The following is a 57671-nucleotide window of genomic DNA, read 5'->3' as shown; positions in this document are numbered from 1 at the left end:
GCCGACCGAGGGCTGGGGCACGGCGGTCAAGGACCTGCCGGTGTCCTGGTGCGCGGCACCGGGCAGCCAGCTGCACTGAGCCGGGCTGTGCCGTTCGAGGCAACCCAGCGAACGGCACGGCACGACAGGGCCGCGATCCATTAGGCTTGAGCATCCATCGGAGTGCGGGAAGACGATGAACGACAACAGCGACAGTTCCAGCAAGCGTTCCGGCAAGGCGGTGACGGTGACCGACATCGCCCGTGCCATCGGCGTTTCGCGCGCGACCGTGTCGCTGGTGCTGCGTGGCAGTCCGCTGGTCAACGTCGATACCCGCGCCCGGGTCGAGGCTGAGCTGCGCCGCCAGCGTTACGTCTACAACCGCGCTGCAGCGAACCTGCGGCGGCGCACGTCCTCCAGCATCGCCCTGGTCATCAACGATCTGTCCAACCCGTTCTTCGCCGAATTCGCTTCGGGTGTGGACGAGGCACTGGGCGGGCGCGGCTACGTGACCCTGCTCGGCAGTACCGGCGAGTCGCCCGAGCGGCAGCAGGCGGTGCTGTCCACGCTGATGGAACACACGCCTGCGGGCCTGATCCTGTCGCCGGCCGAGGGCAGCGATGCCACGCTGCTGCGGCAGGTACTGGGCGCCAACGCCAACGTACTGCTGTTCAACCGCGAACTGGAAGGCGCCGACTGGGACTTCCTGACCCTGGACAACCAGCATGGCGCCTACCTGGCCACCCGCCACCTGATCGAGCGCGGCCATCGCCAGATCGCGTTCTTCGGTGGCCACGCGGCATCGAGTTCCTGCCACCAGCGTCGTGCCGGTTTCCAGCAGGCACTGGCCGAAGCCGGGCTGGCATTGCCGCCCGGCTGGATGATCGAATCTGCACCCAACCGCCTGGAAGCGGCCGCGCGTACCGATGAACTGTTCGTCGACGGCCATCGGCCAAGCGCAGCGGTCTGCTACAACGACACCGTCGCGCTGGGGCTGATGCTGGGCCTGAACTCGCGCGGCATCCGTCCCGGCGGTGACTTCGCGGTAACCGGCTTCGACGATATTTCCGAAGCGTCGGTTGCCGTGCCGCCGTTGACCACCCTGACGGCCGACCCACGCGAACGCGGGCGGCAGGCGGCATCCCTGCTGCTGCAGCGGCTGGAGGAACCGGATGCGCCACCACGGCGCACGGTGGCCCCGGTACAGTTGCGCATCCGCGAAAGCAGCGCCGCACGTCCGAATTGAATTGATGCTTCGCTACTGAACTGATTGCACCCTTCCACGCACCAACGACCTTTCGCGCATCGAGGCGCGTACCGCATGCCGATCTCCGCAACGCCCCGCCCATCGGGTTCCCCGGGCAACCAGCCTGCCGTCACCAACGGCAAGGCGCTGGCCGTGGTCACCACCATCTTCTTCATGTGGGGCTTCCTGACCTGCCTCAACGACATCCTGATTCCGCATCTGAAGGCGGTGTTCGAGCTGAACTACGCCAAGGCAATGCTGGTGCAGTTCACCTTCTTCGGCACCTACTTCCTGATGTCGTTGCCGGCCGGGCGGCTTGTGGCAGCGCTGGGCTACAAGAAGGGCATCGTGGCCGGCCTGGTGATCGCCGGTATCGGCGCGTTGGGCTTCTGGCCGGCCGCTGAGCTGCGCGTCTATGGCGCCTTCCTCGGTGCACTGTTCGTGCTGGCCACCGGCATCACCGTGCTGCAGGTGGCGGCCAACCCGTATGTCGCGCTGCTTGGGCCGGAACAGACCAGTTCCAGCCGCCTGACCCTGGCGCAGGCGCTGAACTCGCTGGGTACGGCCATCGCGCCGATCTTCGGCGGCATGCTGATCCTGTCCAATACGGCCATGAGCGGCGAGCAGATCGCCGCGCTGCCGGCCGCCGAGCAGCTCGCCTACCGTACCGCCGAGGCACACGCAGTGCAGGGCCCTTACGTCGGCCTGGCCGTGGCGCTGGTGCTGCTGGCCCTGTTCGTGTTCCTGTTCCGCCTGCCGGCGTTGAACGACACCACCGAGCAGGCTGACCACGGGCATCAGCACAGCTATCTGGATGCGCTGCGCAAGCGCCACCTGCTGCTGGGCGTGCTCGGCATCTTCTTCTACGTCGGCGCCGAAGTGTCGATCGGCAGCTTCCTGGTCAACTATCTGTCGATGCCCACCATCGGCGGCTTCAGCGAGCAGGAAGCCACCCACTATGTGTCGGCCTACTGGACGATGGCGATGATCGGTCGCTTCGCCGGTTCGGCGCTGCTGGCGCGCTTCTCGCCGAGCCGCCTGCTGGCGATCTTCGCGCTGGTCAACGTGGGCCTGCTGACGCTGACCATGATGACCTCCGGCAATGTCGCGCTGTACTCGGTGGTGGCGATCGGCCTGTTCAATTCGATCATGTTCCCGACCATCTTCGCGCTCAGCATCGAGCGCCTGGGCCCGCTGACCAGCAAGGGTTCGAGCCTGCTGATCATGGCCATCGTCGGTGGCGCCGTGGTGCCTTACCTGCAGGGCGTCCTGGCTGACCACATCGGCGTGCAGGCCAGCTTCATCCTGCCGCTGCTGTGCTACGGCTACATCATTTTCTACGGACTGGTCGGCGCCCGCGCGCCGGCTGCCGGCACGCAGGGAGGCTGAGTCGAAAATGGGTTCCATCGTCTGCTTCGGCGAAATTTTGATCGATCTACTAGCGCAGCCGCCGGCCTCGGCCGATACCCCGCGCGCGTTCCTGCAGTACGCCGGAGGTGCACCGGCCAACGTCGCGGTGGCCGCCGCGCGGCTGGGTGCGAAGACACAGTTCGTCGGCATGCTCGGCCGCGACATGTTCGGCGACTTCCTGGCGGAGAGCCTGAGCGAACACGGCGTCGGCACCGACTACATCGTGCGTACCGACGCGGCCAAAACCGCGCTGGCCTTCGTTGCACTGGACGCGGGCGGCGAACGCAGCTTCAGCTTCTACCGTCCGCCTGCCGCCGACCTGCTGTTCCGTGACAGCGATTTCCAGGCCGGCTGCTTCGATGGCGCGCAGTGTTTCCACGTCTGTTCCAACAGCCTGACCGAAGCGGACATCGCCGAAGCGACGTTCGCCGGCATGGATCGCGCGCGCGCGGCCGGTGCGGTGGTCAGCCTGGATCTCAACCTGCGTCCGGCGCTGTGGCCGGCCGATGTCGACCCGACACCGCGCCTGTGGCAGGCGCTGGAACGCGCCGACCTGGTCAAGCTGTCGCGCGAGGAACTGGATTATCTGGCCGCCCCGCTGGGCGATGACGGCGAGGCGCTGGTGCTGCGTCGCCTGCTGGCCGCGCAGGCACGCTGGGTGATCATCACCGACGGCGCCGCCACGCTGCATTGGTATACCCGTGAAACGCAGGGCAAGGTCAGCAGTTTCCGCGTCGCCACCGTGGACACCACCGCTGCCGGTGATGCCTTCGTCGGCGGCGTGCTGGTTGGCCTGCTGGAGCGGGGTGGGGCAGGTGCGGGCTTTGCCGCGTTCTGCCAGGACCCGCAGGCGATCGCCGCCACGCTGCGCTTCGGCGCCGCCGTTGGCGCACTGGCGGTGACCCGCAAGGGCGCGTTCGCTGCAATGCCCTCGTTCGATGAAGTGCAGCAGCTGCTGCAGCTACAGGATCTCCCCGCATGAGCACCTCGCCCGATTTCCGTTCCCCCGCGTTCCTGCGCGCCCACATCGCCGATACGATGGCGTTCTACCATCCGCGCTGCATCGATCCGAAGGGCGGCTTCTTCCATTACTTCCGTGACGACGGCAGCATCTACGATGCCAGCCATCGTCATCTGGTGAGCAGCACCCGCTTCGTCTTCAACTACGCCATGGCCTACCGCGAGTTCGGAAATGCCGAGTATCGCGATGCGGTCGAGCACGGCGTGCGCTACCTGCGCGAGGTTCACCGCAACCCGGCCACCGGCGGCTACGCCTGGACCCTGCGTGATGGTGTGGTCGAGGACGACATGAACCACTGCTACGGCGTGGCCTTCGTGCTGCTCGCCTACAGCTGTGCGTTGAAAGCGGGCATCGAAGAAGCCCGCACGTGGATGGACGAAACTTGGCAGCTGCTGCAGGCGCGCTTCTGGGAAGCCGAGCATGGCCTGTACAGGGACGAGGCCGACGGCCAGTGGAACTTCACCGGCTACCGCGGCCAGAACGCCAACATGCACATGTGCGAGGCGATGCTGGCCGCGTTCGAGGCCAGTGGCGAGCAGCGCTATGTCGAGCGCGCGCTGCAGTTGGCCGACAACATGACCCGCCGCCAGGCGGCAAAGGCCGGCGGTCTGGTCTGGGAACACTACGACGTCAACTGGAACATCGACTGGGACTACAACCTGGACGATCCCAAGCATCTGTTCCGGCCGTGGGGCTTCCAGCCGGGGCACCAGACCGAGTGGGCCAAGCTGCTGCTGATCCTGGACCGACACGTGCAGGCCGACTGGCTGGTGCCGACCGCGCAGCATCTGTTCGATGTGGCCGTGGAGCGCAGCTGGGACGAGGCGCGAGGCGGCCTGTACTACGGCTTCGCCCCGGAGTCGCGCCGGCAGCCGGGCATGGACGGCGCGCCGATCGGCGGCGACAGTTTCGTCTGCGACGACGACAAGTATTTCTGGGTGCAGGCCGAGACCCTGGCCACCGCCGCGCTGATGGCCGCACGCACCGGCGATGACCGCTATTGGCAGTGGTACGACCGTATCTGGGCGTACTCGTGGGAGCACTTCGTCGACCATCGATACGGCGCATGGTTCCGCATCCTCGACGCCGACAACCGCAAGTACAGCGATGAGAAGAGCCCGGCCGGCAAGGTGGATTACCACACCATGGGTGCCTGCTACGAAGTGCTGAACGTCGTGCGTTGAGGTCTGCCGCGCTGCGCGCTCGCCGGACGTGGCCCGGCGCTACCGTGGCGTGTGGCATTGGTAGCGCCGGGTCATGCCCGGCGGAAAAACAGGAGTATCACGTGCATCGCATTTCCAACGCTGTCCGTCTGCTGCTGTTGATGATCGCCCTTGGCGCCTTCCCCGCAGGCGCCGCACCGCTGCAGGCGCAATGGGAGTTCCGGCTGCTGCCCGGCGACGCGCAGGGCGCGGCCCATCCTGGCCTGCAGCAGTGGCGCGCGGCCACGGTGCCAGGCAGCGTGCATACCGATCTGCTGGCGCATGAGCTGATCCGCGATCCCTACGTCGGTGCGCCCGAAGCCGAGCTGCAGTGGATCGGTCTGGCCGACTGGGAGTACCGAGCCCGTTTCGATGTGGACGCTGCCAGCTTGGCAAAGGCCCATGCCGAGCTGCGCTTCGACGGCCTGGACACCTATGCCGAGGTGACGCTCAACGGCAAGCCGCTGCTGCGCGCCGACAATGCCCACCGCACCTGGCGCGCCCGCGTCGAAGGTCGCCTGCGTGCGAAGGGCAATGAACTGCAGATCGTGTTCCGTTCGCCGATCCGCACACTGCTGCCCGGCGTGCAGGCGATGCCGCACAGGATTGCCGGCAACTATCCTTCGCCCTACGGCGATGAACCCAAGGACGCAATGGTCGGCAACTTCGCGCGCAAGCCGGCATACCACTTCGGGTGGGATTGGGGCCCGCGCTACGTCACTGCCGGCGTCTGGCGGGGCGTGGACCTGCAGGCATGGGATGCGCATCGGTTGACCGACCTGGCCGTACGCACTGATGCGCTTGATGCAGAAAAGGCAAAGCTGGCCGTAGTGCTGCAGGTGGAGCAGGACGCGGTCGCCGGTCCGGTTTCGGTGGACGTTGAAGTGCGGGATCCCGACGGCCGCAGCGTCGCACGGGTGCAGCGCACGGTCGAACTGAAGCCCGGCCGGAACAGCGTGGAGGTGCCGGTTGAACTGGCCAAACCGCGGCGCTGGTGGCCGGTCGGCCATGGTGCGCAGGACCGCTACACCGTGCAGGCGCACCTGGACGGCAGTGCCGATCCGGTGCTGGCACGCGAACAGCGCATTGGCCTGCGCACCGTCGAACTGCGCCGCGAGCAGGACGACAAGGGAGGACAGGGCTTCGCCTTCGTCATCAACGGGGTGCCGATCTTCGCCAAGGGTGCGAACGTGATCCCCTTCGACGCCTTCCCCGCGCGCGTGGATGCTGCGCGCCTGCGCCAGGTACTGGTCGCCGCGCGCGATGCCAACATGAACATGCTGCGCAACTGGGGCGGCGGCTACTACGAGGACGATGCGTTCTTCGAAATCGCCGACGAACTGGGCCTGCTGGTCTGGCAGGACTTCATGTTCGGCGGTGGCATGCAGCCGGGTTACGACCCGGCATTCCGCGCCAGCGTGGTGGCCGAGGCGCGCGACAACGTGCGCCGGCTGCGCCACCATTCCAGCATCGTGCTGTGGTGTGGCAACAACGAGGAAGAGACTGCGTGGAAGGACTGGGGCCACGGCCGCGACCTGAAGTCCGCCGATCCGGCGTTCGCAGCGAAGGTCTGGCAGGGCTACGTTGACCTGTTCGGCAACGACCTGCGCCAGGTGGTGAGCGAAGATGGGTTGGGCGTGCCGTACTGGTCCAGTTCGCCCAGCAACGACCTGGACGAGAAGGCCAACGACTCCACCCGTGGCGACAAGCATTACTGGCAGGTGTGGGGCAATCCGGCATTGCCGGTGCAGGCGTATCTGCGCGAGACCCCGCGCTTCATGTCCGAGTACGGCCTGCAGGCCTGGCCAGCGGTGGCGACGGTGGACCAGATTGCCACCCGTGCCGAACAGCGCATCGACAGCCCGGTGATCCGTGCGCACCAGAAGTTCATGGCCGGCGAGGGCAATACACGCCTGCTGCACTACATCGAGCTGGGCTACGGCACGCCGAAGGACTTCGAGGACTTCGTCTACCTGAGCCAGGTGATGCAGGCCGATGGCATCGCCCTGGCGGCGCTGCACCATCGCGCTTCGCGGCCCTACACGATGGGCTCGCTGTACTGGCAGCTCAACGATGTCTGGCCGGGAGCATCGTGGTCGAGCGTGGACTACTTCGGTCGCTGGAAGGCGCTGCACTATGCCGCGCGGCGCTTCTTCGCGCCGGTTACGGTGGCCGCACTGCGCGATGAAGGCAGTACGCGCGTGCGCCTGATCAACGATGGTGCCGCGCTGGATGCGCGTTGGCGCCTGCGGGTGATGGACGTGGAGGGCAAGGTGCTGCGCCGTCGCGAGCAGGCGGTGACCCTGGCTGCCGCCGGGGTGACCGATATCGGCACCTACGCGGATGCCGAGCTGCTGGCCGGCGCTGATCCGGCGCGGACGGTGGCGGTGTTCGAACTGCTGCAGGATGGCAAGGTGACGGCGCGGCAGGTGGTCGGCTTCGTCGAAGCCAAGGACCAGGTGCTGCCACGCCAGCAGCTGACATCAACCCTGGCGATCGATGGTGACCACTATCGCCTGCGGCTGCACAGCGCTGCGCTGGTGCGCGCAGCCTGGATCGATTTCGGCGCGCTCGACGTGCAGGTGGAAGACAACCTGCTGGACCTGCTGCCGGGCGAAACCCGCGACATCGCCGTGCGTGGCCCGGTGGATCTGGCTGCGCTGCACGAGGCGTTGAAGGTGAAGACCCTCAACGACCGTTGAGAGAGGCGCCCTGGTAGGTGCCAACCTTGGTTGGCACGCTTTGGGCGGGCATTACGAATGCCAACCGAGGTTGGCATCTACCAAAGGCGGTTTCCCGCAGCGTACCCCGGTAGCGCCGGGCCATGCCCGGCGAGCGCAGCGGATAGCTGTTAGAACTGGATCTGCTGGAAGTTCTCGACGCGATCATGGCCGTTGGCGGCGTCGCCGATGCGCGGCATCGGGTAGTCGTCCAGGCGATCGATCAGGCGTGTCTGCAGTCCGGCTTCGCGGGCGGCGTCCAGTTCCTCGACCACGTCGGACAGGAACAGGATCTCGCCAGCCGGGACGCCGATGGCCTGCACGATGTGGCGGTAGCTGTCAGCCTCGCGCTTGCCGCCCACTTCGGTATCGAACCAGCCCGACACCAGCGGACTCAGGTCACCGGCGTCGCTGAAGCCGAAGAACAGCTTCTGCGCCGGCACCGAGCCGGAGGAGTACACATACAGCGGCAGGCCCGAGGCGTGCCAACCCTTCAACACCGGCGCTACCTCCGGGTAGAAGTGCGCGGTGTAGTCACCACGACGGTAGCCCGCGTCCCAGATCAGCCCCTGCAGGGCCTTCAGTGCGGTGTGCTTGCGGTCCTGGTCGATCCAGCCCTGTAGCGTCTCGGCCACCAGGCTGTCCTGGCAGGCGCCGCCGAGCTCGGTGGCAACCGCGTCCAGCCAGCGACGCACCTCCGGCTGTTGGCCATGTTCGGCGACGAAGCCGGGCAGCGCCTGGCGTGCGTACGGGAACAGCACGTTCTTGACGAACGAGATGCTGCTGGTGGTGCCTTCGATGTCGGTCAGGATGACGCGGGGCTGCATTGATCAGGACGCCTGGGTCGGAATGTAACGGGGGAATTTCTGCGCGATGTCGGTGCCGGTGAAGTGACCGACCCAGCCATCCGGCTCGGTGAAGAAGCGGATCGCCACGAAGCTGGGCTCATCGCCCATGTCGAACCAGTGGGTGGTGCCGTCGGGCACGGCAATCAGGTCGTCCTTCACGCACTCGATCTCGTAGACCTTGTCGCCCACGTGCAGGGTGAACAGCCCCGAGCCGGCGACGAAGAAGCGTACTTCGTCTTCCTTGTGGAAGTGTTCGTCGAGGAATTTCTTCCTCAGCTCGGCGCGGTTCGGGTTGTCGGGGGCGATCGAGGCCACGTCCACGCTCTTGAAGCCGCGTTCGGCAACCAAGCGGTCGATGTCGGCGCGGTAGGCGGCGAACACTTCGTCCTGGCTTGCGCCCGGGGCGACCGGCGCGGTGGCCTGCCAGCGCTCAAAGGTGACGCCGATCTTCTGCAGTTCGGCAGCGATGATCGCGCCGTCCTGGGTGTCCAGCAGCGGCGATTCGGGATGGGTATCGTCGTAGATGCGCAGTCGGCTCATGGCGGCAGCTTGAACGTCTCGGGGAAGGACAGGGTAGCAGGGTGGCATTGATGGCCTGATTCCAGAACGGCATCTGGCCGTGCCGGAAACTTCAGCGGCGCAGCTTGCGCAGCTCCAACTCGCAGTGCAGCAGGAATTCGAACGCTTCCATGTGCCGCCGTGCCTCGGCCATGTCGCGGCCCCAGGCGTACAGGCCATGGCCGTCGATCAGGTAGCCCCAGAGGGTCTGCGTGTCGAGCAGGGCGTCGACCTGGGCCGACAGCACGTCCATGTCCTGCGTGTTGGCAAACACCGGGATGTCGATGGCCATCTCGTGGGTGCTGTTGCCGGCGAAGGCCTTCAGAAGTTCGTAGCCTTCCACCCGGATATGGCCCTGCGGTGCATACAGGCGCGAGGCGATGGTCTGCACCGGCGAATGGGTATGCAGCACGCAGCCGATCTCCGGGAAGCGGCGATACAGCTGGGTATGCAGCAGGGTTTCGGCAGACGGGCGCAGCGGGCGGCCGACGGCCTTGCCATCGAAGTCCACGACCATGATGTCGTCTTCGATCAGACGGCCTTTGTCCTTGCCGGAGACGGTGATCGCGGCGTGGCGGTCATCCAGGCGGTGGGAGAAGTTGCTGCTGGTGGCCGGGGTCCAGCCGGCCTGGGCCAGTTCGCGGACGTTGCCGATCAGCAGCTGGGCCAGTTCGCTCAGGCGCGCGGTGTCGTAGGGGAAGGTGGGGGTGTCCATGGGGGCGATTTTACTGGATTCGGCCAACGGCTGAGCCCCTCGTGGCTGGTCGCGTAGAGCGGTTCATGGGGTGGGCGGGGCGAGTGGGCCGTGCAGGGGACGCTGCAAGTACGTCCCTGTAAGCTCGATGGCGCCACCCATGGCGCCAACGCCCCTGCACAGCCCACCCGCCCCGCCCCTGACAGGTTCCTGCGGGCGGCCAGCCACGGATTGAAGAAAGAAGGGCAGAAGCGGGTCGCTTCGCTGCGCGTGCTCGGAGCGGAGCATGGCTCCGCTCTGCAGTAGATTCGTCCCCGAACATTCATTTCCCGGAACGCTTCATCCACGCATGGCGTGGATCTACTGGGCGCGCCAGGACGCTGTCGGGGGCGGGGAGGGGTGAGATTGCGGGGGCGTGAGCCGCATGGATGCGGCGATCGAGCTTACAGGGACGTACTTGCAGCGTCCCCCGCAATCTCACCCCTCCCCGCCAAACCCTCAGACCCGCTGTTGCTGTTGCCCCAGCGGGTGCAGGGCCGCAGGCCCTGCAATGCAGAAAACCTTACTTCCCCCGCAGGCGGCTGTGTTTGAACCCGTAGAAGAAGTAGATCACGAAGCCGACAAACGTCCACACGCCCATCAGCATCCAGTTGTGCAGCGTCATCGCCGACAACAGCGCCAGGCAGCTGATCACGCCCAGGCTGCAGACCAGCCACGCACCCGGAATGCGGAACGGGCGGGGCAGGTCCGGCTGCGTGCGGCGCAGGATCAGTACGCCGGCGCAGACCGCCGCGAAGGCGATCAGCGTGCCCATCGAGGTCAGCTCGCCGAGGATGTCCAGCGGGAACAGCGCCGCCAGCAGGGCGATGCCGATGCCGGTGATGACGGTGTTGATATGCGGCGTGCGGTACTTCGGGTGGATCTTGGTGAACACCGGCGGCAACAGGCCGTCGCGGCCCATGATCATGAAAATGCGCGGCTGGCCGATGATCATCACCAGCACCACCGACGACAGGCCGATCAACGCACCGATTTCCACCACCACGCGCAACCAGCCCAGCTGCGGATGCGCGGCCACAGCGGTCACCACCGGCTCATCGGTGCCCAGCAGCTGGTAGGGCACCAGGCCGGTCATGACCGCGGCCATCGCGATGTACAGCACCGTGCAGATCACCAGCGACAGCATCATGCCGATCGGCATGTCGCGCTGCGGTTTGTGTGATTCCTGCGCGGCCACCGATACCGCTTCGAAGCCGATGTAGGCGAAGAACACCATCGCCGCGCCACGCAGCACGCCTTCCATGCCGTACTTGCCGGGGCCTTCGTTGGCCGGGATGAACGGGGTCCAGTTGCTGGTGTCCACGTACTTCCAGCCGACCACGATCACCAGCACGATCAGCCCGGTCTTGAGGATGACCATGGCCATGTTCATCGCCGACGATTTGCTGATGCCGACGTAGCACAGCCAGGTCAACAGTAGCACCAGGATCGCGGCGGGAATGTTGGCGATGGCGCCGGTGGGCCGCAGTTGCGCATCCAGGGGTGCGCTGACCAGCGCAGCCGGTAGATGGATGTCGAAATGGCTGAGCAGGCTGAGGAAATACCCGGTCCAGCTGACCGCCACGGCCGAGGCGGAGACGCCGTACTCGAGCACCAGCATCCAGCCGATGAACCAGGCCGAGAGCTCGCCGAAGGTGGCGTAGGTATAGGTATAGGCGCTGCCGGATACCGGCACCATCGCCGCGAACTCGGCATAGGCCAGGGCGCAGAAGGCGCAGCAGATCGCGGCCAGCACGAACGAGAGCATGATGGCCGGGCCGGCGTGGTTGGCTGCGGCCTGGCCGGTGATGACGAAGATGCCGCCGCCGATCACGGCGCCGATGCCGAGCGCGGTCAGGCCCCAGGGGCCGAGGTGGCGACGCAGGCTCAGGCCGTTGGCGTCTTCATGGGCGGCATGCGGATGCTTGGTGGCCCACAGTTGCTTGAACATGTGTGGTGGTCTTGTGCGATGCGCCCGGTGACCGGGCGCGGGCGGAAATGCTTGCGGATATCGATGGGCCGGCGCAGGGGCCGGCCCGTCGGGAGGATCAGGGCGACTTGGCCAGCTTGCTGTGGCGCATGCCGTAGCCGAAGTAGATCAGCAGGCCCAGCACGGTCCAGCCTACGAACAGGTGCCAATGCACCACGAACGCCTGCCAGAACAGGAACAGGCACGACAGCGCACCCAGCGGGCAGATCACCCACACCAGCGGCACGCGGAACGGACGGTGCAGCTCCGGGCGTGTGTAGCGCAGGATCAGCACGCCGATGCAGACCGTGGCGAAGGCCAGCAGGGTGCCCATGGAAACCAGTTCGCCCAGCACGTTCAGCGGCACCAGGCCGGCCAGCGACGCGGCGATGACGCCGACCACGATCGTGGCCCAGTACGGCGTGCGGAAGCGCTTGTGGACCTTGCCAAACACTTTCGGCAGCAGGCCATCGCGCGAGATGGTGTAGGCGATGCGGGTCTGGCCCATCATCATCACCAGCACCACCGAGGACAGGCCGGCGATCGCGCCGATTTCCACCGCGGTCTTCAGCCAGGACAGGCTCGGGTAGGCTTCCAGCGCGGTGGCCACCGGCTTGTCGGTGCCCAGCAGGTGGTAGGGCAGCATGCCGGTCAGCACCGCGCAGACGATGATGTAGACGATGGTGCACACCGCCAGCGAGCCGAGCAGGCCGATCGGCATGTTGCGCTGCGGGTCCTTGGTTTCACCGGCGGCGGTGGAGACCGCATCGAAGCCGATGTAGGCGAAGAACACGATGGTGGCCGCGCGGAACACGCCGCTCCAGCCGAACTCGCCGGACACGCCGGTGTTTTCCGGGATGAACGGGTGCCAGTTGGCCGGGTCCACGTGGGCCGCGCCGATGCCCACGAACAGGCAGATCACGAAGACCTTGATGGCCACGATGATCGCGTTGACGAACGCGGACTGGGTCACGCCTACGTACAGCAGGCCGGTCACCGCCGCCACGATCAGTACCGCCGGCAGGTTGAAAAGCTTGCCGGAGGCGGCGAACTCGTGCCCGTTCCAAGCGATCGGCGCCGCGCTCAGCGCGTCCGGGAACGGCATGTGCAGCGTGGTGGTGATGAAGCTGATCAGGTACGCCGACCAGCCCACCGCGACCGAGGCCGAGGCGAACAGGTACTCCAGCACCAGGCACCAGCCGATGAACCAGGCCATGCCCTCGCCAAGCGTGGCGTAGGAGTAGGAGTAGGCGCTGCCGGAGACCGGCATCATCGCTGCGAACTCGGCGTAGCACAGGCCGGCCAGTGCGCAGGCGATGCCGGCGAACACGAACGACAGCATGACCGCCGGGCCGGCGTGGTTGGCCGCGGCCTGGCCGGTAAGCACGAAAATGCCTGCGCCGATCACCGCACCAATGCCAAGCATGATGAGGTGTTTCGCCGTGAGGGTCCGTTTCAACGTGGCTTCGCCATCCAGGCTGCCTTCGATGGGTTCGCCGGCATCGACGTGCCCGGCCGGTTCGACCGGCTTGACCCTCAACAGAGCTTTCAGCATGCAGTACTTCCTGATGATCGGATTGGGAGGGCCGCCAGTACATTGCCGGCGGCCTGGAATCGTGAAAGCCGTGCGAACGGCCCGCTGTACCTTAGCCAATGCTGAAGGCACCGCACAAGCGCAAACGCAACAATGAACGGCGATAATGGCAAGTATTTTTTCAGGCACCCCGCATTCATGAGCGAAACCACCGAATCCCTTGCCGCACTTGACGATCGCTTGCGCGGCCTGCTGCATGACTATGCGCGCAAAGAACCCGCCCACGACGTCCTTGCTGCCGAATTCGGCACATTGATCGACGATGTGGAAGATGCATTCCGCCGCGAACGCCTGGCCGGCCACTTCACCGCCAGCTGCTGGCTTGTCAGCGCCGATGGCCAGCGGCTGCTGCTGACCCACCACCGCAAGCTGCAGCGCTGGCTGCAGCTGGGTGGCCACGCCGACGGCGACCGCGATCTGGCCCGGGTAGCGTTGAAGGAAGCCGAGGAGGAATCGGGCCTGACCGGCCTGGTGCTGGATGATCCGGCCATCTTCGATATCGACAAGCACTGGATTCCCGAGCGCAAGGATGTGCCTGGCCATTGGCACTACGACGTGCGTTTCGTGATCCGTGCGCTGGGCGGAGAGGATTTCGTGCTCAGCGAAGAGTCGCTGGAGCTGGCCTGGCGCCCGGTGGCCGAGGTCGCCAGCGATCCGCAGTCGGACGAATCGATGCAGCGCATGGCGCGCCGGTGGCTGGCGCGCTGAAACACGCATCCACGCACGGCGTGGATCTACTCCGGGATCGCCCTGGTAGATCCACGCCACGCGTGGATGACGCATTCCGCCGGGCCACGCCCGGCGACGTACATCTCAATACAGGATGCGGGTGCGCAAGGTGCCCGGAATCGCCGCCAGCTCGTCACGCACCGCGCTGGCCTGCTCCTCGCTGGCGGTGATGTCGATCACCACGTAGCCCACCTTCGGGTCAGTGCGCAGGAACTGGCCGTCGATGTTGACGTTGTGCCGCGAGAAGATCTCGTTGACCTTGGACAGCACGCCCGGCACGTTCTGGTGGATGTGCAGCAGGCGCAGGCTGTCGGCGTGCTCGGGCAGGGTCACTTCCGGGAAGTTGACCGCCGACAGGGTGCTGCCGTTGTCGCTGTAGCGCACCAGCTTGGCCGCCACTTCGATGCCGATGTTGTCCTGTGCTTCCAGCGTGCTGCCGCCCACGTGCGGGGTCAGGATCACGTTGTCGTGGCGGGTCAGCGGCGATTCGAAGATATCGCCGTTGCCCTTCGGCTCGACCGGGAACACATCCAGTGCAGCGCCACCGATGTGGCCGCTGGCCAGTGCAGCATCCAGCGCATCGATGTCGACCACGGTGCCGCGCGCGGCGTTGATCAGGTGCGCGCCGCGGCGCATCTTCGCCAGCTCGGTGCTGCCGATCATCCACTGCGTGGACGGCGTCTCCGGCACGTGCAGGGTCACGATGTCGGCACGCGCCAGCAGGTCGTCCAGGCTGGCCGCCGCACGGGTATTGCCCAGCGACAGCTTGGTTTCCACATCGTGGAAGATCACCTGCATGCCCAGCGATTCGGCCAGTACGCCGACCTGGGTGCCGATGTGCCCGTAGCCGATGATGCCCAGGACCTTGCCGCGCACCTCATGGCTGCCGCTGGCCGATTTCGACCAGCCGCCGCGATGGCATTCGGCGTTCTTCTGCGGGATGCCGCGGGTCAGCATGATCGCTTCGGCGATCACCAGTTCGGCCACGCTGCGGGTATTGGAGTAGGGTGCGTTGAATACCGGAATGCCGGCCAGCTCGGCCGCATCCAGGTCGACCTGGTTGGTGCCGATGCAGAAACAGCCGACCGCGATCAGGCGCTTGGCCTCGGCCAGCACCTCGGCACTGAGCTGGGTGCGCGAGCGGATGCCGACGATGTGGGCTTCGGCGATGCGCGCCTTCAGTTCGTCCTCGGGAAGCGCCTTGGTGTGCGCCTCGATCTGGCTGTAGCCGGCGGCGCTGAACACCTCCACGGCGGTCTGGCTGACCCCCTCCAGCAACAGCACGCGGATATCCTGCTTCGGGAACGAGGTCTTCTTCGGCGACATGGGGCGGCACGGCCAGTGGGACAGGGGCTGACCACTATGCCAGATCGCAACGCCCATGGTGCAGTGCGCAATTGGTTGCAACTGCAGCTATTGAAGGCTCTGCAGGGCTGGACGCTGGGCCCGGCCACTGGCACGCTTGCCCGTTCTTCACGCCCCGCGCTGGACCGTCATGACCGATTCCCGCATCGCCTCGTTGCAGCAGGCCTGTCCCGGCCTGAAGCTGAAGACCGACCCTGCCGACCTGGAGCATTACGGCCGCGACTGGACCCGGCGCTGGACACCGGCGCCGCTGGCGATCGCGTTGCCGGCCACGGTTGAAGAAGTGCAGGCGGTGATGCGCTGGACCGCGGCCGAGGGCGTGGCGGTGGTTCCCTCCGGCGGTCGCACCGGCCTTTCCGGCGGTGCGGTAGCGGCCAATGGCGAGCTGGTGCTGAGCCTGGAGCGGATGAACAAGGCGCTGGACTACGATGCGGTCGACCGCACCCTGGTGGTCCAGGCCGGCATGCCGCTGGAGGCGCTGCACAACGCGGCGCTTGAACATGGCCTCATCTATCCGGTGGACTTCGCTGCGCGCGGGTCGTGCTCGATCGGCGGCAACATCGCCACCAATGCCGGTGGCATCCGGGTGATCCGCTACGGCAATACCCGTGAATGGATCGCCGGACTGAAAGTGGTTACCGCCACGGGCGAACTGCTCGAACTCAACAAGGGCCTGATCAAGAACTCCAGCGGCTACGATTTCCGCCAGCTGCTGATCGGATCGGAGGGCACGCTGGGCGTGATCGTCGAGGCCACGGTGAAGCTCACCGACCCGCCGCCGGCCAGCAACGTGATGCTGCTGGCGCTGCCCAGCTTCGACGTGCTGATGCAGGTGTTCGCCGCCTTCCGTGCGCGGCTGCAGCTGCAGGCCTTTGAATTCTTCACCGACCGGGCGCTGGAACATGTTCTGGCCCATGGTGCGCAGGCACCGTTCGATGAAGTGCATCCCTATTACGTGGTGACCGAGTTTGCTGCCGGTGACGAGGCGCAGGAGGCGGCGGCGATGGCGGCCTTCGAGGACTGCATGGGCAACGGCTGGGTCAGCGACGGCGTGATCAGTGCCAGCGATGCCCAGGCGGCGCAGCTGTGGCGCCTGCGCGAGGGCATCACCGAGGCGCTGGCACGTTACAAGCCCTACAAGAACGATGTCTCGGTGCGGATCTCGTCGATGCCGGCGTTCCTGGCCGAGACCCAGGCGCTGATCGGCGAGGCCTACCCGCACTTCGACGTGGTCTGGTTCGGCCACATCGGCGACGGCAACCTGCACATCAACGTGCTCAAGCCGGACGGCACCAGCGACGCGGACTTCGTAAGCCAGTGCGAGCATGTCACCAAGCTGCTGGCGCAGGTGCTGGCGCGCTTCAATGGCAGCATTTCGGCCGAGCACGGCATCGGCCTGGTCAAGAAGGGCTACCTGGACAGCACCCGTGGACCGGCCGAGATCGCGCTGATGAAGGCGGTCAAGCGCGCGTTCGATCCCGAAGGGCGGCTGAATCCCGGCAAATTGTTCGACCTTTGACACGGGCAAAGTCTTCACCCAGCCGTTACGCTCCACCCACCCAATCGATGAATTCCCCGACCATGATCCGTCCGTTCCTGCTGCTTGCCCTGTTGTCCCTGCCGCTGGCCGGCGTCGCTTCGAGTTTTGCCGGCACCTCGGCCGGTTCGGCGACGGGCGCCTCTTCGGGTTCCTCGGGCAGCAGTTCGGGCGATGACAAGGTGGTGTTGGCTGCCCGCGATGATGCGGCTGCGTTTGTCGCCAGCGATGGCCAGATCCGTGGCGCGCGCCTGCAGGCGGCGCTGGTGCACCTGCGTGAGCAGGATGCAGCTGCACAACAGCAGAGCGACCTGCAGCTGGCTCGCGCCCTGCTGGCGCGTTGATCCAGCGCCCGGGTAGTGCCGGCCGCTGGCCGGCAACCTCATGACACCTGCGTGGAACGCTGCCGGGCATGGCCCAACGCGACGGAGGCGGATGGGCTGGCTCGCTGCGTTGGCGTGGCTGGTCATTCCAACAGCCCATGCCGCCGACCGCCTGCAGCTGGACCCGGCCGGGCTGAGCCCGGCGCAGCAGCAGGTAGCAATGCAGACACTGGCTGATGTGCAGTCGTTGCTGCCCGACGGCCTGCTGCGTGCCTTGCCCGCGCAGGTGCAGGTCGGCTGGCGTGACGACCTGCCCGCCAACGTGCATGGCCGTGCCTTCGCCGGGGGCATCGCGCTGCGCCGCGATCTGCTTGATGATTATGTGGCCGGTGCCCGACGCGCACGGCGCAGTGCGCTGGTGCACGAACTGACCCATGTTGCCGACCGCACGGGGACGGACTGGTCACGCAGCGCCCGTTGGCGTGACCTTGCAGGTTGGCAGCGCAAGCCCTGGCGTCTGGGTCGCGGTGACAACGCCTTCCGCGACCGCAGTCCCGATGCCTACGAACTGACCGACCCGGCCGAGTACCTGGCGGTGAACGCCGAACACTTCGTGCTCGATGCAGAGTTCGCCTGCCGTCGTCCGGCCTTGGCGCAGTGGTACCAGGCGCATTTCGGTACGCCGCCCTCGCTGCCCGCGCCGCACTGTGCGGGCACCGTTCCGCTGCTGCAGGCCGATGCGGAAGAGGGCGCTGCATCGCTGCTCGCACTGGACCCGGCGCGGGTGTATGCCGTGGACTACCTGTTCGCCGAAGGCAGTGCGCAGCCGATGAGCCGCTGGGGCCACAGCATGCTGCGGCTGGTGATCTGCCGTCCCGGCCGCGCACCGGGGCCGAACTGCAGGCTGGACCTGGAGCATCATCGGGTGCTGTCCTTCCGCGCCTTCGTCGGAGATGTGCAGATCTCCAACTGGCGCGGGCTGACCGGTGGTTATCCTTCGCGCCTGTTCGTGTTGCCGCTGCAGCAGGTGGTGGACGAATACACCAAGGTCGAGCTGCGCGGACTGGCCTCGCTGCCGCTGCAGCTGGACCGCAGCGAGATCGCCAGCCTGCTGGAGCGCACCGCCCAGGTGCACTGGAGCTATGACGGTCGCTATTACTTCGTCAGCAACAACTGCGCGGTGGAGACGGCGAAGCTGCTGCAGGCCGGTGTTCCGCGCCTGGGCGAAGCCGGCCTGGCACAGCTGAGCCCGCGCGGGCTGCGGCGACGGCTGGCGCGGCTGCATGCGCTGGACGAGCAGGTGCTGGCCGATCCCGTGCAGGCGCAGGCGCAGGGCTATTACTTTGCTTCCGCGCGTGATCACTACCAGCAGTTGTTCGCAGTCGCCGCCGCGCAGATGGCGCTGCCGGCGCGTGACGTGCGCGCCTGGCTGGCGCTGCCGGCGCAACAGCGCGCGCCATGGTTGCTGCGCGGTGATGTGCGTGCCAGCGCCGGTCTGCTGTTGTTGGAACAGGCGGCGCAGCGGCGCGCGGAGCTGCGTGCACGCGATGCGCTCAAGCGACAGTTGCTGGCCGACCCGGACAGCAATGCCACCCATTCGCTGCGTGCATTGCTGGAACAGAGCGGGCAGTGGTTGCGGCCGGGCCAGTTGCTGGCCGACGCTGGCTACGGCCTGCCGCAGGCGGACGAACAGGCGGAGGTGGCACGGGCAGCGGCCGCTGCCAGCGTACAGGCGGTACCCGCCTGGCAGGCACTGCGCGTGCAGCTGCGCGCGCAGTTGCCGGAATCGCAGCGACGTGAGCTGGATGAGATCGACCGCAATCTCGCTGCGCTGGGCGCGCGCGTGCGCGAGCAGGCGGCCGCAGTGCCGCCTACTGGCGCGGCAGCTCGATGATGAAACGACTGCCGCCGCTGGTGCCCGGGGTGCAGTAGACCTGGCCGCCGTGCGCATCGGCGATGGCCTTGACCACCGCCAGGCCGAGGCCACTGCCACCGCCCAGGCGCGATCGTGAGCCGTCGCCGCGCATGAATGGATTGAAGATGTCCGCATGCAGGGCCGGGTCGATGCCCGGGCCTTCGTCTTCGATCGCCACCTGCACATGGGCCACGGTGTCATGCACGGCGATGCGTACCTTGCCGGGGTTGGCATAGCGGCGCGCGTTTTCCAGCAAGGCCAGCAGCGCTTGCCGCAACCGCGTCGGGTCGCAATGGGCGGGATGTTCCTCGCGGCTGGTTTCCAGCTCCAGCACGAAGCCGGCGCTGCGGAACGCGGGATCCACCAGGGTCATCACCGAATGCACCTCGGCCACCACATCGGTACGGGCGCGGCGCACGTCGAGGCGGGCGTTGTCGGCCAGGCTCAACACCCGCAGGTCCTCGATCAGCCGTGACAGGCCCTCGACCTGCGCCAGCAGGCTGCGGAACTGTGACTCATCGGGCTGGAACACGCCTTCGGCCAGGCCCTGCAGGCGGCCGCGCAGGATCGTCACCGGCGTGCGCAGTTCGTGGGCGATGGCCGCGTGCCACATCACCCGTTCGCTTTCCATATGCTGCAGGCGGCGTGCCATTGCGTTGAAATCGTCCACCAGCGCTGCGACCTCGCCGGGCGAGTTGGCCTCGGCCGTGGCGCGCGCGCCGAGATCGCCGCCAGCCAGCGCACGCACGCTGTCCACCAGTGAATTGAGCGGCGACAGGATGCGGTGGGCCAGTCGGAACGAGGCAGCGATCGCCAGCGCCAGCCCGGTCAGGATCACCCCGACCATCCAGGCCAGCTCCGGTCCACTTGGCAGCCAACCTTCCGGCTCTTCGGCGCTGGCCGGGAAGAACTCGATCAGTACGGCGTACAGCAGCCACGACGAGAGGATCACCATCACGATGACGCCGACGACCATCAGCGACATCGATACGATGATGTGCCGGCTGAGCCCGGAGCGGCGCATCAGCGGTCGGCCATCAATCGGTAGCCGACACCGCGCACGCTGGCCGGAATCTGGGTGAGGCCCACTTCGTCCAGCTTGCGCCGCAGCTTGCTGACATGGCTGTCCACGGTGCGCTCCAGCGCTTCGCTTTCCGGCAGGCATTCGTGCATCAGCTCGCTGCGGCTGAAGATCCGTGACGGGGCCAATGCCATGCAATGCAGCAGCTTGAACTCGGTGAGGGTGAGCAGCAGCTCGTGGCTGTAGCCGTCGCCCTCCACATGCACCGCGTGGGTGGCGGTGTCGATCAGCAGCGGGCCCACGCGCAGGGCGCTGGGGGCATCCGCCCGCGGGCTGCGCAGCGTACGCCGCAGTACTGCACGCACGCGCGCCGCCACTTCTGCCGGGTTGAACGGCTTGACCACATAGTCATCGGCACCCATCCGCAATGCGGTCAGCTTGTCCAGATCCTGGTCCAGCGCGGTCAGCATGATCACCGGCGTTTCGCCGCGCTGGCGCAGCTGGGTCAGCACGCTCCAGCCATCCAGTCGCGGCAGCTGCACGTCCAGCAGCACAAGGTCCGGGCGCATGCTGCGATGCATGTCCAGGGCGATCTGGCCATCGGCCGCACGCAGGGTGCGCAGGCCCTCGCGTTCAAGGTAGGCGGCAAGGATGTCGGCGATCTCGACTTCGTCCTCGACGATCAGGACCAGCGCCGCGAGGGCAGGGGAGGCATGCATGGCAAGGCGAGGCCGGAAGGTGCTTGTCCTCCATCGTATCTCCACAGTTCCTCCATCGAAACCCCATCATCGCCACGCACACTGCGCGCTTCATGATTCCTCAGCCGCGTCTGCGGCACTGTGCACAGCAATGAGAACCTTCAGGACTCCGGTCGCGCTGGTCGCGGCCTTCGCCTTGGCCATGACGGCCTGCTCCCGCCCCGAACCCACCGTCGAAGCCGTGCCGCGTGTCAGCGTGGTCACCGTTGGCCCGCAGGTGGTGCAGCGCGATGATGAACTACCCGGTCGGGTGGCGGCGGTGCGCACCGCGCAGATCCGTGCGCAGGTCGGCGGCATCGTGCAGCGCCGGATGTTCGAGCAGGGCGCGGAGGTGCATGCCGGAGAGCCTCTGTTCCAGATCGACCCGGCGGCGTTCCGCGCCGACGTCGATTCGGCGCTGGCTGCCCTGCAGCGCAGCGAGGCGGCACTGGGTCGCAGCCGGGTGCAGTCACAGCGGCTGCAGGCATTGGCGGCCGCACAGGCGGTCAGCCAGCAGCACCGCGACGATGCCAGTGCCGAGCATGAGCAGGCCCGGGCAGCGGTCAACGAGGCGCGCGCGATCCTTGCGCGACGCCAGCTCGACCTGCGCTACGCCACGGTCAGCGCACCGATCGATGGCCGCATCGATCAGGCGCTGGTGACCGAAGGCGCGCTGGTCGGCGTCGCCGATGCCGAGCCGATGGCGGTGGTGCAGCAGATCGACCAGGTCTACGTGGACGTGCGCCAGCCTGCTTCGCAGCTGCAGTCCCTGCAGCGCAGCGCGGTGGACGGCGAGTTGCCGGTGACGATCATCGGCGCGGCGGGTACGCCGCTGCCCGAGCGCGGCCGGCTGCTGTTCTCCGGTGTCAATGTCGATGCTCGCACCGGCGATGTGATCCTGCGCATCCTGGTCGACAACCCGGAGCGGCAGTTGTTGCCGGGCATGTACGTGCGTGCGCGGGTGCCCCGTGGTGCGCCGGCCAGCGCGTTGCTGCTGCCGCAGCAGGCAGTGCTGCGCAGCGCCGGTGGCCAGGCCTATGCCTGGGTCATCGCCGCCGATGGCAAGGCGGTGATCCGCACGCTGGAGGTGGACGGCAGCGTCAACCGGCAATGGCTGGTGCGGCACGGCCTGAAGGCCGGCGAGAAGGTGGTGGTGGAAGGCCAGGAGCGCCTGCAGGAAGGCGTACTGGTCGATCCGCGCGACTGGCAGGTGCCGGTCGCCAGTGCCAGCGCACCGCCGACATCCGCAAGCCAGGGCTGAGCCCTTCCAGGAACCTACGACATGGCTCGTTTCTTCATCGATCGCCCGGTATTTGCCTGGGTGCTGGCGATCTTCGTCATCCTGGCCGGCGTGCTGGCCATTCCGCGGCTGGCGGTCGAGCGCTACCCGGCGGTCGCACCGCCCAGCGTCAGCATCTATGCCAGCTATCCCGGCGCCAGCCCGCAGACATTGAATGATGCGGTGGTCGGCCTGATCGAGCGCGAGCTGTCCAGCGTCAAACACCTGCTGTACTTCGAATCGTCGGTGGACACGTCCGGTGAAGCGTCGATTACCGCCACCTTCAAGCCCGGCACCGATCCTGAGCTGGCGCAGGTGGACGTGCAGAACCGGATCAAGGCGATCGAGCCGCGCCTGCCGCGCAGCGTGCGCCAGAACGGCCTGTTCGTGGAGGCGGCCGACTCCGGGTTCCTGATGCTGGTGGGCCTGCGCTCACCCGATGGCAGTGTCAGCGAAGCGGCGCTGGGCGATTTCATGGCGCGCAACATCATCGAGGAGCTGCGGCGCATCGACGGCGTCGGCCGCGTGCAGCTGTTCGGTGCCGAACAGGCGATGCGGATCTGGCTGGACCCGACCCGCCTGACCGGCTATGGCCTGACCATGGGCGATGTCGCCAGCGCGATCGAGCAGCAGAATCTGGAGATCTCGCCGGGCCGAATCGGCGATTCGCCCGGTGTTCCCGGCCAGCGCATCACCGTTCCCTTGAGTGCCGAAGGCCAGCTGTCCACGCCCGAACAGTTCGCGGCGATCGTGCTGCGCGCCGGTGCCGATGGTTCGCGGGTGCTGCTGGGCGACATTGCCCGGGTCGAGCTGGGCGCGCAGAGCTATGCCTGGGGCACGCGCGAAGATGGCTATCCGGCGACGGCCGCCGGCGTGCAGCTGCGCCCAGGTGCGAATGCGGTGCGTACCGCCACGGCGGTGCGCGAACGCATGGCCGACCTGCAGCCGCTGCTGCCGCATGGTGTTGAATCCAGCATTCCGTTCGATACCGCGCCCTTCGTCAAGGTCTCGATCCAAAAGGTGCTGCAGACCCTGATCGAGGCGATGCTGCTGGTGTTTGCGGTGATGTACCTGTTCCTGCAGAACTGGCGCTATACGCTGATCCCCGCCCTGGTCGCGCCGATCGCGTTGCTGGGCACCTTCGCGGTGATGCTGGCGCTGGGGTTCTCGATCAACGTATTGACCATGTTCGGCATGGTGCTGGCGATCGGCATCATTGTTGACGACGCGATCGTGGTGGTCGAGGGCGTGGAGCGGATCATGGCCGAAGAGGGGCTGCCGCCGCGCGAGGCCACGATCAAGGCGATGCGTGAGCTGACCGGCGCGGTGATCGGCATCACCCTGGTGCTGACGGCGGTGTTCATCCCGATGGCGCTGGCCAGTGGTTCGGTTGGCGCGATCTACCGCCAGTTCAGCGTGGCGATGTCGGTGTCCATCCTGTTTTCGGCCCTGCTGGCGCTGAGCCTGACCCCGGCGCTCTGCGCGACCCTGCTGCGGCAGGGCACGCGCGGCCACCACGGCCGCGGCGGCGTGTTCGGTGCGTTCAACCGCGGCTTCGAGCGGATGACCGGGCGCTACCAGCAGGGCGTGGCGGCCGTACTGCGGCGCAGTGGCCGGGTGATGGGCCTGTTCGCTGCCTTGCTGGTGGCACTGCTGATCGGCCTGCATTGGTTGCCGGGTGCGTTCCTGCCGGAAGAGGACCAGGGCTATTTCATGACCTCCATCCAGCTGCCGGCCGAAGCAACCGCCGAGCGTACGCTGGCGGTGGTCGAAGCCTACGAACAGCATGTCGCCTCGCGGCCGGCGATCGCCTCCAACCAGGCCATCCTTGGCTACAGCTTCTCCGGTTCCGGCCCGAGCGCGGCGCTGACCTACACCATGTTGAAGGACTGGGGTGAGCGCGGCGGCAGCACCGCATCGGACGAGGTGAAGGCGGCGCAGCAGGCCATGGCGACGGTGCCGGAAGGCGAGGTGATGAGCGTGATGCCGCCGGCCATCGACAGCCTTGGTCGTTCCTCCGGATTCTCGTTGGCGCTGCAGGCGCGTACCGGGCAGGGCCAGGCTCAGCTGCGCGCCGCCCTGCAGCAGCTGCTGAAGCTGGCAGAAGCCAGTCCGCTGCTGGCCGAAGTGCACGCCGATGGCCTGCCTGCGGGCAGCAATGTGCGCTTGGACATCGATCGCGCCAAAGCCGAAGCGATGGGCGTGGCATTCACCGACATCAGTGCCACGTTGTCGGCGGCAATGGGCTCGCAGTACGTCAACGATTTTCCCAATCGTGGGCGCATGCAGCAGGTGATCATGCAGGCCGATGCGCCGTACCGGATGGAGCTGGAGGACGTGCTGAAGCTGTATGTCCGCAATAGCGAAGGCGGCATGGTGGCGCTGTCCGAACTGGTCACCCCACACTGGACCGAGGCGCCGCTGCAGCTGCAACGTTACCTGGGGTTCCCGGCATTGAATCTGTCCGGTGCACCTGCCGGCGGGGTGTCCACCGGCCAGGCGATGGTCGAGATGGAGCGCCTTGCCCAGCAGCTGCCAGCGGGTTTTGCCCTGCAGTGGACCAGCCAGTCGCTGCAGGAACGCGAGTCGGGTGCCCAGGCGCCGTGGTTGCTGCTGCTGTCGATGCTGGTGGTATTCCTGGTGCTGGCGGCACTGTACGAGAGCTGGTCGATCCCGCTGGCGGTGATGCTGGTGGTGCCGTTGGGCCTGCTCGGTGCTGTTGCTGCGGTGTTGCTGCGCGGGATGCCCAATGACGTGTTCTTCAAGGTCGGCATGATCACGGTGATCGGACTTTCGGCGAAGAACGCGATCCTGATCGTCGAGTTTGCCCGCCAACTGCAACAGCAGGGACGTGGTCTGGTCGAGGCGACCATCGAAGCAGCACGCCTGCGGTTGCGACCGATCGTGATGACCTCGCTGGCGTTCGCGCTGGGCGTGGTGCCGCTGATGCTGGCGCAGGGGGCTTCAAAGGAAACGCAACAGGCCATCGGTACCGGCGTGTTCGGCGGCATGGTCAGTGCGACCGTGTTGGCCGTGTTCTTCGTGCCGGTGTTCTATGTGGTGGTGCAGGGGGCGCAGCAGTGGCTTGGGCAGCGCCTGCGCCGACGCCGGCCGACGCCGGGAGGGAGCGTGGATGGAAAGCAGGTGGATGGAAAGCAGGAACCCTGAGGGCCTGTACGAGGCGCAGCTGCGCGTGTTGGAGCAGCAGCTGCGGGATGCGCTGCTGGACGGCGACCGTGGCGCAGCCACTGCGCTGCTGTCACCGGTGTTGTTCATGATGGACGGGCAGGGCGGCCGGATGCTCGACCTGCCCTGGCTGAGGGACTGGCAGCAAGGGTGCCTGCAGATTCTTGCGCTGCGGGTGCATGCAGTTGAAACGCTGCTGTGTGGTCGCCTGGCGCTGTTGTCCGGCGATGTTCAGCTGCATGTGCATTGGCGGGGACGCGAACATGTGCAGCGCATGCGCGTGCTGCGTGTCTGGACAAGCTGTTCCGGTGCCAGCGGCGCGCAGCTGCTGTCGATGACGGTGCTGGCAGGCTGAACACGGTCATGCAGCTTTCAGGCCCCGTTTGCGTGCAGATGGTAGGGTCCAAGGTCTCTGTAGTTTCGACAAGGAGTCGAGCCATGCGTGTAATTCCCAGTCTGTTGGCTGCCTCCCTCGGCCTTGCGCTGAGCGCCTGCCAGCCGGCCCAGACGCCCGCCTCCAGTGGCGCAGGTGACGGGGTCGCAACGCCGGCACCGGCACCGGCATCTGTGGCTGCCGCTGTTGATGGCGGCGGCAACGAAACCCTCTATCGCTGCGGCGACCTCGATGTGCGCGCGACCTTCAACGGTGAGGACGCAGCGACGGTTGTGATTGGCGGGCGCAGTTTCGCGATGTCCTCCGAACGTGCAGCCTCCGGTGCGAAGTATGGCGACGGCAAGGGCAACAGCTTCTGGACCCGTGGCAGTGACGACGCGCTGCTCAGCCTGAAGGGCGAGGCGGACCGTGAATGCAACGCGGTGGAGGCAACCGAGGGCCATGGCAGTGCCGGCAACGCGGCGTTCCGTGCCACCGGCAACGAGCCGGGTTGGCTGGCGGTCGTCGGTGGTGATGCGCCGGGCCTGCAGGTGGATGTGGATTACGGCGAGCGCCGTTTCACCGTCGCCAAACCTACCGAGGGCGCAGATGGCTGGGTGGGCAAGGCGGCGGATGGCACTGACATCAAGCTGAGCTTCCAGCGCACCACCTGCCAGGACGGCATGAGTGGCGAGACATTCGAGGCCAAGGCGATGCTGGCCGTGGGCACGCGCCAGTACCACGGTTGTGGCAACTTCGGCGGCAAATAAGAAAAAGGGGACGGAGGGGATGACGTTGTTTGTGCCATGAACGATGTAATCCCCTCCGTCCCCTTTTTTGCGTCAGCCCTCGCAGGGCTTCAGATCCAGATCGGGGGACAGGTCGTAGCGCAGGTTCACGCCGATCAACGCCTGCCGGATCGCGCAGTCATCGCGATGGCGGGTCACCAGATCGGCAAAGATCTTCTCTCGATCGTCGCAGAACCTGGCGATGGCGGCCTCCATTTCGCGACGACGGGCGTCGTCGTAGGGTTCTTCGCCGGCAAAATGCTGGCAGCTGTTCTCCCGTTCGATGAAGGCCTGCACATCGGCCGGCATGCCGCAGTAGATGCGGATGTCCTGCACGAAAGCGACGTCGTCGGGGACGCTGCAACCGGCGGCAGCCCGCGCCTGTTGCTCCTCGTCGGGGGTGTCCGCCAGCGTCGCCACAGCATCTGGTTCATCTGCGGCCGGTGTAACCGCAGCGGCAACGGTGTCCGCAGCGGCGGGCTGCGTCACCGCGTCCGCGGCGACGTCAGCGGTGCTGTCCGCTGCGCGCGGCGAGCACGCCACGAGCAGGGACAGGCAGGCGATCAGCGCAGCGCGGTTAATCGGCACGGCCGGCAAATTCGCCGGTGGCGGTGTTCACCAGCACACGCTCGCCGTTGACGATGTACTCCGGCACCATGATCTCGATGCCGGTGTTGAGCTTGGCCGGCTTCGGGCGCTTGGTGGCGGTGCCGCCCTTCAGTTCCGGCGGCGTCTCGATCACTTCCAGCACCACCGAGGCCGGCAGCTGGATGGCCACCGGCTGCTCGTCGATCACCTGCACGTAGATGCCGGTCAGGCCGTCGGTGATGTAGCCGGCGTCATCGCCGATCACGTCCGCGTCCAGGGTGTAGGGGGTGTAGTCCTCGTCGTCCAGGAACACGAACGCATCGCCGTCCTTGTACGAGTAGGTGGACTGGCGGCGCAGCAGTTCGACTTCGACCAGGTTGTCGTCGGCATCGAAGCTGGCGTCGAGCTTGTTGCCGCCCGGCACGCTGTACATGATGAAGCGGAAGCGGACGTTGCCGCCGCGACCCTGCGGCGAGCTGCGCTCGATGTCGCGGATCTGGTAGACGCCGTTGTTGAACTCGACGACGTTGCCCTTCTTGATGTCGTTGGCTTTCATGATGATGTTGGTCGTTGGGGGAGGGCGCCGTCCCGGCGCCCGGGGGGAATCACTTCGGAGCGAGCCGGGTGGCGCCGTCCAGGCGGATGGTCTCGCCGTTGATGTAGGTGTTGCCGAGGATGTGGCCGACCAGGCTGGCGAAGTCTTCCGGCTTGCCCAGGCGCGACGGGAACGGGATCGAGGCGGCCAGCGATTCCTGCACGGCTTCGGGCATGCCATCGACCATCGGCGTCCAGAACACGCCCGGCGCGATGGTATTGACGCGGATGCCGAAGCGCGACAGCTCGCGGGCCATCGGCAGGGTCATCGCCACCACGCCGCCCTTGGAGGCGGAGTAGGCGGCCTGGCCGATCTGGCCTTCGTAGGCGGCAACGCTGGCGGTGTTGATGATGACGCCGCGCTCGCCGTCCACGCCGGCCTCGTTGTGCTGCATGCGGTTGGCTGCGGCCTTGGCGACATTGAAGCTGCCGACCAGGTTGACCATCACCGTGCCCTGGAACCCGGCCAGCGGCATCGGGCCTTCCTTGCCCAGCACGCGGCCAGCGCCGAGGATGCCGGCGCAGTTCATGGCGACATTCAGGCCGCCGAGGAAATCGCAGGCCTGGTCGATGGCCGCCGACACGGACGCTTCATCACTGACGTTGACGTTGAAATAGCGGGCGTTGTCCTTCCCCAGGCCGGCAACAGCGGCCGCGCCCTTGGCGTCGTTGAGGTCGAACAGAGCGACCTTGCCGCCCTCGGCAACCAGGTGCTGGGCCACGGCCAGGCCGAGGCCGGAGACGCCGCCAGTGATCACGGCACGTACGGAAGACAGCTGCATTGCACGGTCCTGCAGGTTCAAGAACCGCCGATTCTAACGGAAGCGACGGCAGCCGCCGTTGTGCACTGCGCCGCCGGCCTCAGCCCAGTTCGCGGGCGCGGCGCAGGCGACGCTCGAAGTCGGCGGCGGGCAGGCCATGGGCGAACAGGAAGCCCTGGCCGACGGTCACCCCCAGATCGAGCAGGCATTGCCGTTGTGGCTCGGTTTCCACGCCTTCGGCGACCACGCCCAGGCCCAGGCTGCGCGCGATCGCGCAGACTGCCTCGCAGACCGCCACATCCGAGCGGTTGCGGGGAATGCCTTCGACAAACAGCTGGCTCAGCTTCAGCCCATGGATGGGAAGACGGCGCAGGTAGTTAAGGGCGCTGTAGCCTTCGCCGAAGTCGTCGATGGTCAGCATCACCCCCATTTCGCGCAGGCGGGCGAAGGTGCGCAGGGTGTCTGGCGCATCCTCGATCAACACCCGCTCGGTGAACTCCAGCTCCAGCACGCTGCCGGGCAGCTCGAACTCATCCAGCACCTGCCGCACCCAGCGGGCGAGATCCTCACCGACGAACTGCCGCCAGGACACGTTGACCGCCACCCGCACCAGGCCGAGCCCGTCGTCCTGCCATTGCCGTACCTGCCGGCAGGCTTCGCGCAAGGCCCACTGGCCGATGCGCACGATGTCGCCGGTGTGCTCGGCGTGGCGGATGAACAGGTCCGGGCGCATCTGCCCCAGCTGTGTGTTGTGCCAGCGCATCAGCGCCTCGCATGCGATGGTGGCGCCGCTGCGCAGGTTGACCTGTGGCTGGTACACCAGGTGGAACTCGTCGCCATCGAGGGCCTTGTGCAGCCGGCTCTCGATCTGCAGGCGGTCATGCTGGCGCTGTGCCAGTTCCGGGGAGAACACCTGCCAACCGTTGCGGGTGCGGCGCTTGCACTCGTACATCGCCGTGTCGGCGTTCTGGATCAGCTGCTGCGGCCGGTTGCCATCGCGCGGTGCGCGGGCGATGCCGATGCTGGCGGTCACCGGGAACTCGTCGCTGCCCAGCTGGAACGGTGCCGAGAACGCCGCAGTGATGCGCTCGGCCAGCTGTTCGGCCTGGTCCGGCTGGTCGCGCAGGTCGCAGATCACCAGGAACTCGTCGCCGCCAAAGCGTGCAAGCAGGCCTTCGGTGCCGATCGCAGTGGCGATGCGCCGGGTCGCTTCGATCAACAGTTCATCACCGGCGTTGTGGCCAAGCAGGTCGTTGACCACCTTGAAGCGGTCCAGGTCGATGTACAGCACCGCCACGCGGTCGTGGCTGGGGCTGTCCATGCGCACGCCGAGGTCGCTCAGCACCGCATCGCGGTTCATGATTCCGGTCAGCGGGTCGGTGCGGGCCTGCACGCGCAGGGTTTCCTCGGCCTGCTTGCGCTCGGTGATGTCCTGCACGGTGCCGGTGATGCGGGCGGCATCGACATCGCCGGCCGAGACCTCGCCGATCATCCGTATCCAGAACGAGTGGCCATCGCGGCGCTGGCCCTGCAGCTCCAGGCCGAAGCTGCTGCGGTGTTCGATGGTGTCGGCCAGCGCCTGCTGCAGGGCGGCGCGGTCGTCGCTGCGCAGGCAGTCCAGCAGGTCGGGCATGTCCTCCAGGTCGGCCGGCTGGCCGACGATGCGCCGCGCTTCATCGGTGAGGTACAGGCGCTGCAGGCCGCGATCCCACTCCCAACCGCCGATATGGGCCAGTGACTGCGCGCGCGCGAACAGGGTGTTGTTGCGCTTCAGTTCGGTGATGTCACTGAACATCGCATAGACATGGTCGGCCTGGTCGCAGCCGTTGCCGAACACCGGCACGTTGGTGGTGGACAACCACAGCATGCGTCCGCGCGGGCGGTGGTACAGGCCGATGATGGTGCTGCGGATCACCCGCCCGGCCTGGAAACAGCGGCTGGTCGGCCACTGTGACTGGGTCAACGGGTGGCCATGCTCGTCGACGATGATCCACGCTTCGGGATCGAGCATCGCGTTCAAGCCCACGCCGCCACCGGTGAGGCCGAGGATGCGATGTGCGGCCGGGTTGGCCGACAGCACGCGCAGGTCGCGGTCGAACAGGATCACGCCCTTGTCGATCGATTCCATCAACAGGCGATAGCGTGACTCTGCGCGCCAGCGCCCGCTCAGGTCGCGGGCGACGGCGACGATGCAAGGTTGGCCGCGGTCCTGGAAGCCGGCCGAGTGCACCTCCACCGGAAAGCGGCTGCCATCACCGCGCATGTTGGTCACTTCGATGACGTAGGTGTCGCCGCGGTTCAGCGCTTCCCACACCGGTTGCAGATGGTCGCTGGGCAGGTCGGGATTGAGCAGTTCGATCGGCTGGCCGACGATGTCTTCGCGCGGGCGGTCGTAGGCGACGATGCCGGCGCGGTTGACGTCCAGCACCACGCCTTCGGCGCTGAGGATGCTGACCGGGTCGGGCACGGCGTCGAACAACGCGGCATAGCGTGCCTGGGTATCCAGTTCGCGCTGCTGCGCATCGGCCAGCGCCTGCCGTGCCTGGCGCAGCAGCCTGGCCTGGGCCGGCGGCGGCGAAGCAGCCAGCGCCGCGTCCAGAGCGGCCAGCGCGACGTCGGTTGCGGCGGGTGTATCGCCGATGGCCGGACGGTCGCGCGGGCCGCTGTCGTTCATGTCGCTGCCAGCGCCTGCCCGACGCGGCTGGCGGTCGCGCGGCCGAGCAGTCCGGCCAGCCAGCGGCCGGTCTCGGCCAGCGACGGCAGGTCGACCCCGCACTCCAGGCCCAGGCCCTGCAGCAGGTACACCACGTCCTCGCTGGCCACGTTGCCGCTGGCGCCCTTCGCGTACGGGCAGCCGCCGGCACCGGACACCGCACTGTCGACCACGCGCACGCCTTCTTCCAGGCAGGCGGCGATGTTGGCGATGGCCTGGCCGTAGGTATCGTGGAAGTGCACGGCCAGTGCGCTCATCGGGATCTCGGCAGCCACCGCCTGCAGCATGGCACGGGCCTTGCGCGGCGTGCCGACGCCGATGGTGTCGCCCAGCGAGATCTCATAGCACCCCATCTGGTGCAGTGCGCGGGCGACGCGCACCACATCGGCCAGCGGTACCTCGCCCTGATACGGGCAGCCGAGCACGGTGGAGACGTAGCCACGCACGCGCACGCCGTCGGCGGCCGCGCGGCGCAGGATCGGCTCGAAGCGGGCCAGCGATTCATCGATGCCGGCGTTGGTGTTGGTGCGGTTGAAGGCTTCCGATGCAGCGGTGAACACCGCGATTTCCTGCACGCCGACGGCGCGCGCACGGTCGTAGCCCTGTTCGTTCGGCACCAGCACCGGATAGGCGATGCCCGGGCGGCGCTGGATGCCCGCATAGACCTCGGCAGCATCGGCCAGTTGCGGGACCCAGCGCGGGCTGACGAAGCTGGTTGCCTCGATGGTGCGCAGGCCGGTGGCCGACAGGCGATCGATCAGGGCGATCTTGTCGGTGGTCGCCACGGCCTGCTTTTCGTTCTGCAGCCCGTCGCGCGGGCCGACCTCGACGATGCGGACGAAATCGCTCATCGCCGCACCCCTGCGGCGGGCGGGATGGGACGGGCAGGGCGGATGGGATCGACTGGGGTCACGGCGGTTCCTGGGAAACGGGGGCGGCCCGGTCTTCGCCAGGCTGCCAGATGAGATACGCAGGCGGGTCGCACAAGCGGCCACGCCTGCGCCTGGTGGCGACGCAGGGGTCTACCCGGGCAGGTGGCAGACCGCCTCGATGTTGTTGCCATCGGGGTCGATAACGAAGGCGGCGTAGTAGTCCGGGTGGTACCACGGACGCAGGCCGGGCGCGCCATTGTCGCGCCCCCCTGCGGCCAGCGCGGCGGCGTGGAAGGCATCAACCTGGGCGCGTTCGGCGCAGACGAAGGCCACGTGCACGCCCTGGCTGAGCGGCGCCGCATTGCCCAGCCAGAAGAACGGCTTGCCGTGGTTGCCGAAACCCACGTGGTCGTGGGCGCCGGTCTGTGCGGCGCTTACCTCCATCACCACGGCGATCTGCAGCGGTGCCAGCGCTTGCAGGAAGAAGGCCCTGCTGCGCGGCAGGTCGCCGCTGTTCAAGCCGATATGGTCCAGCATGTCAGGCCTCCGTGACCCAGTGCGGCGCGCGTTTGTCGAGGAAGGCACCCAGGCCCTCCTGGCCTTCGGCCGATACCCGCAGGCGGGCGATCAGGGCGGCATTGTCACGGTCCAGGCTGTCGCGGTCATGGGCGTCGCGAACCTGCCGGACCAGCAGCTTGGCCGAAGCCGAGGCGATCGGCCCGGCCTTGTCGAGCAGGGCCAACTGTCGCTGCACCGCCTCGTCCAGGCGTTCGGGCTCCACCAGCTGGTGGATCAGGCCGATACGCAGGGCGGTGTCGGCGTCGAAGTGCTCGCCGGTGGCGAACCAGCGGCGGGACTGGCGGCTGCCGATGGCCTCGATCACATAAGGCGAGATCACTGCCGGCAGCAGGCCCAGACGGCTTTCGGTCAGGCCGAAGCGGGCGGCGCTGGTAGCGATGGCGATATCGCAGCAGGCCACCAGGCCGACGCCGCCACCAAAGGCGGCGCCGTGGACACGGGCGAGGGTGGGCTTGGGCAGTTCGTCCAGGGTGCGCATAAGCCGGGCCAGGGCCAGGGCGTCGTCACGGTTGTCGGCCTCGCTGGCGGAGGCCATGCCGCGCATCCACTGCATGTCGGCACCGGCAGAGAAGGAGGCGCCGTGGCCGGCCACCACCACCGTGCGCACGGTGTCATCGCGGCCGGCCGCTTCCAAGGCTGCGGTCAGCCGGGCGATCAGGCCGGCGTCAAAGGCGTTGTGCAGCTCCGGCCGGTTCAGCCAGAGGGTCAGGACAGCGCCGTTGCGCTCGATCTGCAAAGCATCGTTCATGGGATTCCGGGGGTTGCTCCATACCTGTATGGATCATAGCGGGCCATTGGTCATGGGCCATGACGCGACGCGGGAATGTTAGAATCGAGAACCATTTACATCCAGCAGAGAACACGCTAGATGACGCTGTCCGAACTGCCCCTGCACGCCTCGGCCGTGGTCGATTCCGTGCAGGACCTGCATGCCAACGATGCCATCGCCCGGCGCCTGCGCGAGCTGGGCTTCGTCAAGGGCGAGGAAGTGCGCCTGGTGGCGCGAGGCCCGGTTGGTGGCGAGCCGCTGCTGGTGCAGGTCGGGTTCACCCGTTTCGCGCTGCGTGTCAGTGAGGCCCGGCGCGTGATCATCGACCCGGCCAGCCAGGAGGGACGTGCATGAGCGCCACCGCAACCGCCGCCCCGCTGCGCATCGCGCTGGTCGGCAACCCCAACAGCGGCAAGACCGCGCTGTTCAACCAGTTGACCGGCAGCCGGCAGAAGGTCGCCAATTACACCGGCGTCACCGTTGAGCGCAAGGAAGGCCGCCTGCGTGCGCCGTCCGGCCGCGAGTTCGCCGTGCTCGACCTGCCGGGCGCCTACAGCCTGCAGCCGGCCAGCCTGGACGAGGCGATCACCCGCGACCTGTGCCGGGGGTTCTACCCGGGTGAGGCCGCGCCGGATGTCCTTCTGTGCGTGATCGACGCCACCAACCTGCGCCTGCACCTGCGCTTCGCCCTGGAACTGCGCGAGCTGGGCAAGCCGATGATCATCGCCCTGAACATGGTCGACGCCGCGCAGCGCCGCGGCATCCAGATCGATGTGGCTGCGCTGGAGCGCGAGATCGGTGTGCCAGTGGTGGAAACCGTGGCGGTGCGCAAGCAGGGCGCGCGTGCACTGGTGGAGCGCCTGGATACGATGGTGCCGCACCTGGATGCGCCGATGGCCGGCGTTGAAACCGGTGTGGACTACCACGCGCAGGTGCGCGCGATCCTGGCCGCAGCCGTGCGGATGCCGGCACGGACGGCGAAGATCGACGACACGCTGGACCGCTGGCTGCTGCATCCGGTGTTCGGCCTGATCACGCTGGTGGTGGTGATGTTCCTGATCTTCCAGGCGGTGTTCGCCTGGGCCACGCCGCTGATGGATGGCATCGAGGCCGGCTTTGCCTGGCTGGGTGAACTGGCCGCCAGCGTGCTGCCGGCAGGTCCGCTGACCAGCCTGCTGACCGACGGCATCATCGCCGGCCTGGGCGGCGTGGTGGTGTTCCTGCCGCAGATCCTGATCCTGTTCGCCTTCATCCTGGCGCTGGAAGAGTCCGGTTACCTGCCACGCGCCGCGTTCCTGCTGGACCGCATGATGGCGGCGGCCGGCCTGTCGGGGCGGTCGTTCATCCCGCTGCTGTCCAGCTTTGCCTGCGCGGTGCCGGGCATCATGGCCACCCGCAGCATCCAGGACCCGCGTGACCGCCTGGCCACGATCCTGGTGGCACCGTTGATGACCTGCTCGGCAAGGCTGCCGGTATATGCGCTGCTGATCGGTGCGTTCATACCGGCCGGCAGGATCGGCATCTTCAACCAGCAGGGCCTGGTGCTGTTCGGCCTGTACGTGGCGGGCATCCTCAGCGCGCTGGTGATGTCGTGGGTGATGAAGAAGTGGCGCCGCGACAAGAGCGAGCACCCGCTGATGCTGGAGCTGCCGTCGTATCGCATTCCGCATCCGCGCGACCTCGCCGTCGGCCTGTACGAGCGCGGCATGATCTTCCTCAAGCGCGTCGGCGGCATCATCCTGGCGTTGACCATCCTGCTGTGGTTCCTGCTGTCGTTCCCGGGCGCGCCTGCCGACGCGACGATGCCGGCCATCGACTACAGCTACGCCGGCCAGATCGGTCATGCGATGACCGCGATCTTCGCGCCGCTGGGCTTCAACTGGCAGATCTGCATCGCGCTGATCCCGGGCCTCGCTGCGCGCGAAGTAGCGGTGTCCTCGCTGGCGACGGTGTACGCGCTGTCGGCCGCCGATGACGATGCGGCGATCTCCGCACTGTCGCCGGTGGTGGCTGATGGCTGGTCGCTGGCCACCGGCCTGGCCTTGCTGGTGTGGTTCATCTACGCGCCGATGTGCATTTCGACGCTGGCCACCATCAAGCGCGAGACCAACTCGTGGAAGCAGATGGGCTTTGCGGCGTTCTACCTGTTCGCCGCGGCGTACGTGGCCGCGCTGATCACCTACCAGGTGACCGTGGCGCTGGGAGGCGGCTGATGGACGCCGGCCTGCTGGTGCAGTACCTGATCATCGCGGTGGCCGTGCTGGTCAGTGCGTGGGTGGTGTTGAAGAAGCAGGCGCCCGGCACCGTGCGCAAACTGCGCGGCGCGCTGGCACTGGCGCTGCTGAAGCCCGGCCGTGCGGCTTGGCTGCAGGCGCTGGGCCGGAAGATCGCGCCGCCGGCCACTGGCGGTGGCGGTGCGTGCGGCGGCTGCGACAGCTGCGGACCGACACCGCCGAAGCAGCACTAGAGAGGCGTCTGGGCGCTGCCCTGGTGGGTGCGGACCTTGGTCCGCACTGCCGATTGATCATCCACGCATGGCGTGGATCTACCCATCCCCAGCGCTGCCCTCCAGCGGTGTCGGAATTGATCATCCACGCAGGGCGTGGATCTACGCTGCAGGCAGGGTGAGGCGACCGGTTCGCGGCTATGCGTCAACCTGCCCGCGTGCCAAGCTCCGCTGCCAGTGCCAACCAGCGTTCGCGCTGTTGCGGCGTGCTACTGCGCACCGGACCCAGCCGGCTGACCCGCACCGGGCGGATGCCGCAGAACTCCAGGATGGTCCCTCGGATCTGGGCAATGCCCGGATCGCGGTAGATCCAGCGATAGTACCAGGGCGGCGTATCCAGCGTGGTGATGACCCGCGCGCTGCGCCCCGCCAGTAGCCGGTCCCACCACACCGAATCGCGCCGGTAGCGGAAGGCGAAGCCTGGCAGCAGCACGCGGTCGAAGAAGCCCTTCAGCAGGGCTGGCATCGCGCCCCACCACGTCGGGTAGACCAGCACCAGGTGGTCGCAGGCCTGGATCGCGTCTGCTGCATCCTGCAGGTCGGTTTCCAACGGCTGGATCTGGCGATAACCGTGGCGCAGCACCGGGTCGAACTGAAGGTCGCCCAGGGCGATCATGCGCACGTGATGGCCGGCGTTGCGGGCGGCGGTCGCGTAGCGCTGGGCGAGGGCGCCGCACAGGCTGTCGCGGTCGGGATGGCCAAGCAGGATCAGGATGGAGCGGGACACGGCAGTCTCGGAGGCTGGAAAGCATCCGACGTTGCGCTATGCCCCAAGGGCAGAGTCAAACCCCGCCAGGGCAGCCAGCGGGAGCCAGCACGCAGGTGCCATCGCCCTGCTGCAGCCATTGCCGCAGCTCGTCACCCACCTGCTGCAGTTCGACCTCGACGCGGGCAAGCCGCTCGCGCTCGGCGGCAATCGCAGTGCGCTGGCGTTCCAGCAGGGCGAGCACGGCTGGCCAGTCCAGCTGGCCGTCGCCACGCTGCAGGCGGGTGATGGTGGCCAAGCCGATGCCCAGCCCCAGTGCCTGCCGGATCAGCTGCACCCAGGCCACGTCCTGCTCGCTGTAGTCGCGATAGCGGTTCAGGCGCGGCACTGGCGGCAGCAGGCCGCGTGCCTCGTACAGGCGGATGGCCTTGGCGCTGGCGCCGGTACGGCGGGCGACTTCGGAAATGCGCACCGTTTCAGCCCTGCATCCGCGCAGGCGGCATGTTGGCTTCAGCGCTTGGCGCGGGCGGTTTGCAAAGGTGCATGGGGTGCGGGCCGGCGCTTGAAGGGGCACGCAGCGTAGCAGCGACAGTGCTTGCTGGACCATGCGTGCTGCCGCTAGCCTGCGTGCATGAACCAGACTCCCCTGCGATTGCTTATTCACGGCGCCTCCGGGCGCATGGGCCAGGCCCTGTTGCGGCTGGCCGCCGAACATCCTGATTCCCTGCAGATCGTCGCTGCGGTGACCGGCCGCGCGCCGGCGCAGCGGGTGATCGACGGCGTGCCGTTCTTCGCGGCCAGCGAGTTGCCGGGGGCGCCGGTGTTCGATGTGGCGATCGACTTCAGCCTGCCCGAGGGCTTCGATGCGTTGCTGGCACTGTGCGTGGAGCGCGGTGCGGGACTGGTATCGGGCACCACCGGCATCTCTAGCGCGCAGCGCCAGGCACTGGAAGCAGCGGCGGCGAAGATCCCGCTGGTGTGGGCGTCGAACTTCAGCCTGGGCGTGGCGGTGCTCGATGAGCTGGTGGAGCGTGCGGCGCAGGCGCTGGCCGGCTGGAACTGCGACATCGTCGAATCGCACCATACGCAGAAGAAGGACGCTCCCTCGGGCACGGCGTTGACCTTGGGCGCCGCGGCGCAGCGGGGCGGGGCCGAGCCGCAGTACGCCAGCCTGCGCGCCGGAGACATCGTCGGCGAGCATCTGGTGCAGTTCACCGGCCTGGGCGAGCGCATCGAACTGGTGCACCGGGCCACCAACCGCGACATCTTCGCCCGCGGGGCGCTGTTTGCTGCTCGCCAGCTGCAGGGTCGGGCGGCTGGCAGCTACCGGGTAAGGGACCTGCTGGACGGGCCCGGGTAACGGTCCCGGGTCGATGGTAGATGCCAACCTTGGTTGGCAGCCGTTGCTGAACGCGCCAACCAAGGTTGGCGCCTACCGGAGCCGGGCAGGTGGGATGGCAGCGGCCCGGTCATCGACCTGCATACGCCCCCGGATTGAAATGAATGCGCAATCGCCTGTTCATGAATGGCGATAACCGCTGGCGCGAGCGCCCCGGCACCGCTACAATTCGCACTCGCCGAATCACGAAAGCCGGACCGGTCCCAGACCGTACGTCCGCGCTTTTTTGCAACCGGATTTCCGTGAAGCGCAGGCGTGACTTCGGCACCCCCTCGGTAGCCAAAGTGAGAATTCCGTGACCCAAGCCGCAATCCTCGTCCTCGAAGACGGCACCGTATTCGAGGGCGAATCCGTAGGCGCGCCCGGCCTGTCCGTCGGTGAGGTGGTGTTCAACACCGCCATGACCGGCTACCAGGAAGTGTTGACCGACCCGTCCTACGCCCGGCAGATGGTCACGCTGACCTATCCGCACATTGGCAACACCGGCATGACCGACCAGGACAATGAAGCGTCCAAGGTGTGGTCGGCCGGCCTGATCGTGCGCGACGTACCGCGCCGCCCGAGCAGCTGGCGCAGCCAGGTGTCGCTGCAGGACTGGCTGATCCAGCGTGGCGTGGTCGCCATCGCCGGCATCGACACCCGCAAGCTGACCCGCATCCTGCGCGAGAAGGGCGCCCAGAACGGCGCGCTGATGGCTGGCGACGACATCGATGTGGAAAAGGCACTGGAAGCGGCCCGCAAGTTCCCGGGGCTGAAGGGCATGGATCTGGCCAAGGTCGTGACTACCGACAAGACCTACGTCTGGACCGAGGGCCAGCTGGACCTGGATGCCAACGCCTTCGTCAGCGTGCCGGCCCAGTACAAGGTCGTGGCGTACGACTTCGGCGTGAAGACCAACATCCTGCGCATGCTGGCCGAGCGCGGCTGTGAGGTCACCGTGGTGCCGGCGCAGACCCCGGCCGCCGAAGTGCTGGCGCTGAAGCCGGACGGCGTGTTCCTGTCCAACGGCCCGGGTGACCCGGAACCGTGCGACTACGCGATCGCCGCGATCAAGACCTTCATCGACGTGAAGATCCCGACCTTCGGCATCTGCCTGGGCCATCAGCTGCTGGGCCTGGCCTCGGGCGCGAAGACGATCAAGATGGGCCATGGCCACCACGGCGCGAACCATCCGGTGCAGGACCTGGACAGCGGCCGGGTGATGATCACCTCGCAGAACCACGGCTTCGCGGTGGATGAAGCGACCCTGCCGGCCACCCTGCGGGTGACCCACCGTTCGCTGTTCGACGGCACCAACCAGGGCATTGCCCGCACCGACGTGCCGGCCTTCTCGTTCCAGGGCCACCCGGAAGCCTCGCCGGGCCCGACCGACGTCGGTCCGCTGTTCGATCGTTTCGTGACCTTGATGGCCGAGGCCAAGGCTTGATGCGCAGCGTCGCTCTGCTGCTGTCGCTGTGCGGTGCCGCTGGTGTGGCGCAGGCCGCTCCGGCGTCCGACGCCGACGTGGCTGCGGTAGTGAAGACGCTGGGCATGGGCTCGCTGGGCACCACCATGGCCAGCCTGGTGATCGACAGCACGCCGGCGTTGAAGGCGTTGCCGGATGCCGAGCAGACATGCGCGCAGGCACCCGTGCGCGATCTGCTGGATGCGCAGTTCCGCCGTTCGATCATCCAGGGTCTGGGCAGCGATGGCGATGTGGTGATCGCCGAATGGTCGCGCTTCCTGGCCACGCCCGCGGGCCAGGCCCTGTCGACCACGTTCGCCAATTCCACCCCGGAAAACACCGAGGCCAAGGCCGGCGCCGGTCTGGCTGGCGCGGACCGGGCACAGCTTGCCGCCTTCATGGCCAGCCCGACGTACCGACGCATGGTGGCGTCGTTCGAAAGTGGGCCGGCGATTCCAGAGGATCTGGACGCGCAGTTGGCCAAGCCGTTGCAGGACCAGTGCCGGATTGCGCTGAAACCCGAAGAGATTTCCTGATCGACAGCGTGCGATCACTCCCCCTTGTCACGCTGTACTGACTTAGAGAAGAAAATGCCCAAGCGCACTGACCTCAAGACCATCCTCATCATCGGTGCCGGCCCGATCGTCATCGGCCAGGCCTGTGAGTTCGATTACTCCGGCGCCCAGGCCTGCAAGGCCCTGCGTGACGAGGGCTACCGCGTGGTACTGGTCAACAGCAATCCGGCCACGATCATGACCGACCCGGAGATGGCCGACGCCGTCTACATCGAGCCGATCAACTGGCAGACCGTCGAGAAGATCATCGCCAAGGAGAAGCCCGACGCGCTGCTGCCGACGATGGGTGGCCAGACCGCGCTGAACTGCGCGCTGGACCTGGCCGACAACGGTGTGCTTGAGAAGTACAACGTCGAGCTGATCGGCGCCAAGCGCGAAGCCATCATGATGGCCGAAGACCGCGAGCTGTTCCGCGTGGCGATGAGCGAGATCGGCCTGGAGTGCCCGACCGCTGCCGTTGCCCATACCCTGGACGAAGCGCTGGAGATCCAGACCCGCGTCGGCTATCCGACCATCATCCGCCCCAGCTTCACCCTGGGCGGCAGTGGCGGCGGCATTGCCTACAACCGCGAAGAGCTGATCGAAATCGTCAACCGCGGCCTGGAACTGTCGCCGACCACCGAAGTGCTGGTCGAAGAGTCGGTGCTGGGCTGGAAGGAATTCGAGATGGAAGTGGTCCGCGATACCGCGGACAACTGCATCATCGTCTGCTCGATCGAGAACCTGGACCCGATGGGCGTGCATACCGGTGACTCGATCACCGTGGCCCCGGCGCAGACCCTGACCGACAAGGAATACCAGCGCCTGCGCGATGCCTCCATCGCAGTGCTGCGCAAGATCGGCGTGGATACCGGTGGTTCGAACGTGCAGTTCGGCATCAACCCGGACACCGGTCGCGTGGTGGTGATCGAGATGAACCCGCGCGTGTCGCGTTCCTCGGCGCTGGCGTCCAAGGCCACCGGCTTCCCGATCGCCAAGGTCGCCGCCAAGCTGGCCGTGGGCTACACCCTGGACGAACTGAAGAACGAGATCACCGGTGGCCTGACCCCGGCCTCGTTCGAGCCGTCCATCGACTACGTCGTCACCAAGATTCCGCGCTTCGCCTTCGAGAAGTTCCCGGCTGCCGATGCACGCCTGACCACCCAGATGAAGTCGGTGGGCGAGGTGATGGCGATGGGCCGCACCTTCCAGGAATCGATGCAGAAGGCCCTGCGTGGCCTGGAAACCGGCAAGGTCGGCTTCGACCCGACCGGCCTGGACCTGACCAGTGAAGACGATCTGCAGACCCTGCGCCGCGAGCTGAAGGCGCCGGGTCCGGAGCGCCTGTTCTTCGTCGCCGATGCGTTCCGCGCCGGCATGAGCGTGGAGGACATCTTCAAGCTGTCCTACATCGATCCGTGGTTCCTGGACCAGATCGAAGAAATCATCGCTGCCGAGGCCCAGGTCGCGGCCGATGGCATCGACGCACTGGATGCGGCGCGCCTGCGCAAGCTCAAGCGCGCCGGCTTCTCCGACGCCCGCCTGGCCCAGCTGACCGGCACCAACGAAGCGGCCGTGCGTGCGCTGCGTCGCGCGCACAAGGTGCGCCCGGTGTACAAGCGCGTGGACTCCTGCGCCGCCGAGTTCTCCACCGGCACCGCCTACCTGTACTCGACCTATGAGGAAGAGTGCGAAGCCGCGCCGAGCAATCGCGACAAGATCATGATCCTCGGCGGTGGCCCGAACCGCATCGGCCAGGGCATCGAGTTCGACTACTGCTGCGTGCACGCGGCACTGGCGCTGCGCGAGGATGGCTATGAAACCATCATGGTCAACTGCAACCCGGAAACCGTGTCGACCGACTACGACACCTCCGATCGCCTGTACTTCGAGCCGCTGACTCTGGAAGACGTGCTGGAAATCGTCGAGCTGGAACAGCCCAAGGGCGTGATCGTGCAGTACGGCGGCCAGACCCCGCTGAAGCTGGCGCGCGCGCTGGAAGCCAACGGCGTGCCGGTGATCGGCACCTCGCCGGACTCGATCGACCTGGCCGAAGACCGCGAGCGCTTCCAGCAACTGGTGGACAAGCTGGGCCTGAAGCAGCCGCCGAACCGCATTGCCCGCAACGACCAGGAAGCCCTGCTGCTGGCGCGTGAGATCGGCTACCCGCTGGTGGTGCGCCCGAGCTACGTGCTGGGTGGCCGCGCGATGGAAATCGTCTATGGCGAATCCGACCTGGCCCGCTACGTGCGTGATGCGGTGAAGGTATCCAACGATTCGCCGGTGCTGCTGGACCGCTTCCTCGACAATGCCGTCGAGTGCGACGTGGACATCATCGCCGACGCCCAGGGCAACGTCCTGATCGGTGGCGTGATGGAGCACATCGAAGAGGCTGGCGTGCACTCGGGCGATTCCTCCTGCTCGCTGCCGCCTTACTCGCTGTCGGCTGAAACCCAGGCCGAGCTGCGTCGCCAGGTGGTCGAGCTGGCCAAGGCCCTGAACGTGGTGGGCCTGATGAACACCCAGTTCGCGATCCAGACCGATGAGGAAGGCAACGACACCATCTTCCTGCTGGAAGTGAACCCGCGTGCCTCGCGCACCGTGCCGTTCGTGTCCAAGGCCACCGGCATGCCGCTGGCCAAGATCGCCGCGCGCTGCATGGCCGGCAAGACCCTGGCCGAGCAGGGCGCCACCAAGGAAATCGTGCCGGACTACTACTCGGTGAAGGAAGCGATCTTCCCGTTCGCCAAGTTCCAGGGCGTCGACCCGATCCTCGGGCCGGAGATGCGCTCCACCGGTGAGGTGATGGGCGTGGGCCGCAGCTTCAACGCCGCCTTCGCGCGCGCGCAGGAAGCCGGTGGCATCAAGGCGCCGCCGGTGGGCAAGGCCTTCGTGTCAGTGCGCGACCCGGACAAGAAGCGCGTGCTGCCGGTGGCCAAGGCCCTGCTGGCACGTGGCTACAGCCTGGTTGCCACCCGTGGCACCGCAGCGTGGCTGCAGCAGCACGGCATGGACTGCGAGATCATCAACAAGGTGGTCGAGGGTCGCCCGCACATCGTCGATTCGATCAAGAACGGCGAGATCGTCTATATCGTCAACACGACCGAAGGCCGTGCTGCGATCAACGACTCGTTCTCGATCCGTCGCGAGGCACTGCAGCACCGTGTCACCTATTCGACCACCATTGCCGGTGCCAAGGCGCTGGTGGATTCACTGGAATTCCGCGGTACCGGCCCGGTCTGGTCGCTGCAGGAACTGCACAAGGAGTTGAACGCATGAGAGCACCCATCACGATGAAGGGCGCGCAGCGTCTGCGCGACGAACTGGATCACCTGAAGTCGGTCAAGCGTCCGAAGGTGATCGCCGCGATCGCCGAAGCGCGCGAGCACGGCGACCTGAAGGAGAACGCCGAGTACCACGCCGCGCGCGAGGAACAGGGCTTCATCGAAGGCCGCATCAAGCAGCTGGAAGGCGAGCTGTCGCACGCCGAGATCATCGACGTGAGCAAGCTCAATGCAGGCTCCAAGGTGGTGTTCGGGGCCAGCGTGATCCTGGCCGACGTGGAATCGGACGAAGAGAAGAAGTACCAGATCGTTGGTGATCTGGAAGCGGACATCAAACTCGGCCTGATCGCGATTTCCTCGCCGGTCGCCCGCGCGATGATCGGCAAGCTGGAAGGTGACTCGATCGTGATCGATGCGCCGGCCGGCCAGCGCGAGTACGAGATCGTCAGCGTCAGCTACCAGGACTGATCCGTGGCGACGGCGACCCTGCTGTTGCCGGCACGCAGCCGCTTTGCGGTGGCTGCACTGCCGGATGACGTGGCGCGCGCCCTGGGCCGCGCCACCACTTCGCAGGGCGACGCCGGTGAACGCGCGCAGCTGCTGCGCCACTTCACGGTGGCCGCGCCGCACTGGCCGGTGGCTGCGTTGACCCGCCAGCGTGACGTCGGCGATGCCGCCGGCGCCTGCTGGCTGCGCGCCGATCCGGCCTGCATGGTGCCGGACATGCATGGCGCGCGGATGATGGGCCACGGCGAAACGCTGCGGCCCAGCCTGGCCGATACGCTGGCGTTGCTGCCCGTGCTGCAGCCGCTGTTTGCGGATGCAGGCTTCGTGCTGGATGCACCCGATCCGTCACGCTGGTACCTGCGCCTGCCCATCGGTACTGAACTGCCGGAGTTCGACAGCCCCGACGAGGTGCTGGGTGATGACCTGTTCTCGCACCTGCCGCCGGGCGAGGCGGGCCGTCGCTGGCGCGCACTGATGACCGAAGCGCAGGTGCTGCTGCACACCCACTCATGGAACCAGCAGCGCGCCGCGCAGGGCCAGCAGCCGATCAATTCGCTGTGGTTCTGGGGTGGTGGCGTGATGCCGGTATCGGTGGCCACGCCGCACGCGCAGGTGCGCAGCCGCGATGCGCTGCTGCAGGGCCTGGCCCAGGCCGCAGGTGTCGCGGTGGATGGCGAGCAGTCGGTCGATGCACTGGTCGACCTGCGCCAGCTGCGCTCGCTGCAGCAGCTGGGCAACGATGCAATCCGGCCGCTGCTGGCCGCGCTCAAGCGTGGCGAGCTGCAACGGCTGGTGCTGGATTTCGAGGACGGCCTGCAGTTCCAGCTGGATCGCGGCCAGCGTTGGCAGTTCTGGAAGAAGCCACGGCAGCTTCACGACGCCTGACGGGGTGGTAGCGCCGGGCCATGCCCGGCGGATGCCCTAGCGCGATTCCGTAACGTAGGTCGGCAGTTGCCAGTGGCGCTGACCGGCGCCCAGGCAGTGCCGGCCGACGAAGGTTGCCGCCAGCACCAGGCGGGCTCCATCCCAGGCCCAATGCCGGTCTGTCCCGCAGCGGTCCGTAGCGCTTGCAAAGCCTTCTTCAAGGAACACGGCATGCGGGTAGAGCGGGAACAGCGTGGATGCAGTGATCAGCACGGGCGCAAAGGGCGTTCGGTCGCGGATCACCCAGCTGCCGGCTGGCCGGATGTAGCGGCCGGTCCTGCAGTTCAACATCGCCAGCACATGCGTTGCATCGATCCGCTCGATGCGCAGGTAGCGGGAAGAGGCTGCAGCGCAACCCGCGCCGGCCTCGGCGCGCGGTAGCAGCGCCTGCAGTAGATCGGCACGTTCGGCCAGCGCGGCATCCTCGTCGTGGGCTTCAACCAGCAGCGGTGGCGGCACCAGGCGAGGTGCCACCCGTGCGGCCGGCACCTGCGATTCCGGCCGCAAACCCTTGCCCACCAACGCCCCGGGGGTGTGCAAGCGGCCCTGTGCCTCGTCCATCTTCAGCAGCAGTGCGGCATTACCGCTCTCTGCCAATGGCCATGCCTGGCCCGCCGTGTCGGTCATCCTGACCGGCCGCCCGCGCACCAGTGCATCCAGCAGCGCCTGCGCATGTGGTGGTGCCAGAGCCAGGCCGGCCTCAAGCGCATCCACCGGGCCGATATCACCCAGGTCCGCGCCATCCACATGCAGCCGCAGCCGGCCCTCTGGATGCACCCGCGGGCTGCGGGGCGCGCCGTCACTGCCATCAGCCAGCGACAATCGCGCCGTCACGGGGGTGTCTGGTCCAGCGGCACGCTCGATGAGCACGCCCAGCATCAACGCGGCCGGTGGGCCGAACGCCACCATCCGGCAGGTGCCTGTGTTATCGCATGCCAGGTGTCCGTTCTGTTCAAGGAACGTGAACTGCGCGGGCGTGCCGGCGAAGCTGACAGGTGCCAGCGTCAGTGACGCCAGCGCCAGTAGAGGAAATCGAAGCGTAGTCATGTTCCAGGCTTCCGGGTCAGCGGACCGTGCTGACAAGCGTCGGCAGCGTCCAGTGCCCGCCTGCCACGCCACGACACAGGCCGGTACTGAACGCACTGGCTGGCAGGAATCTGCGGCCATCCCAGGCCCAGTCCCAGCCGGAAACGCAGTCGCCGATGCCGCGGCCCTTGTAGCGTGCGTACAACGTGCGATCGGAGTGCGAGAAGCTTTCTGCTTCCAGCGTGACCGTCTCAGGTGCGAACGGCGGCTGATCGCGCGCGATCCAGAAGCCATTGCTGTAGTTGTACGCGCCCATCTGGCACAACGCCTGCACCAGCACATGGTGGTCGTCCAACCGCTCGATCACCATTTCCGGTGTTCCCTTGTACTCGATCAGGCGCGGACAGTCGTCGTTGTCGCCAAGCGTGGCAATCAGCGCGTCGCGCAGCGCTTCGCTGCTGCCCAGCCCGCTATCGCCGGGGCGGCCGGCCGCCAGCACACCGCGCACGATCACCGGCTTGGCCACTGGGGCGGGCACGCTCGCTTCGGCACGCGTGCCGCGGCGTACCAGCGCACCGGGCGTGCCCACGCGCCCTTGGACCTCGTCCATTTTCAGCAGCACCGCGGCGGCACCACGATCGGAAATCGGCCAGCGCGTGCCCCTGCTGTCGATCACCTCGATACGGGCCTGGCCGGGCAGGGCGGCCAGCAGGCCTTCTACCTGCGCCGGCCGCAGCATCACTGCCTCGTCGGCCCCGGTGTCCTGCACTGGGCCCAGATCACGGCCGTTCACGTGCAGGCGCATTGAACCTTCAGGCACTGCACTTTCGCCATCCTCACCGACCCGCAGCCGCGCCTTCACTGCCGTGCCGGGGCCGCCGGCGCGTTCCAGCATCAGGCCCAGCAGGCTGTCCGCCTTTTCAGGGCCGTAGCCGGCTGCACGGCAGGTGCCGGTGTTGTCGCAGGCCAGGAACCAGTCGTGGTGTACGAACTCGATACCGGGGGTTGGCGGCGTGTTTGCGGCCTGGGAAGCAAGTGGCAGGAGGCTGGCAAGCAGTACGGACAGCAGGCGGTACATGGCGAATTCCGTTTCAGAAGCGAACAAGCATGGGCGATCGCCACGCCTGCGCCAAGCCCGGAAGAGCCTGGCGAGCTGCGCGGGGTATCATGCGTGGGTCTTCCGCAACCCGGCGATGCCGATGTCCCTTGCCGCCGATGCTGTGCTGCCGTCTTCCGATACGCCGATGATCCACCGTCGCGATGCGGTCGTGCCCGGTAGCTGGCCGGAGGGCACGCTGCCGCTGCTGGCCCGCCTGTATGCCGCACGTGGTGCGCACACGCCGGAGCTGGCCCTGCCCAAGCTCGGCAACCTGCATGCGCCGGAACTGCTGACCGGCATCGACGCGGCAGTGGACCTGCTGGTGCAAGCCATCGCCGCCGACAAGCGCATCCTGGTAGTCGGTGATTTCGACTGCGACGGCGCCACCGCCTGCGCGGTCGGTGTGCGTGGGCTGCGCATGCTCGGCGCGCAACATGTCTTCCACGCAGTGCCCAACCGCATGGTGCACGGCTATGGTCTGTCGCCGTCACTGGTGGATGAGTTGGCTGCGCTGCAGCCGGATCTGCTGGTCACCGTCGACCACGGCATTGCCTGCCATGCCGGCGTGACCGCGGCCAAGGCGCGTGGCTGGCAGGTGCTGGTGACCGATCACCATCTGCCCGGTCCACAGCTGCCACCGGCCGATGTCATCGTCGACCCCAACCTCGACGGCGACGCCTTCCCCAGCAAGGCGCTGGCCGGTGTCGGCGTGATCTTCTACGTGCTGATGGCGCTGCGCCGGCAGATGCGCGAAGCGGGCGTATTTGCCGATGGCAAAGGGCCGGACCTGACCACGCTGCTGGACCTGGTGGCGGTGGGCACAGTGGCCGACCTGGTGGTGCTCGATGCCAACAATCGCGCCCTGGTCAGCGCAGGATTGCGCCGGCTGCGCAATGGCCAGGGCTGCGTCGGCCTGAAGGCATTGATCGAGGCCAGCGGCCGCGATGCCGCACGCCTGACCGCCACCGACATCGGCTTCGGGCTCGGCCCGCGCTTGAACGCGGCCGGTCGCTTGGAAGACATGGCATTGGGCATTGCCCTGCTGCTCACCGAAGATCCGCGGCAAGCCCGCGACATCGCGCAGACGCTGGAACAGATCAACGCCGAGCGGCGTGCGGTCCAGCAGTCGATGACCGATGACGCCGAACACGCGCTGTCGCGGGTGGTGCTCGATACCGCAGGCCAGCGCCCGGTGGCGGCCTGCCTGTTCGATGCTGATTGGCACCCCGGCGTGGTTGGCCTGGTTGCTTCAAAGATGAAGGATCGCCTGCATCGGCCGGTGATCGCGTTCGCGCCGGCCGAGCCGGGCGCCGACACCCTGCGCGGCTCGGCGCGTTCGATCGCCGGCCTGCATATTCGTGATGCGCTGGCGCTGGTCGATGCACGCCATCCCGGCTTGATCGAGCGCTTCGGCGGTCACGCGATGGCCGCCGGGTTGAGCATGCGTCTGGATCATCTGGCTGCCTTCGAAGCCGCGTTCGTCGCCACCGTGCTGGAAATGCTCGACCCGGCTGCACTGCAGCAGCAGGTGCTCAGCGACGGCGCACTGGCCGCGGACGAACTCGATCATCGCCATGCCGATGCGCTGCGTTTGGCGGGTCCATGGGGGCAAGGCTTTCCCGAGCCGCTGTTCGATGGCCGCTTCGAAGTGGCCAACTGGCGCGTGCTGAAGGAGCGTCATCTGAAGCTGGAACTGCGCCTGCCCGGCGTACCCGGCACGATCAACGCGATCCATTTCGGCGGCTGGCACGGCAATGCGCCCGGTCGCCACGTGCATCTCGCCTACCGGCTCGCCTGCGATGACTATCGTGGCGGCGCCGCCATCCAGCTGATCGTCGAGCACTGCCTGCCGGCGTAGTCCATGCCGGGCATGGCCCGGCGCTACCGCTTCGGAAGGGTCAGCGTACGTCGGTCACCCGCGTCGGCAGTTCCCAGGTACCCCCGGGAACGCCGCGACACAGGCCGCCACTGATCGCCGAGGTCGCGACGAAGCGGGTGCCATCCCACGTCCACGTTTCATCCGACACGCAGTCGGCCAGACCGCGGCCCTTGTGCGAGGCGACGATCTGTCCGTCGCCGTAGTCGATCGCGTCGCTGGTCACCCATTGCGGCTGGTAGGGCGCTTTCTCACCGATGACCCAGTAACCATCACCGGTGTTGTAGGCCGCGCGCCAGCAGGGGACGTTGACCAGCAGATGCTTGGTGTCCAGGCGCTGGATCTGCAGTGGTGAATTGCTGATCGGAAGATCCGGGTCGGTGTCGAGCAGGCCTTCGCAGCTGGGTTCTACCAGAGTGGCGCGCAGCGCCGCACGCAGCGCCGGCGAGGCGGCCAGCTTGGAAAACGCCGGGTCGTCTGGTGGCGTCGACAGCGTCGGTGCCTTGCGCACCACGGGTTTGGCAACGGCGGCAGGCACGCTGCTTTCGGCAGCGGCCCCCTTGCGCATCACCGCGCCCGGCGTGCCCACACGGCCCTGGAACTCGTCGGTCTTCAACAGCACAGCCGCTGCGCCCTTGTCCGACAGCGGCCACGTGTGGCCGGCGCCATCGACAACCGCGATGCCACCATCGCGCACCAGCGCGGACAGCACTGCGCTGGTCTGTGCCGCGCTGAGCACATGGATACCCGGCTCCTTGGCCGGCGCCAGCACACCGAGATCACGCTGCTGGATGCGCAGGTGCAGCGCGCCCTTGGGCTGCGGCTGGTCATCGATCGGCTGCAACGACAGCCGACCGCTGATGGCCTGATTGGGGCCGCCCGCCCGGGTCAGCAGCACGCTCAGGGTGCTGTCATCGCCACTGGCGTAGCCGGCCGCGCGGCACGTGCGCGTGTTGTCGCAGGCCACGACCCAGTCGTGATGCTGGAAATAGAGGCCTGCAGGCGCATCGACGGCGCTGGCGGCCAACGGCCAGCACAGGGCCAGCAGGGTGGGAAGCAGGGGGGAACGCATGGGCATCCTTGCGCGCGTGAGAGAGGGGGCATGGTGCCTGTCGAGACAGGCAAAGGAAAGCCATGCGCCGTCCGCTGTGATTCTGGCGGTTCGTGTGATCACGCACTTCGATGGTTCTCGAAAAGCCGCCAATGGAACAGGTGACGGCGCGCTTCAGTGCACTTCTGAAATTCTGGTAGGCAACTTCCAGATGCCATCCGGAGCTTGAGCGCATATGACGCCTTCAATTGCGGAGGTATGAATGAAGCGTGTGCCATCCCAGGTCCACGTGTACTCCGATGTGCAGTCGATAGGCCCGAGCCCCCTGGCGTGAGCAAAGATCTGGCCGCCTTCATAACGGTAGGCATCATTGGTTACCCAGATAGGCAGATACGGCGGTTGCTCGCGAATGACCCAGTAGCCATCGCCGTCGTTTGATGCGGCGCGCCAACACGGCACGCTGACGATGAGATGCCTTGCGTCCAGTCGCTGCACCTTCAGCGGCGAGTTGCTGATCGGCAGATCCGGGCTGGCTGCGAGTAATCCTTCGCAACGCGGCTCCTTGAGCGTGGCCAGCAATGCGGCTCTGAGTGCCGGAGAGGCAGCTGTCGTGGCGAATGCCGGGTCTTCGGACATCGCGTCCAGCGTTGATGCCTTGCGGATCACCGGTATCGGCAGAGCGGCAGGGACGCTGGCTTCAGGTGACCTGCCTGTGCGCAGCATCGCACCCGGAGTACCCAAACGACCCTGGTACTCGTCGATCTTCAGCAGGACCGCCGAGGCTCCCTTGTCCGATAGTGGCCAGCGCTGGTCAGAGGCATCGGTCACCATGATTCCTCCATCACCGACCATTGCGGACAGTAGTGCGCTGGTCTGGGTCGCACTCAAGGAGTACATGCCGGGCACGGTATCCGGCGCCAGAATGCCCAGATCCTGCTCTTGGATTCGCAGATTCAGAACCTCATTGGGCTGGGTCTGGCCCTCATCCGGATGCAGTGCCAGACGGGCCTGGACGGCTTGGTTGGGACCCCCGCTGCGGGTGAGCAGGACACTCAAGGGGCTTGCGTTGCTGCCGGAGTAGCCGGCAGCTCTACAGGTGCGGGTGTTGTCGCAGGCGACAACCCAGTCCCGGTGCTGGTAGAACAGCCCTTCGCGGGTATCTGCGGCGGCTGTGGCTATGGGGCCTGAAAGGGCGAGCAACAAGGCAAGCTGAGGGGGGCTCACGGGCATTTTCTGCAAGGCGGACACATTTCCCATGGTGCGCAATGGAGGCATTGAGAGCCAGCATCGAATGGCGCTAACCCCGATTGCCAATCTGATGCGTTCAAGCAATCACGATCCCACTGGAGTCCTGTCATGGTCTTCGCCCGTTGCTGCGCTGTGTTGTTGCTGGCCCTTGCGGCCTGGCCTGTCGGCGCTCAGGCGCCCCGAATTGCTCGACCGCAGGCAACCACTCCGCTCCTGATCGCGCCCGCCGCCGAGCAGCCGGTTCAATTGCGACATGCCCGCATCGAAGGCGAGGTCCAGGCCGGTATCGCCCAGACGCGTATCACCCTGGAGTTCCACAACCCCAACCAGCGCGTGCTGGAAGGCGAGCTGCAGTTCCCGCTGGCCGAGGGCCAGCAGATCACCGGTTTCGCCTTGGACATCAACGGCGAGTTGCGCGAGGCAGTACCGGTGCCCAAGGACCGCGGTCGTCAGGTGTTCGAGGAGATCGCCCGTCGTGGCGTCGATCCGGGCCTGCTGGAGCAGACCGCCGGCAACCAGTTCCGGCTGCGCGTGTATCCGCTGCCGGCCGGCGGCAGCCGCCGCGTGCAACTGGTCGTACGCGAGCCGCTGGCATATGCCGGTCAGGGTTGGCGTTGGACACTGCCGCTGCAGTTCGGCGCCGGCGCCGCAGCCGTCGAACTGGACGTGCGGGCACCGAAGGGGGCTGAAGCTGGAAGCGCGCCGTTCCGCATCGCCGATGGCCGCCTGCGCTGGCAAGGGCGTGGCACGCAGTTGCCGGCCCAACTGCAATGGACACTGCCGGCCGAGCGCAAGGCACAGATGCAGGTTGCGCGCTGGCAGGACGGTCACTACCTGTTGGCGCAGCTGCCGGTGCCGACGTCGACCGTGCCGCGCCGGGTGCCATCGGAGGTCGGCCTGCTGTGGGACGGTTCGGGTTCCGCAGGCCAGCGCGACCGCACCCGCGAGTTCGCGCTGCTGGATCGCTACTTCGCTTCGATGGACGAGGGCAACGTCGCGCTGACCGTGCTGCGTGATCGCGCCGAGCCCGTGCGTCATTTCCGTATACGCAGCGGTGACTGGAGTGAACTGCGGCGCGCGTTGATGGCGGTGCAGCCGGATGGCGCCAGTGCGTTGGCGCAGTGGCAGCCGCAGCCGGGGGTCAAGGAGTATCTGATGGTCAGCGACGGCCTGCTGACCTATGGGCCGGAAGCACTGCCGGCGTTGGCCGCCGATCAGCGCCTGTTTGCGGTCAGCAGTGCCGGCGCACGCACCGATGCCACCCGCCTGCGCGGTTGGAGCGAGGCGCATGCTGGCAGTTTCGTGGCGCTCGGCAGCGATATCGATGCCGCTGCACGCGAGCTGCTGTCGATGCCGCTGGATGTCCAGATCGATGCCGGCCGTGGCGTGCAGGACGTGGTGGTTGACCGCCGCAGCCAGGCCCAGGGCTGGCTGTGGTTGCATGCGCGGTTGGCGGCCGAAGGCGTGCCGATGCGGGTGCGCATTGCCGATGGGCAATGGCAGGCACTGCCGGAGAGCTCCACCAGCGCCGATGGCGATCTGCTGGCCGGCCTGTGGGCACAGGCGCGCCTGCAGCAGTTGTCGACCGATCGGCGCGGCAATCGCGAGGCGATGCAGCGCCTGTCGCAGCAGTTCAGCCTGGTGGGCCCGGACACTTCACTGATCGTGCTGGAAACGCTGGATGACTACCTGCGCTACGCCATCCGCCCCGCAGGTGCCTTACGCGCCCAGTACGACCAGCGCTTCGCTCTTCAGGTGGCAGACCGCGATGCTGCCGACCGCCAGCGCCTCGACAAGGTGGTGACGCAGTGGCAGCAGCGCCAGCAGTGGTGGAATCGCAGTTGGCCGAAGGGCATGCGCGTGCAGGCGAAGGCGCTGGAAGTGGTCGGTCAGGACGCGTACGCGGCTGCCCCGGTGGCGATGCTCGCCGCGCCTCCTCCCGCGCCAGCGCCGATGGCCGTTGCCGCCGAGCAGCGGGCGGAGTCCAGCAGCGCGCGCGCCCGTCGATCGCCGCCGCGGCAGGCACCTGCGGGCCTGGAGGCCGCGATGGATGCCGTTGCCATCGAACCCACGGCGTCCAATGCACCGGCCGCCGCCAATGACGGCCAGCTGGGAATCCGGTTGGCTGCCTGGCAATCGGATTCGCCGGTCGCCCGCCGCCTGCGCCAGGGGCCGTCGTCGCAGCTGTACGACCGCTATCTGGCCGAGCGCGCTGCGAACGCCAACAGCAGCGCGTTCTTCCTCGACGTGGCCGACCTGTTGATCGAACAGGGCCAGCGCGATCTTGCCCTGCGCGTGCTGTCCAACCTGGCCGAGATGGAGCTGGACAACCGCCATCTGCTGCGCGTTCTCGGCTATCGCCTGCTGCAGGCCGATGCACCCGCACTGGCGGTGCCGGTGTTCGAGCAGGTGCTGGCGATGGGGCAGGAAGAACCGCAGAGTTTCCGTGATCTGGGCCTGGCGCTGGCCGCAGCGGGCAAGCCGCAGCAGGCGCTGGCGCCGCTGTACCAGGTGGTGGTGCGGCCGTGGGATGGTCGTTTCGACGGCATCGCGCTGATCGCCCTGGATGAACTGACCAACCTGGTGGCCGGCAGCAAGCCGCGCCTGGATACCACCGGCATCGACCCGCGCCTGCTGCAGGCGATGCCGCTGGACCTGCGCGTGGTGCTGGCCTGGGATGCCGACAACAGCGACATGGACCTGTGGGTGACCGACCCGAACGGCGAGCGTGCGTACTACGGCAACCGCCTGACCTATCAGGGTGGGCAGATGTCGCAGGACTTCACCGGTGGCTATGGCCCGGAACAGTTCTCGCTGCGCAACGCAAAGCCCGGCAAGTACAAGGTGGAGGCGAATTACTTCGGCAGCCGCCAGCAGCTGGTGACCGGTGCGACGACGCTGATGCTGCGCCTGACCACTCATTGGGGTACGCCGAAGCAGAAGGACCAGATGGTGACGATGCGGCTGAAGGATCGTGCGGAGACGGTGCTGGTCGGCGAATTCGAGGTGAAGTAGAGCCACGCCATGCGTGGCTGTCGCAGCCCTCGCCTTGTGGAGCCGAGCGTACGCTCGGTTCCACGGGGCGCAGGCCTTATTGTGCCGGCACGACGCGCACTGCAGGCGACGATAGCGGTGCGGCACGCAACCCGAACAGCGGCCGCAGCCAGCGCACACGGCGCACCAGCAGTTCGTGGATCAGCAGGCAGCCGGCGACGGTACCGACCATCACCAGCGCCGGCTCCAGCCACGCACCCAGCTGCAAGGGCCGCAACCAGTACAACAGCACGATCAGCACGGTCTGGTGCAGGATGTACCAGCTGAACACCGCCTCGCGGCAGTAGCCCAAGCCACGCCATGGCCGGGCCAGCAGAACCTGCGCCCATCCGAAGAGGGCCAGCAGGGAACACCAGGTGTACAGCGCTCGGCCAACGCGCTCGGCCTGCGCCCACGGCAGCGCCAGCACCCACTGCGGCAGATCGCCGAGGTCGGGCATCCGCCCCAACGCGCGGATGCCCAGTTCGACAGTCAGCCCGATAACGGCCAGCGCCAGGGTCAACCGACGGCCGCGCACCAGCAGATCCCAGCCACGCTGCCAGCGCGCGGCGAGGAAGCCGCCGAGGAACAGGGGCAGCGATTCGGCGTGGACGTACAGGTCATCGACCAGCGCATGGGTTGGCGGGTGGGCGGGCAGGATCACCAGCAGCGCCCACGCCAGCCACAGCACCGGCAGCAGCAGGCCCAGCATGGCCACCCAACGATCGCCCGCAGGCAGGCCCGGCAGCTGGTGACGCAGCGGCCTCACTACGCTGGCCAACACGATCGCCAGCAGCGTGTAAGGGATCAGATAGGCCAGGTACCACAGGTGGTTCCAGGTGAAGCCATAGGCGGCACCGGTGAAGCTGGCTCCCGGCCACGGCCGGAACTGCCAGTAGCGCCACAGGAATGCACCGAGCCCTGGCGTGACGTCGCCCTTGTCCACCGCTTCACAGTAGGCCTGCAGCGAAACGACCGCGACGATGCCGAACAACAGCGGCAACAACAGCCGCCCGCCGCGCCGCAACGCGAACCGCCAACGGCCCTGCGCAGGCAGGCACAGGCCCAGTGCAATGCCGGAGATGGCAAACAGCAGCGGCATGCGCCAACGATTCAGCGCGATCATCGGCCATTGCAGCCACTCCGCGGTGTGGACGCTCTTGAGGTGGAAGTCCCATCCGGCCACGTAGGCCATGGCCACGTGGTAGAGGATCAACAGCCCGAAGGCACCGATACGCAGGGTGTCGAGGTCGTGGCGGCGGGTCATGGCGGTATCCGTGTTGGCGTCCTCGCAGAGTGGAAGTCCTCGTGGGCTGTCGCCAGCAGGAAGGGGCGGTTGGATGCCCTGCAGGGCCCAGTGGCGGGGCTGGGGGACGAATGGCGTGCGTCAGTGGGGCTGTGGTTGGCGATAATCCAGTGATGGATGAGTACAACCAGCAGGACCCGGACGTGCGTGGCGAATCGATGGGCAACGGCAGGCAAGGGCGGCAGGCAGCCCTGTTCTGGGTCGTACTGTTCCTGGGGACGGCGGCGGCCAATGTGCTGGCCAAGGCCATGATGGCGGCGCGCGATGGACTGCCCTCCCAATGGATGGCGGCCACGATTGACGAGTTCAGCAGTGCGCTGGTGTCGCTGCTGCTGCTGGCGGTGCTGATCCGCGCCGCTTCGCGCTGGCCGCTGCACACCGATACCTGGCGACAGCGCTTGGCGCCGTACCTGTTGGGCGCGGTTGCGTGGTGGCTGCTGCATGTGAGTGCGATGGTCCTGCTGCGCAAGGCCGTCCACGCCGTGCTTGGCAGCCACTACACCTTTGGGGACTGGCCGGCGCAATGGTTCTACGAGTTCTTCAAGGACATCCAGACCTATGCGCTGCTGGTCTCGGCAGTCCATGCCCTGGCCTGGTTCGGCCGCCGCCGCCAGGGTGAAGCGACCCTGCTGGCCGCACCCGACGAGGGGCCTCCGGTCGAGCCGGTCGATCGCCCCGACCATTTCCTGGTGCGCAAGCTGGGCAAGGAGTTCCTGGTGGCCACGGCCGACGTCGAGTACGCCCAGGCCGCCGGCAACTACGTGAACCTGCGGGTGCGCGGGCATGACTACCCGCTGCGGATCACCATGGCGGTGCTGGAAGCGCGACTGGACCCGGTCCTGTTCCTGCGCAGCCACCGCAGCTGGCTGGTCAACCGTGACCAGCTGCGCTCGATCGAGCCGCTGGATGGGGGCGAGGCCTTGCTGCACATGGCCGATGGGGCCAAGGTACCCTGCAGCCGGCGCCAGCTGCCGCTGCTGCGGCAGGCCTTGGGCGGGTAGAGGCGTGGCAGGACGGGACCGGCTTCTGCGCCGGTTCACCCCGGCCTGCGGTATCATTTGCAGTCATCTTTTGAATGCATAACCGCCGACATGATCGAACTGAATCCTGTCCGCCAGCGCATCGCCGATCTGACCGATCGCGTGTTGTCGCTCCGGGGGTATCTTTGACTACGACGCCAAGAAAGAGCGTCTTGAGGAAGTAACGCGGGAGCTGGAAAGCCCCGACGTCTGGAACAACGCCGAGTACGCCCAGAACCTGGGGCGCGAGCGCTCGACCCTGGAAAAGACCGTGGGCGGCATCGCCGCGGTGCTGGAGGGCCTGAGCGACGCCACCGAACTGCTGGAGCTGGCCGAGTCCGAACAGGACGAGGACACCGCGCTGGCCGTGGTGGCCGACCTGGACAAGCACCAGGCGCACGTGGAGAAGCTGGAGTTCCAGCGCATGTTCTCCGGGCAGATGGACACCGCCCCGGCGTTCGTCGACATCCAGGCCGGTGCCGGTGGTACCGAAGCCCAGGACTGGGCCGAGATCCTGCTGCGCATGTACCTGCGCTGGTGTGAATCGCGTGGCTGGAAGACCGAGCTGATGGAAGTGTCCGGTGGCGACGTCGCGGGCATCAAGTCGGCCACGCTCCGCGTGGAAGGCGACTACGCCTACGGCTGGCTGAAGACCGAGACCGGCGTGCACCGCCTGGTGCGCAAGTCGCCGTTCGACTCGGACAACCGCCGCCATACCAGCTTCACCTCGGTGTTCGTGTCGCCGGAAGTGGACAACAACATCGAAATCGACATCAACCCGGCCGATCTGCGTACCGACGTGTACCGCTCGTCCGGTGCCGGTGGTCAGCACGTCAACAAGACCGAGTCGGCGGTGCGTATCACCCACATCCCGACCAACACGGTCGTGGCCTGCCAGACCGGCCGCAGCCAGCACCAGAACCGCGACAACGCGATGAAGATGCTGGCCGCCAAGCTCTACGAGCTGGAGATCCAGAAGCGCAACGCCGAGCGTGATGCGGTGGAAGCCACCAAGTCCGATATCGGCTGGGGCAGCCAGATCCGCAACTACGTGCTCGACCAGAGCCGTATCAAGGACCTGCGCACCGGCATCGAGCGTTCGGATACGCAGAAGGTGCTCGACGGTGACCTGGACGAGTTCGTCGAGGCCAGCCTGAAGGCCGGCCTGGCGGTCGGCTCCAAGCGCATCGATGCCTGATGCGTGCCCGGCGGCCGTGAAGTGGAAATGCGCCTGTCGACCATGCCGACCGCCTTCGGCGAGAAATGCGTGATGCGCATCT

At 67.1% G+C, this 57671-nt stretch carries 49 protein-coding genes (1 of these 49 running past the window's edge); 27 read left to right on the top strand and 22 right to left on the bottom strand.

Going from position 1 to position 57671, the window contains the following annotated elements:
• From AC07UW_RS17735 to AC07UW_RS17710, 6 genes are all read left to right on the top strand, one after another.
• Positions 1-79, top strand: the 3' portion of a protein-coding gene (locus AC07UW_RS17735; RefSeq protein ID WP_495212548.1) for a GH92 family glycosyl hydrolase. 2396 nt of this gene lie to the left of the window's left edge; the window shows 79 of its 2475 coding nt (coding positions 2397-2475); its start codon lies off the left edge, out of view; its stop codon occupies positions 77-79.
• Between the two features lie 96 nt (positions 80-175).
• Entirely contained in the window at positions 176-1225 is a 1050-nt protein-coding gene (locus AC07UW_RS17730; RefSeq protein WP_025874798.1) for a LacI family DNA-binding transcriptional regulator, read from the top strand.
• Between the two features lie 75 nt (positions 1226-1300).
• On the top strand, positions 1301-2614 hold the full coding sequence (gene fucP, locus AC07UW_RS17725) for an L-fucose:H+ symporter permease (protein WP_263930344.1): 1314 nt from the start codon (positions 1301-1303) through the stop codon (positions 2612-2614).
• Positions 2615-2621: 7 nt separating this feature from the next.
• On the top strand, positions 2622-3617 hold the full coding sequence (locus AC07UW_RS17720; RefSeq protein WP_025874794.1) for a carbohydrate kinase family protein: 996 nt from the start codon (positions 2622-2624) through the stop codon (positions 3615-3617).
• Positions 3614-4840, top strand: coding sequence for an AGE family epimerase/isomerase (locus AC07UW_RS17715; RefSeq protein WP_025874793.1), 1227 nt, complete (start codon positions 3614-3616; stop codon positions 4838-4840). The genes AC07UW_RS17720 and AC07UW_RS17715 overlap by 4 nt, the downstream gene beginning before the upstream one ends.
• A 140-nt stretch (positions 4841-4980) precedes the next feature.
• Positions 4981-7560 carry a beta-mannosidase gene (locus tag AC07UW_RS17710; protein WP_495212569.1) on the top strand — a complete coding sequence of 860 codons (2580 nt, stop codon included), beginning with the start codon at positions 4981-4983 and terminating at the stop codon, positions 7558-7560.
• Positions 7561-7709: 149 nt separating this feature from the next.
• Here the strand turns inward: AC07UW_RS17710 and mtnC are convergent, their stop codons facing one another.
• From mtnC to AC07UW_RS17685, 5 genes are all read right to left on the bottom strand, one after another.
• Positions 7710-8405, bottom strand: coding sequence for an acireductone synthase (gene mtnC / locus AC07UW_RS17705; RefSeq protein ID WP_223495002.1), 696 nt, complete (start codon positions 8403-8405; stop codon positions 7710-7712).
• A 3-nt stretch (positions 8406-8408) separates the two neighbouring features.
• A complete protein-coding gene (locus tag AC07UW_RS17700; protein WP_025874787.1) occupies positions 8409-8966 on the bottom strand; it encodes a 1,2-dihydroxy-3-keto-5-methylthiopentene dioxygenase in 558 nt (185 codons plus the stop codon).
• 91 nt (positions 8967-9057) lie between these two features.
• Positions 9058-9699, bottom strand: a complete 642-nt coding sequence (locus tag AC07UW_RS17695) for a methylthioribulose 1-phosphate dehydratase (protein ID WP_495212547.1) — start codon at positions 9697-9699, stop codon at positions 9058-9060.
• A 541-nt stretch (positions 9700-10240) separates the two neighbouring features.
• Positions 10241-11668, bottom strand: a complete 1428-nt coding sequence (locus AC07UW_RS17690; RefSeq protein WP_032975512.1) for an amino acid permease — start codon at positions 11666-11668, stop codon at positions 10241-10243.
• Positions 11669-11765: 97 nt separating this feature from the next.
• Complete coding sequence (locus AC07UW_RS17685) at positions 11766-13241, bottom strand: amino acid permease (RefSeq protein WP_025874781.1); 1476 nt, start codon at positions 13239-13241, stop codon at positions 11766-11768.
• 132 nt (positions 13242-13373) lie between these two features.
• On the opposite strand from AC07UW_RS17685, the gene AC07UW_RS17680 reads away from it, so the two are divergent.
• The gene (locus AC07UW_RS17680) at positions 13374-13988 is read left to right on the top strand and encodes an NUDIX hydrolase (RefSeq protein WP_495212546.1); all 615 of its coding nucleotides are present in this window, start codon (positions 13374-13376) and stop codon (positions 13986-13988) included.
• A 105-nt stretch (positions 13989-14093) separates the two neighbouring features.
• Here AC07UW_RS17680 and serA read toward each other — a convergent pair whose 3' ends face one another.
• Positions 14094-15335 (bottom strand): phosphoglycerate dehydrogenase, encoded by a 1242-nt coding sequence (gene serA, locus AC07UW_RS17675; protein WP_032975510.1) that lies wholly within the window; start codon positions 15333-15335, stop codon positions 14094-14096.
• 169 nt (positions 15336-15504) lie between these two features.
• Between serA and AC07UW_RS17670 the strand changes: the two genes are divergently transcribed.
• From AC07UW_RS17670 to AC07UW_RS17660, 3 genes are all read left to right on the top strand, one after another.
• Complete coding sequence (locus tag AC07UW_RS17670; RefSeq protein WP_025874775.1) at positions 15505-16893, top strand: FAD-binding oxidoreductase; 1389 nt, start codon at positions 15505-15507, stop codon at positions 16891-16893.
• A gap of 62 nt (positions 16894-16955) precedes the next feature.
• The gene (locus tag AC07UW_RS17665) at positions 16956-17255 is read left to right on the top strand and encodes a DUF2388 domain-containing protein (protein ID WP_032975508.1); all 300 of its coding nucleotides are present in this window, start codon (positions 16956-16958) and stop codon (positions 17253-17255) included.
• 40 nt (positions 17256-17295) lie between these two features.
• A complete protein-coding gene (locus tag AC07UW_RS17660; RefSeq protein ID WP_223495006.1) occupies positions 17296-19128 on the top strand; it encodes a DUF7844 domain-containing protein in 1833 nt (610 codons plus the stop codon).
• On the opposite strand, the gene AC07UW_RS17655 is transcribed toward AC07UW_RS17660, so the two are convergent.
• Entirely contained in the window at positions 19106-20173 is a 1068-nt protein-coding gene (locus AC07UW_RS17655; protein ID WP_025874770.1) for an ATP-binding protein, read from the bottom strand. The genes AC07UW_RS17660 and AC07UW_RS17655 overlap by 23 nt on opposite strands.
• A complete protein-coding gene (locus AC07UW_RS17650) occupies positions 20173-20889 on the bottom strand; it encodes a response regulator (RefSeq protein ID WP_336027822.1) in 717 nt (238 codons plus the stop codon). The genes AC07UW_RS17655 and AC07UW_RS17650 overlap by 1 nt, the downstream gene beginning before the upstream one ends.
• Before the next feature lie 130 nt (positions 20890-21019).
• On the opposite strand from AC07UW_RS17650, the gene AC07UW_RS17645 reads away from it, so the two are divergent.
• The 4 genes from AC07UW_RS17645 to AC07UW_RS17630 all read left to right on the top strand — a co-directional run bounded on the left by AC07UW_RS17645 (position 21020) and on the right by AC07UW_RS17630 (position 26515).
• Entirely contained in the window at positions 21020-22168 is a 1149-nt protein-coding gene (locus AC07UW_RS17645) for an efflux RND transporter periplasmic adaptor subunit (protein ID WP_336027825.1), read from the top strand.
• Positions 22169-22189: 21 nt separating this feature from the next.
• Positions 22190-25354 (top strand): multidrug efflux RND transporter permease subunit, encoded by a 3165-nt coding sequence (locus AC07UW_RS17640; protein ID WP_495212545.1) that lies wholly within the window; start codon positions 22190-22192, stop codon positions 25352-25354.
• A complete protein-coding gene (locus AC07UW_RS17635) occupies positions 25335-25727 on the top strand; it encodes a nuclear transport factor 2 family protein (protein ID WP_495212544.1) in 393 nt (130 codons plus the stop codon). The genes AC07UW_RS17640 and AC07UW_RS17635 overlap by 20 nt, the downstream gene beginning before the upstream one ends.
• 83 nt (positions 25728-25810) lie before the next feature.
• Positions 25811-26515 carry an MliC family protein gene (locus tag AC07UW_RS17630; RefSeq protein WP_495212543.1) on the top strand — a complete coding sequence of 235 codons (705 nt, stop codon included), beginning with the start codon at positions 25811-25813 and terminating at the stop codon, positions 26513-26515.
• A gap of 72 nt (positions 26516-26587) precedes the next feature.
• On the opposite strand, the gene AC07UW_RS17625 is transcribed toward AC07UW_RS17630, so the two are convergent.
• From AC07UW_RS17625 to AC07UW_RS17595, 7 genes are all read right to left on the bottom strand, one after another.
• Positions 26588-27121 carry a hypothetical protein gene (locus tag AC07UW_RS17625; protein ID WP_495212568.1) on the bottom strand — a complete coding sequence of 178 codons (534 nt, stop codon included), beginning with the start codon at positions 27119-27121 and terminating at the stop codon, positions 26588-26590.
• Positions 27111-27677 carry an elongation factor P-like protein YeiP gene (gene yeiP / locus AC07UW_RS17620; protein WP_006363947.1) on the bottom strand — a complete coding sequence of 189 codons (567 nt, stop codon included), beginning with the start codon at positions 27675-27677 and terminating at the stop codon, positions 27111-27113. Before yeiP ends, AC07UW_RS17625 begins: the two co-directional genes overlap by 11 nt.
• A 49-nt stretch (positions 27678-27726) precedes the next feature.
• Positions 27727-28497: an SDR family NAD(P)-dependent oxidoreductase gene (locus tag AC07UW_RS17615; RefSeq protein WP_223495011.1), complete on the bottom strand. Its 771-nt coding sequence runs from the start codon at positions 28495-28497 to the stop codon at positions 27727-27729.
• A gap of 79 nt (positions 28498-28576) precedes the next feature.
• The gene (locus tag AC07UW_RS17610) at positions 28577-31150 is read right to left on the bottom strand and encodes a sensor domain-containing protein (protein ID WP_223495012.1); all 2574 of its coding nucleotides are present in this window, start codon (positions 31148-31150) and stop codon (positions 28577-28579) included.
• Entirely contained in the window at positions 31147-32040 is an 894-nt protein-coding gene (locus tag AC07UW_RS17605) for a hydroxymethylglutaryl-CoA lyase (protein ID WP_301866649.1), read from the bottom strand. The genes AC07UW_RS17610 and AC07UW_RS17605 overlap by 4 nt, the downstream gene beginning before the upstream one ends.
• Before the next feature lie 171 nt (positions 32041-32211).
• Positions 32212-32598: a VOC family protein gene (locus AC07UW_RS17600; RefSeq protein ID WP_223495013.1), complete on the bottom strand. Its 387-nt coding sequence runs from the start codon at positions 32596-32598 to the stop codon at positions 32212-32214.
• Between the two features lies 1 nt (position 32599).
• Positions 32600-33388: an enoyl-CoA hydratase-related protein gene (locus tag AC07UW_RS17595; protein ID WP_033831003.1), complete on the bottom strand. Its 789-nt coding sequence runs from the start codon at positions 33386-33388 to the stop codon at positions 32600-32602.
• Positions 33389-33508: 120 nt separating this feature from the next.
• Here AC07UW_RS17595 and AC07UW_RS17590 point away from each other — a divergent pair, with 120 nt between their 5' ends.
• From AC07UW_RS17590 to AC07UW_RS17580, 3 genes are read left to right on the top strand one after another with little or no spacing between them, the layout of a single operon-like run.
• A complete protein-coding gene (locus AC07UW_RS17590; protein ID WP_336027863.1) occupies positions 33509-33763 on the top strand; it encodes a FeoA family protein in 255 nt (84 codons plus the stop codon).
• Positions 33760-35622, top strand: a complete 1863-nt coding sequence (gene feoB, locus AC07UW_RS17585) for a ferrous iron transport protein B (protein ID WP_495212542.1) — start codon at positions 33760-33762, stop codon at positions 35620-35622. Before AC07UW_RS17590 ends, feoB begins: the two co-directional genes overlap by 4 nt.
• Positions 35622-35876, top strand: coding sequence for a DUF6587 family protein (locus tag AC07UW_RS17580; RefSeq protein ID WP_025874739.1), 255 nt, complete (start codon positions 35622-35624; stop codon positions 35874-35876). Before feoB ends, AC07UW_RS17580 begins: the two co-directional genes overlap by 1 nt.
• A gap of 184 nt (positions 35877-36060) precedes the next feature.
• On the opposite strand, the gene AC07UW_RS17575 is transcribed toward AC07UW_RS17580, so the two are convergent.
• Both AC07UW_RS17575 and AC07UW_RS17570 read right to left on the bottom strand, forming a co-directional pair.
• Entirely contained in the window at positions 36061-36642 is a 582-nt protein-coding gene (locus tag AC07UW_RS17575) for an NAD(P)H-dependent oxidoreductase (RefSeq protein WP_495212541.1), read from the bottom strand.
• Positions 36643-36697: 55 nt separating this feature from the next.
• Entirely contained in the window at positions 36698-37093 is a 396-nt protein-coding gene (locus tag AC07UW_RS17570) for a MerR family transcriptional regulator (protein WP_495212540.1), read from the bottom strand.
• Between the two features lie 159 nt (positions 37094-37252).
• Between AC07UW_RS17570 and dapB the strand changes: the two genes are divergently transcribed.
• From dapB to AC07UW_RS17540, 6 genes are all read left to right on the top strand, one after another.
• The gene (dapB, locus tag AC07UW_RS17565) at positions 37253-37981 is read left to right on the top strand and encodes a 4-hydroxy-tetrahydrodipicolinate reductase (protein ID WP_428704290.1); all 729 of its coding nucleotides are present in this window, start codon (positions 37253-37255) and stop codon (positions 37979-37981) included.
• Positions 37982-38315: 334 nt separating this feature from the next.
• Positions 38316-39446 carry a glutamine-hydrolyzing carbamoyl-phosphate synthase small subunit gene (gene carA / locus AC07UW_RS17560; RefSeq protein WP_394196297.1) on the top strand — a complete coding sequence of 377 codons (1131 nt, stop codon included), beginning with the start codon at positions 38316-38318 and terminating at the stop codon, positions 39444-39446.
• A complete protein-coding gene (locus AC07UW_RS17555; RefSeq protein ID WP_495212539.1) occupies positions 39446-40000 on the top strand; it encodes a hypothetical protein in 555 nt (184 codons plus the stop codon). The genes carA and AC07UW_RS17555 overlap by 1 nt, the downstream gene beginning before the upstream one ends.
• Positions 40001-40054: 54 nt before the next feature.
• Positions 40055-43297 carry a carbamoyl-phosphate synthase large subunit gene (carB, locus tag AC07UW_RS17550; RefSeq protein WP_495212538.1) on the top strand — a complete coding sequence of 1081 codons (3243 nt, stop codon included), beginning with the start codon at positions 40055-40057 and terminating at the stop codon, positions 43295-43297.
• 8 nt (positions 43298-43305) lie between these two features.
• On the top strand, positions 43306-43770 hold the full coding sequence (gene greA, locus AC07UW_RS17545) for a transcription elongation factor GreA (protein WP_025874725.1): 465 nt from the start codon (positions 43306-43308) through the stop codon (positions 43768-43770).
• Between the two features lie 3 nt (positions 43771-43773).
• The gene (locus AC07UW_RS17540; RefSeq protein ID WP_025874723.1) at positions 43774-44694 is read left to right on the top strand and encodes a phosphoglycerate mutase; all 921 of its coding nucleotides are present in this window, start codon (positions 43774-43776) and stop codon (positions 44692-44694) included.
• Between the two features lie 36 nt (positions 44695-44730).
• On the opposite strand, the gene AC07UW_RS17535 is transcribed toward AC07UW_RS17540, so the two are convergent.
• Both AC07UW_RS17535 and AC07UW_RS17530 read right to left on the bottom strand, forming a co-directional pair.
• Entirely contained in the window at positions 44731-45780 is a 1050-nt protein-coding gene (locus AC07UW_RS17535; protein WP_336027892.1) for a DUF1176 domain-containing protein, read from the bottom strand.
• Positions 45781-45796: 16 nt separating this feature from the next.
• Positions 45797-46837 carry a DUF1176 domain-containing protein gene (locus AC07UW_RS17530; RefSeq protein WP_495212537.1) on the bottom strand — a complete coding sequence of 347 codons (1041 nt, stop codon included), beginning with the start codon at positions 46835-46837 and terminating at the stop codon, positions 45797-45799.
• A gap of 121 nt (positions 46838-46958) precedes the next feature.
• Between AC07UW_RS17530 and recJ the strand changes: the two genes are divergently transcribed.
• Complete coding sequence (recJ, locus tag AC07UW_RS17525; protein ID WP_495212536.1) at positions 46959-48716, top strand: single-stranded-DNA-specific exonuclease RecJ; 1758 nt, start codon at positions 46959-46961, stop codon at positions 48714-48716.
• A gap of 40 nt (positions 48717-48756) precedes the next feature.
• Here recJ and AC07UW_RS17520 read toward each other — a convergent pair whose 3' ends face one another.
• Together AC07UW_RS17520 and AC07UW_RS17515 are read right to left on the bottom strand one after the other, a co-directional pair.
• The gene (locus AC07UW_RS17520) at positions 48757-49806 is read right to left on the bottom strand and encodes a DUF1176 domain-containing protein (RefSeq protein WP_495212535.1); all 1050 of its coding nucleotides are present in this window, start codon (positions 49804-49806) and stop codon (positions 48757-48759) included.
• 153 nt (positions 49807-49959) lie between these two features.
• A complete protein-coding gene (locus AC07UW_RS17515) occupies positions 49960-51015 on the bottom strand; it encodes a DUF1176 domain-containing protein (protein WP_495212567.1) in 1056 nt (351 codons plus the stop codon).
• Positions 51016-51141: 126 nt separating this feature from the next.
• Here AC07UW_RS17515 and AC07UW_RS17510 point away from each other — a divergent pair, with 126 nt between their 5' ends.
• Positions 51142-54048 (top strand): DUF2135 domain-containing protein, encoded by a 2907-nt coding sequence (locus AC07UW_RS17510; protein WP_495212534.1) that lies wholly within the window; start codon positions 51142-51144, stop codon positions 54046-54048.
• 76 nt (positions 54049-54124) lie between these two features.
• On the opposite strand, the gene AC07UW_RS17505 is transcribed toward AC07UW_RS17510, so the two are convergent.
• A complete protein-coding gene (locus AC07UW_RS17505; RefSeq protein WP_495212533.1) occupies positions 54125-55333 on the bottom strand; it encodes an acyltransferase family protein in 1209 nt (402 codons plus the stop codon).
• A gap of 197 nt (positions 55334-55530) precedes the next feature.
• Here AC07UW_RS17505 and AC07UW_RS17500 point away from each other — a divergent pair, with 197 nt between their 5' ends.
• The gene (locus tag AC07UW_RS17500; protein ID WP_495212566.1) at positions 55531-56373 is read left to right on the top strand and encodes a LytTR family DNA-binding domain-containing protein; all 843 of its coding nucleotides are present in this window, start codon (positions 55531-55533) and stop codon (positions 56371-56373) included.
• 90 nt (positions 56374-56463) lie between these two features.
• Positions 56464-57589, top strand: a protein-coding gene (prfB, locus tag AC07UW_RS17495) for a peptide chain release factor 2 (protein WP_099818762.1) whose coding sequence is annotated in 2 segments (ribosomal slippage) — positions 56464-56538 and positions 56540-57589 — 1125 coding nt in all. Because the reading frame shifts where the segments join, the coding sequence is not laid out codon by codon here.
• Positions 57590-57671: the final 82 nt, after the last annotated feature.

This window comes from Stenotrophomonas sp. GW821-FHT02D01 (assembly GCF_059421765.1).
Note: the sequence above shows the minus strand (reverse complement) of the source record. Positions and strands in the feature narration are given on the sequence as shown.

Bases quoted from the DNA above. Each gene is read 5' to 3' on its own strand.
- AC07UW_RS17730 (WP_025874798.1), top strand. From the start codon at position 176: ATGAACGACAACAGCGACAGTTCCAGCAAGCGTTCCGGCAAGGCGGTG.
- fucP (WP_263930344.1), top strand. From the start codon at position 1,301: ATGCCGATCTCCGCAACGCCCCGCCCATCGGGTTCCCCGGGCAACCAG.
- AC07UW_RS17720 (WP_025874794.1), top strand. From the start codon at position 2,622: ATGGGTTCCATCGTCTGCTTCGGCGAAATTTTGATCGATCTACTAGCG.
- AC07UW_RS17715 (WP_025874793.1), top strand. From the start codon at position 3,614: ATGAGCACCTCGCCCGATTTCCGTTCCCCCGCGTTCCTGCGCGCCCAC.
- AC07UW_RS17710 (WP_495212569.1), top strand. From the start codon at position 4,981: ATGATCGCCCTTGGCGCCTTCCCCGCAGGCGCCGCACCGCTGCAGGCG.
- mtnC (WP_223495002.1), bottom strand. From the start codon at position 8,405: ATGCAGCCCCGCGTCATCCTGACCGACATCGAAGGCACCACCAGCAGC.
- AC07UW_RS17700 (WP_025874787.1), bottom strand. From the start codon at position 8,966: ATGAGCCGACTGCGCATCTACGACGATACCCATCCCGAATCGCCGCTG.
- AC07UW_RS17695 (WP_495212547.1), bottom strand. From the start codon at position 9,699: ATGGACACCCCCACCTTCCCCTACGACACCGCGCGCCTGAGCGAACTG.
- AC07UW_RS17690 (WP_032975512.1), bottom strand. From the start codon at position 11,668: ATGTTCAAGCAACTGTGGGCCACCAAGCATCCGCATGCCGCCCATGAA.
- AC07UW_RS17685 (WP_025874781.1), bottom strand. From the start codon at position 13,241: ATGCTGAAAGCTCTGTTGAGGGTCAAGCCGGTCGAACCGGCCGGGCAC.
- AC07UW_RS17680 (WP_495212546.1), top strand. From the start codon at position 13,374: ATGAACGGCGATAATGGCAAGTATTTTTTCAGGCACCCCGCATTCATG.
- serA (WP_032975510.1), bottom strand. From the start codon at position 15,335: ATGTCGCCGAAGAAGACCTCGTTCCCGAAGCAGGATATCCGCGTGCTG.
- AC07UW_RS17670 (WP_025874775.1), top strand. From the start codon at position 15,505: ATGACCGATTCCCGCATCGCCTCGTTGCAGCAGGCCTGTCCCGGCCTG.
- AC07UW_RS17665 (WP_032975508.1), top strand. From the start codon at position 16,956: ATGATCCGTCCGTTCCTGCTGCTTGCCCTGTTGTCCCTGCCGCTGGCC.
- AC07UW_RS17660 (WP_223495006.1), top strand. From the start codon at position 17,296: ATGACACCTGCGTGGAACGCTGCCGGGCATGGCCCAACGCGACGGAGG.
- AC07UW_RS17655 (WP_025874770.1), bottom strand. From the start codon at position 20,173: ATGCGCCGCTCCGGGCTCAGCCGGCACATCATCGTATCGATGTCGCTG.
- AC07UW_RS17650 (WP_336027822.1), bottom strand. From the start codon at position 20,889: ATGCATGCCTCCCCTGCCCTCGCGGCGCTGGTCCTGATCGTCGAGGAC.
- AC07UW_RS17645 (WP_336027825.1), top strand. From the start codon at position 21,020: ATGAGAACCTTCAGGACTCCGGTCGCGCTGGTCGCGGCCTTCGCCTTG.
- AC07UW_RS17640 (WP_495212545.1), top strand. From the start codon at position 22,190: ATGGCTCGTTTCTTCATCGATCGCCCGGTATTTGCCTGGGTGCTGGCG.
- AC07UW_RS17635 (WP_495212544.1), top strand. From the start codon at position 25,335: ATGGAAAGCAGGAACCCTGAGGGCCTGTACGAGGCGCAGCTGCGCGTG.
- AC07UW_RS17630 (WP_495212543.1), top strand. From the start codon at position 25,811: ATGCGTGTAATTCCCAGTCTGTTGGCTGCCTCCCTCGGCCTTGCGCTG.
- yeiP (WP_006363947.1), bottom strand. From the start codon at position 27,677: ATGAAAGCCAACGACATCAAGAAGGGCAACGTCGTCGAGTTCAACAAC.
- AC07UW_RS17615 (WP_223495011.1), bottom strand. From the start codon at position 28,497: ATGCAGCTGTCTTCCGTACGTGCCGTGATCACTGGCGGCGTCTCCGGC.
- AC07UW_RS17610 (WP_223495012.1), bottom strand. From the start codon at position 31,150: ATGAACGACAGCGGCCCGCGCGACCGTCCGGCCATCGGCGATACACCC.
- AC07UW_RS17605 (WP_301866649.1), bottom strand. From the start codon at position 32,040: ATGAGCGATTTCGTCCGCATCGTCGAGGTCGGCCCGCGCGACGGGCTG.
- AC07UW_RS17600 (WP_223495013.1), bottom strand. From the start codon at position 32,598: ATGCTGGACCATATCGGCTTGAACAGCGGCGACCTGCCGCGCAGCAGG.
- AC07UW_RS17595 (WP_033831003.1), bottom strand. From the start codon at position 33,388: ATGAACGATGCTTTGCAGATCGAGCGCAACGGCGCTGTCCTGACCCTC.
- AC07UW_RS17590 (WP_336027863.1), top strand. From the start codon at position 33,509: ATGACGCTGTCCGAACTGCCCCTGCACGCCTCGGCCGTGGTCGATTCC.
- feoB (WP_495212542.1), top strand. From the start codon at position 33,760: ATGAGCGCCACCGCAACCGCCGCCCCGCTGCGCATCGCGCTGGTCGGC.
- AC07UW_RS17580 (WP_025874739.1), top strand. From the start codon at position 35,622: ATGGACGCCGGCCTGCTGGTGCAGTACCTGATCATCGCGGTGGCCGTG.
- dapB (WP_428704290.1), top strand. From the start codon at position 37,253: ATGAACCAGACTCCCCTGCGATTGCTTATTCACGGCGCCTCCGGGCGC.
- AC07UW_RS17555 (WP_495212539.1), top strand. From the start codon at position 39,446: ATGCGCAGCGTCGCTCTGCTGCTGTCGCTGTGCGGTGCCGCTGGTGTG.
- carB (WP_495212538.1), top strand. From the start codon at position 40,055: ATGCCCAAGCGCACTGACCTCAAGACCATCCTCATCATCGGTGCCGGC.
- AC07UW_RS17535 (WP_336027892.1), bottom strand. From the start codon at position 45,780: ATGACTACGCTTCGATTTCCTCTACTGGCGCTGGCGTCACTGACGCTG.
- AC07UW_RS17530 (WP_495212537.1), bottom strand. From the start codon at position 46,837: ATGTACCGCCTGCTGTCCGTACTGCTTGCCAGCCTCCTGCCACTTGCT.
- recJ (WP_495212536.1), top strand. From the start codon at position 46,959: ATGTCCCTTGCCGCCGATGCTGTGCTGCCGTCTTCCGATACGCCGATG.
- AC07UW_RS17520 (WP_495212535.1), bottom strand. From the start codon at position 49,806: ATGCGTTCCCCCCTGCTTCCCACCCTGCTGGCCCTGTGCTGGCCGTTG.
- AC07UW_RS17515 (WP_495212567.1), bottom strand. From the start codon at position 51,015: ATGCCCGTGAGCCCCCCTCAGCTTGCCTTGTTGCTCGCCCTTTCAGGC.
- AC07UW_RS17510 (WP_495212534.1), top strand. From the start codon at position 51,142: ATGGTCTTCGCCCGTTGCTGCGCTGTGTTGTTGCTGGCCCTTGCGGCC.
- AC07UW_RS17505 (WP_495212533.1), bottom strand. From the start codon at position 55,333: ATGACCCGCCGCCACGACCTCGACACCCTGCGTATCGGTGCCTTCGGG.
- AC07UW_RS17500 (WP_495212566.1), top strand. From the start codon at position 55,531: ATGGGCAACGGCAGGCAAGGGCGGCAGGCAGCCCTGTTCTGGGTCGTA.